The sequence below is a fragment of the Stenotrophomonas sp. YJH_SMC_79 genome (assembly GCF_059367995.1).
In genome coordinates, this window is sequence record NZ_JCAFRK010000002.1 from 115,344 (window position 1) to 171,472 (window position 56,129).

51 protein-coding genes and 1 tRNA gene (2 of these 52 cut by a window edge) are annotated in these 56,129 nt (G+C 67.4%); 33 read left to right on the plus strand and 19 right to left on the minus strand.

Annotation, left to right across the window (positions count from 1 at the left end; genetic code table 11):
* The 3 genes from AC5P57_RS07375 to AC5P57_RS07385 all read right to left on the minus strand — a co-directional run.
* On the minus strand, window positions 1-209 hold the 5' end (the start) of the coding sequence (locus AC5P57_RS07375; protein ID WP_262234647.1) for a MipA/OmpV family protein. It extends 592 nt beyond the left edge of the window; 209 of the gene's 801 nt are visible here — the first part of the coding sequence; it begins with the start codon at window positions 207-209; its stop codon lies beyond the left edge, outside the window.
* A gap of 140 nt (window positions 210-349) precedes the next feature.
* A complete protein-coding gene (locus AC5P57_RS07380; protein ID WP_099551288.1) occupies window positions 350-1,639 on the minus strand; it encodes an ATP-binding protein in 1,290 nt (429 codons plus the stop codon).
* A complete protein-coding gene (locus AC5P57_RS07385) occupies window positions 1,636-2,373 on the minus strand; it encodes a winged helix-turn-helix domain-containing protein (protein ID WP_099551289.1) in 738 nt (245 codons plus the stop codon). Before AC5P57_RS07385 ends, AC5P57_RS07380 begins: the two co-directional genes overlap by 4 nt.
* A 182-nt stretch (window positions 2,374-2,555) precedes the next feature.
* Here AC5P57_RS07385 and AC5P57_RS07390 point away from each other — a divergent pair, with 182 nt between their 5' ends.
* Window positions 2,556-3,842 carry an O-acetylhomoserine aminocarboxypropyltransferase/cysteine synthase family protein gene (locus tag AC5P57_RS07390; protein ID WP_099551290.1) on the plus strand — a complete coding sequence of 429 codons (1,287 nt, stop codon included), beginning with the start codon at window positions 2,556-2,558 and terminating at the stop codon, window positions 3,840-3,842.
* Window positions 3,843-4,184: 342 nt separating this feature from the next.
* Here AC5P57_RS07390 and ybaL read toward each other — a convergent pair whose 3' ends face one another.
* Both ybaL and AC5P57_RS07400 read right to left on the minus strand, forming a co-directional pair.
* Complete coding sequence (gene ybaL / locus AC5P57_RS07395; protein ID WP_262234650.1) at window positions 4,185-5,882, minus strand: YbaL family putative K(+) efflux transporter; 1,698 nt, start codon at window positions 5,880-5,882, stop codon at window positions 4,185-4,187.
* Between the two features lie 238 nt (window positions 5,883-6,120).
* Window positions 6,121-8,508, minus strand: coding sequence for a TonB-dependent receptor plug domain-containing protein (locus AC5P57_RS07400; protein WP_099551292.1), 2,388 nt, complete (start codon window positions 8,506-8,508; stop codon window positions 6,121-6,123).
* 336 nt (window positions 8,509-8,844) lie between these two features.
* On the opposite strand from AC5P57_RS07400, the gene AC5P57_RS07405 reads away from it, so the two are divergent.
* Window positions 8,845-10,710 (plus strand): ABC-F family ATP-binding cassette domain-containing protein, encoded by a 1,866-nt coding sequence (locus AC5P57_RS07405; RefSeq protein WP_262234652.1) that lies wholly within the window; start codon window positions 8,845-8,847, stop codon window positions 10,708-10,710.
* Window positions 10,711-10,788: 78 nt separating this feature from the next.
* Here AC5P57_RS07405 and ampR read toward each other — a convergent pair whose 3' ends face one another.
* Entirely contained in the window at window positions 10,789-11,655 is an 867-nt protein-coding gene (ampR, locus tag AC5P57_RS07410; protein WP_262234653.1) for a LysR family transcriptional regulator AmpR, read from the minus strand.
* 175 nt (window positions 11,656-11,830) lie between these two features.
* On the opposite strand from ampR, the gene blaL2 reads away from it, so the two are divergent.
* The 3 genes from blaL2 to AC5P57_RS07425 all read left to right on the plus strand — a co-directional run bounded on the left by blaL2 (window position 11,831) and on the right by AC5P57_RS07425 (window position 14,740).
* Complete coding sequence (blaL2, locus tag AC5P57_RS07415; RefSeq protein WP_262234654.1) at window positions 11,831-12,742, plus strand: L2 family extended-spectrum class A beta-lactamase; 912 nt, start codon at window positions 11,831-11,833, stop codon at window positions 12,740-12,742.
* An 86-nt stretch (window positions 12,743-12,828) separates the two neighbouring features.
* Complete coding sequence (locus AC5P57_RS07420) at window positions 12,829-14,043, plus strand: cation:proton antiporter (protein ID WP_099552814.1); 1,215 nt, start codon at window positions 12,829-12,831, stop codon at window positions 14,041-14,043.
* Between the two features lie 55 nt (window positions 14,044-14,098).
* Window positions 14,099-14,740, plus strand: coding sequence for a hypothetical protein (locus AC5P57_RS07425; RefSeq protein ID WP_099552813.1), 642 nt, complete (start codon window positions 14,099-14,101; stop codon window positions 14,738-14,740).
* A 132-nt stretch (window positions 14,741-14,872) separates the two neighbouring features.
* Here AC5P57_RS07425 and AC5P57_RS07430 read toward each other — a convergent pair whose 3' ends face one another.
* Window positions 14,873-15,616, minus strand: coding sequence for a DUF3011 domain-containing protein (locus tag AC5P57_RS07430; protein ID WP_262234655.1), 744 nt, complete (start codon window positions 15,614-15,616; stop codon window positions 14,873-14,875).
* 158 nt (window positions 15,617-15,774) lie between these two features.
* On the opposite strand from AC5P57_RS07430, the gene aspS reads away from it, so the two are divergent.
* The 18 genes from aspS to queC all read left to right on the plus strand — a co-directional run bounded on the left by aspS (window position 15,775) and on the right by queC (window position 32,229).
* Entirely contained in the window at window positions 15,775-17,526 is a 1,752-nt protein-coding gene (aspS, locus tag AC5P57_RS07435) for an aspartate--tRNA ligase (protein ID WP_262234656.1), read from the plus strand.
* Between the two features lie 16 nt (window positions 17,527-17,542).
* Entirely contained in the window at window positions 17,543-17,860 is a 318-nt protein-coding gene (locus AC5P57_RS07440; RefSeq protein WP_099552810.1) for a DNA primase, read from the plus strand.
* Window positions 17,861-17,891: 31 nt separating this feature from the next.
* Entirely contained in the window at window positions 17,892-18,413 is a 522-nt protein-coding gene (locus tag AC5P57_RS07445) for a GNAT family N-acetyltransferase (RefSeq protein ID WP_262234657.1), read from the plus strand.
* 75 nt (window positions 18,414-18,488) lie between these two features.
* The gene (locus AC5P57_RS07450) at window positions 18,489-19,121 is read left to right on the plus strand and encodes an esterase/lipase family protein (RefSeq protein ID WP_262234658.1); all 633 of its coding nucleotides are present in this window, start codon (window positions 18,489-18,491) and stop codon (window positions 19,119-19,121) included.
* A 239-nt stretch (window positions 19,122-19,360) separates the two neighbouring features.
* Entirely contained in the window at window positions 19,361-20,092 is a 732-nt protein-coding gene (locus AC5P57_RS07455) for a YebC/PmpR family DNA-binding transcriptional regulator (protein ID WP_099552808.1), read from the plus strand.
* A 105-nt stretch (window positions 20,093-20,197) separates the two neighbouring features.
* The gene (gene ruvC, locus AC5P57_RS07460; protein ID WP_262234659.1) at window positions 20,198-20,719 is read left to right on the plus strand and encodes a crossover junction endodeoxyribonuclease RuvC; all 522 of its coding nucleotides are present in this window, start codon (window positions 20,198-20,200) and stop codon (window positions 20,717-20,719) included.
* A gap of 13 nt (window positions 20,720-20,732) precedes the next feature.
* Window positions 20,733-21,326, plus strand: a complete 594-nt coding sequence (ruvA, locus tag AC5P57_RS07465) for a Holliday junction branch migration protein RuvA (protein WP_005410756.1) — start codon at window positions 20,733-20,735, stop codon at window positions 21,324-21,326.
* 118 nt (window positions 21,327-21,444) lie between these two features.
* The gene (locus tag AC5P57_RS07470; protein ID WP_180848865.1) at window positions 21,445-23,295 is read left to right on the plus strand and encodes a potassium transporter Kup; all 1,851 of its coding nucleotides are present in this window, start codon (window positions 21,445-21,447) and stop codon (window positions 23,293-23,295) included.
* 552 nt (window positions 23,296-23,847) lie between these two features.
* Window positions 23,848-24,888, plus strand: a complete 1,041-nt coding sequence (ruvB, locus tag AC5P57_RS07475; protein ID WP_005410754.1) for a Holliday junction branch migration DNA helicase RuvB — start codon at window positions 23,848-23,850, stop codon at window positions 24,886-24,888.
* Window positions 24,878-25,309, plus strand: coding sequence for a tol-pal system-associated acyl-CoA thioesterase (ybgC, locus tag AC5P57_RS07480; RefSeq protein ID WP_099551975.1), 432 nt, complete (start codon window positions 24,878-24,880; stop codon window positions 25,307-25,309). The genes ruvB and ybgC overlap by 11 nt, the downstream gene beginning before the upstream one ends.
* 10 nt (window positions 25,310-25,319) lie before the next feature.
* Window positions 25,320-26,099, plus strand: a complete 780-nt coding sequence (gene tolQ / locus AC5P57_RS07485; RefSeq protein ID WP_006438802.1) for a protein TolQ — start codon at window positions 25,320-25,322, stop codon at window positions 26,097-26,099.
* 24 nt (window positions 26,100-26,123) lie between these two features.
* Window positions 26,124-26,552: a protein TolR gene (tolR, locus tag AC5P57_RS07490; protein ID WP_049400778.1), complete on the plus strand. Its 429-nt coding sequence runs from the start codon at window positions 26,124-26,126 to the stop codon at window positions 26,550-26,552.
* A complete protein-coding gene (gene tolA, locus AC5P57_RS07495) occupies window positions 26,542-27,597 on the plus strand; it encodes a cell envelope integrity protein TolA (RefSeq protein ID WP_262234660.1) in 1,056 nt (351 codons plus the stop codon). Before tolR ends, tolA begins: the two co-directional genes overlap by 11 nt.
* A gap of 285 nt (window positions 27,598-27,882) precedes the next feature.
* A complete protein-coding gene (gene tolB, locus AC5P57_RS07500; protein WP_032128528.1) occupies window positions 27,883-29,202 on the plus strand; it encodes a Tol-Pal system beta propeller repeat protein TolB in 1,320 nt (439 codons plus the stop codon).
* Between the two features lie 64 nt (window positions 29,203-29,266).
* Window positions 29,267-29,785 (plus strand): peptidoglycan-associated lipoprotein Pal, encoded by a 519-nt coding sequence (pal, locus tag AC5P57_RS07505; RefSeq protein ID WP_005410748.1) that lies wholly within the window; start codon window positions 29,267-29,269, stop codon window positions 29,783-29,785.
* Between the two features lie 3 nt (window positions 29,786-29,788).
* Entirely contained in the window at window positions 29,789-30,607 is an 819-nt protein-coding gene (ybgF, locus tag AC5P57_RS07510) for a tol-pal system protein YbgF (RefSeq protein WP_033832980.1), read from the plus strand.
* Between the two features lie 176 nt (window positions 30,608-30,783).
* The gene (gene queE, locus AC5P57_RS07515; RefSeq protein ID WP_006438882.1) at window positions 30,784-31,485 is read left to right on the plus strand and encodes a 7-carboxy-7-deazaguanine synthase QueE; all 702 of its coding nucleotides are present in this window, start codon (window positions 30,784-30,786) and stop codon (window positions 31,483-31,485) included.
* 78 nt (window positions 31,486-31,563) lie between these two features.
* Complete coding sequence (gene queC / locus AC5P57_RS07520; RefSeq protein WP_014038216.1) at window positions 31,564-32,229, plus strand: 7-cyano-7-deazaguanine synthase QueC; 666 nt, start codon at window positions 31,564-31,566, stop codon at window positions 32,227-32,229.
* Between the two features lie 103 nt (window positions 32,230-32,332).
* Here the strand turns inward: queC and AC5P57_RS07525 are convergent, their stop codons facing one another.
* Window positions 32,333-33,289: a DUF2268 domain-containing protein gene (locus AC5P57_RS07525; RefSeq protein WP_262234663.1), complete on the minus strand. Its 957-nt coding sequence runs from the start codon at window positions 33,287-33,289 to the stop codon at window positions 32,333-32,335.
* Window positions 33,290-33,467: 178 nt separating this feature from the next.
* Here AC5P57_RS07525 and AC5P57_RS07530 point away from each other — a divergent pair.
* Window positions 33,468-33,543, plus strand: a tRNA-Lys gene (locus AC5P57_RS07530).
* Window positions 33,544-33,615: 72 nt separating this feature from the next.
* Here AC5P57_RS07530 and AC5P57_RS07535 read toward each other — a convergent pair.
* The gene (locus AC5P57_RS07535; RefSeq protein WP_099551970.1) at window positions 33,616-33,933 is read right to left on the minus strand and encodes a hypothetical protein; all 318 of its coding nucleotides are present in this window, start codon (window positions 33,931-33,933) and stop codon (window positions 33,616-33,618) included.
* Between the two features lie 78 nt (window positions 33,934-34,011).
* Window positions 34,012-34,368 carry a hypothetical protein gene (locus AC5P57_RS07540; protein WP_142806597.1) on the minus strand — a complete coding sequence of 119 codons (357 nt, stop codon included), beginning with the start codon at window positions 34,366-34,368 and terminating at the stop codon, window positions 34,012-34,014.
* A gap of 326 nt (window positions 34,369-34,694) precedes the next feature.
* On the opposite strand from AC5P57_RS07540, the gene AC5P57_RS07545 reads away from it, so the two are divergent.
* The 3 genes from AC5P57_RS07545 (at window position 34,695) to AC5P57_RS07555 (ending at window position 36,997) form a co-directional block, all read left to right on the plus strand.
* On the plus strand, window positions 34,695-34,931 hold the full coding sequence (locus tag AC5P57_RS07545) for a hypothetical protein (RefSeq protein WP_262234666.1): 237 nt from the start codon (window positions 34,695-34,697) through the stop codon (window positions 34,929-34,931).
* Between the two features lie 193 nt (window positions 34,932-35,124).
* Window positions 35,125-35,976, plus strand: a complete 852-nt coding sequence (locus AC5P57_RS07550) for an alpha/beta hydrolase (protein WP_262234669.1) — start codon at window positions 35,125-35,127, stop codon at window positions 35,974-35,976.
* A gap of 82 nt (window positions 35,977-36,058) precedes the next feature.
* A complete protein-coding gene (locus AC5P57_RS07555) occupies window positions 36,059-36,997 on the plus strand; it encodes an alpha/beta hydrolase (RefSeq protein ID WP_262234671.1) in 939 nt (312 codons plus the stop codon).
* Window positions 36,998-37,176: 179 nt separating this feature from the next.
* Here the strand turns inward: AC5P57_RS07555 and AC5P57_RS07560 are convergent, their stop codons facing one another.
* Window positions 37,177-37,599 (minus strand): response regulator, encoded by a 423-nt coding sequence (locus AC5P57_RS07560; RefSeq protein ID WP_142806594.1) that lies wholly within the window; start codon window positions 37,597-37,599, stop codon window positions 37,177-37,179.
* 92 nt (window positions 37,600-37,691) lie between these two features.
* Window positions 37,692-38,459, minus strand: coding sequence for a CPBP family glutamic-type intramembrane protease (locus tag AC5P57_RS07565; protein WP_262234674.1), 768 nt, complete (start codon window positions 38,457-38,459; stop codon window positions 37,692-37,694).
* A 149-nt stretch (window positions 38,460-38,608) separates the two neighbouring features.
* Between AC5P57_RS07565 and AC5P57_RS07570 the strand changes: the two genes are divergently transcribed.
* Window positions 38,609-38,929, plus strand: a complete 321-nt coding sequence (locus AC5P57_RS07570) for a TFIIB-type zinc ribbon-containing protein (protein ID WP_099551964.1) — start codon at window positions 38,609-38,611, stop codon at window positions 38,927-38,929.
* Window positions 38,930-39,004: 75 nt separating this feature from the next.
* Here the strand turns inward: AC5P57_RS07570 and AC5P57_RS07575 are convergent, their stop codons facing one another.
* The 6 genes from AC5P57_RS07575 to AC5P57_RS07600 all read right to left on the minus strand — a co-directional run bounded on the left by AC5P57_RS07575 (window position 39,005) and on the right by AC5P57_RS07600 (window position 45,842).
* A complete protein-coding gene (locus tag AC5P57_RS07575; RefSeq protein ID WP_099551963.1) occupies window positions 39,005-39,517 on the minus strand; it encodes a GNAT family N-acetyltransferase in 513 nt (170 codons plus the stop codon).
* An 81-nt stretch (window positions 39,518-39,598) separates the two neighbouring features.
* Complete coding sequence (locus tag AC5P57_RS07580; RefSeq protein ID WP_262234675.1) at window positions 39,599-40,633, minus strand: copper resistance protein B; 1,035 nt, start codon at window positions 40,631-40,633, stop codon at window positions 39,599-39,601.
* Complete coding sequence (locus AC5P57_RS07585; RefSeq protein WP_262234676.1) at window positions 40,630-42,456, minus strand: copper resistance system multicopper oxidase; 1,827 nt, start codon at window positions 42,454-42,456, stop codon at window positions 40,630-40,632. Before AC5P57_RS07585 ends, AC5P57_RS07580 begins: the two co-directional genes overlap by 4 nt.
* A 75-nt stretch (window positions 42,457-42,531) precedes the next feature.
* Window positions 42,532-42,915, minus strand: coding sequence for a CopL family metal-binding regulatory protein (locus AC5P57_RS07590; protein ID WP_099551960.1), 384 nt, complete (start codon window positions 42,913-42,915; stop codon window positions 42,532-42,534).
* Window positions 42,916-43,060: 145 nt separating this feature from the next.
* Entirely contained in the window at window positions 43,061-44,866 is a 1,806-nt protein-coding gene (gene recQ / locus AC5P57_RS07595; RefSeq protein ID WP_099551959.1) for a DNA helicase RecQ, read from the minus strand.
* A gap of 427 nt (window positions 44,867-45,293) precedes the next feature.
* Window positions 45,294-45,842 carry a Dps family protein gene (locus AC5P57_RS07600; protein ID WP_005410730.1) on the minus strand — a complete coding sequence of 183 codons (549 nt, stop codon included), beginning with the start codon at window positions 45,840-45,842 and terminating at the stop codon, window positions 45,294-45,296.
* An 86-nt stretch (window positions 45,843-45,928) separates the two neighbouring features.
* Between AC5P57_RS07600 and hrpA the strand changes: the two genes are divergently transcribed.
* A complete protein-coding gene (hrpA, locus tag AC5P57_RS07605) occupies window positions 45,929-50,014 on the plus strand; it encodes an ATP-dependent RNA helicase HrpA (protein ID WP_262234677.1) in 4,086 nt (1,361 codons plus the stop codon).
* A gap of 73 nt (window positions 50,015-50,087) precedes the next feature.
* Here the strand turns inward: hrpA and AC5P57_RS07610 are convergent, their stop codons facing one another.
* A complete protein-coding gene (locus AC5P57_RS07610; RefSeq protein ID WP_099551957.1) occupies window positions 50,088-50,624 on the minus strand; it encodes a hypothetical protein in 537 nt (178 codons plus the stop codon).
* A gap of 130 nt (window positions 50,625-50,754) precedes the next feature.
* Between AC5P57_RS07610 and AC5P57_RS07615 the strand changes: the two genes are divergently transcribed.
* The 4 genes from AC5P57_RS07615 to AC5P57_RS07630 form a co-directional block, all read left to right on the plus strand.
* Window positions 50,755-52,911: a bifunctional (p)ppGpp synthetase/guanosine-3',5'-bis(diphosphate) 3'-pyrophosphohydrolase gene (locus tag AC5P57_RS07615; protein ID WP_099551956.1), complete on the plus strand. Its 2,157-nt coding sequence runs from the start codon at window positions 50,755-50,757 to the stop codon at window positions 52,909-52,911.
* Window positions 52,912-52,941: 30 nt separating this feature from the next.
* Window positions 52,942-54,513 carry a hypothetical protein gene (locus AC5P57_RS07620; RefSeq protein ID WP_262234679.1) on the plus strand — a complete coding sequence of 524 codons (1,572 nt, stop codon included), beginning with the start codon at window positions 52,942-52,944 and terminating at the stop codon, window positions 54,511-54,513.
* A gap of 63 nt (window positions 54,514-54,576) precedes the next feature.
* A complete protein-coding gene (locus AC5P57_RS07625; protein ID WP_262234681.1) occupies window positions 54,577-55,467 on the plus strand; it encodes an SDR family oxidoreductase in 891 nt (296 codons plus the stop codon).
* A gap of 72 nt (window positions 55,468-55,539) precedes the next feature.
* Window positions 55,540-56,129: the 5' portion of a glycosyltransferase family 2 protein gene (locus AC5P57_RS07630; RefSeq protein ID WP_099551953.1), read on the plus strand. Its footprint extends 463 nt past the window's final position; 590 of the gene's 1,053 nt are visible here — the first part of the coding sequence; it begins with the start codon at window positions 55,540-55,542; its stop codon lies beyond the right edge, outside the window.

Here is a 56,129-nt window from a genome sequence, read left to right on the forward strand (position 1 = left end):
CCCAGGAACCAGCCACCGGGTGACATGGCATCGAAGGACAGCATGGGCGACGCCTGGTACTCCTTGCTGCCGCTGTAGCGTGGGGTCGCACCGGCACCGGCGGCGACTTCGAAAGTCCAGTGGTCATCCTTGGCGTGGGCGATCGGCGCGGCAAACAGCGGCAGCAGGGCCAGGCAGAGCAGGGACGGGGTACGGCGAAGCTGGGACATGGAATCTCTCGACAATGGGAGGAAAGCAGCACGCGCATCCGGCGAGTGCTGCAGGGTTGCCAGCGTGGCGATATGCCGGCGACCGATCCCTCCGCAGTTGTGCGGGAGTTGTAATCAACTGTAATGGCGCCCTTGGGCGTTCAGCTGGCAGCCAGCGGCCAGTGCATTTCCAGGCGCGCGCCGCCCAGCGTGGCGCAGCTGATGCGAAGTTCGCCATTGTGGCGGGCGGCGATGCGGCTGACGATGGCCAGGCCCAGTCCGAAGCCGCCGGTGTCGCGGCTGCGGCTGTCGTCCAGGCGGGTGAACGGGCGCATCACCTTCTCGCGATCGGCTTCGGCGATGCCGGGGCCGTCGTCATCCACGCGCAGGCAGGCGCGGCCGCCGACACCGACCAGCGAGACTTCCACCTGCGAACGCGCGTGGCGCAGCGCATTGCCCACCAGATTGCTCAGTGCCAGTTGCAGCAGGCGCGGCTCGGCATCCACACGTGGCAACGCACTGGGCTGGACGCGCAGGACTACGCCGGCACGTTCGGCATCACGGCGCACATCGGCCAGGCAGGCCTGCAGCCAATCGTTGGCTTCGATGCGCTGCATCGGCTCGCCTTCGCTGGGATGCTCCAGGCGTTCATAGGCCAGCAGTTCGCTGACCAGCCGGTTGAGTTCGGCCAGGTCGCCGTGCAGGCCCTGCGCCAGCCGTGCACGGCGTTCGCGATCGTCGCTGTCCTGCATCAGGTCCAGGCCGAAGGCCACGCGCGCGATCGGCGTGCGCAGTTCATGCGAGATCGCATGGGTCAGGTCACGTTGGCGCTGCACCAGTTCGGCCACGCGTGCGGCCATGCGGTTGGAATGGTCGACGATGACCCGGATCTGCGAGCGTGGCGAGACCTGTGCGCGCGCCTGCAGATCACCGGCACCGATGCGGTCGGCGTGCAGGCGCAATGCTTCGAGGTCGCGCCAGAGCAGGCGCACCCAGGCATACAGGCTGGCGCCCACCAGCAACAGGATGCTGAGATAGACGGCGATGGTCATGTACGTCGTCATCTGCACCGCGCCAGGCAGGCGCAGATGCAGCCAACGGCCGTCGAGGCCCTCGATCGGCAGCAGGACCTGCTGGTACTGGTCGCGCGTGATGAAGCCATCGGCCTGCACGGCCGCCTGTTCCTGCGGGTCGAGCGTGGGAGGACTGTCGAGCAGGGTCAGGGCGATGCCGTAGTGGGGCTGCCAGTGCTGCAGGCGCTCACGCTGCTGCCCGGTGTCCAGGCCGGCCAGGCCACTGCGCAGGGCGTATACCTGTCCGCGCACCTGCTGGACGAAGACGCGATCCTGCATGGGCGTGTAGATGCCGTCCAGGATGCGGTTGAAGAAGAACACCGAGATCAGGAAGCAGGCACCGGTAACGAACCACAACCACAGGAACAGCCGCTTCATGCCGTCCAGGCCGACGGGTTGAACTGGTAGCCACGGCCCCACACGGTCTTGATCCGCCGCGGTTCGCGCGCATCGTCGCCGAGCTTGCGGCGCAGCTTGCCGATGCTGACATCGACGCTGCGGTCCAGGCCGTCGAAGCCGATGCCGCGCACCGCCTGCAGGATCTGGTCGCGCGACAGGATCTGCCCCGGCTGGCTGGCCAGCAGCCACAGGATCTCGAATTCGGTGGTGCCCAGTTCCACCGGCTGCGCGTGCAGGTGCACCTCACGCTGCATGCGGTCGATCAGCAGTTCACCATGCATCAGCCGGCAGGGCGTGCCGGTGTTGCTGCTGCCGTGCCGGCGCCGCAGCAGGGCGCGCAGGCGGGCCAGCAGCAGTCGCGGTTCGATCGGCTTGTGCACGTAATCGTCGGCGCCCGATTCAAGGCCCAGCACCTGTTCGATGTCGTCCTCGCAGGCGGTCAGCATCAGGATCGGTACATCGGAGAAGCTGCGGATCTGCCGGCACACGTCGATGCCGCCGAGGCCGGGCAGCATCAGGTCCAGCACCACCAGTTCCGGCGCGTGCTGGCGGCAGGCCGCACCGGCGAGGTCGCCACGCGCGACGTGCTGCACGGCGAAGCCATGTTCGTGGAGGTAATCGCTGACCAGCTCGGCCAGGCGACGGTCGTCTTCCACCAGCAGGACCTGGGTCGGTGTGCCGCTGGCGGTGGGTGTCCAAGGGGATGGCTGCATACGCGTTGGGCTTCCGTGCCCGGGCAGGAGCGCCCGGCGGCGAAGCCTAGCAACGGCCCATGACGGCTGCCTGAATCGCGGCCAACCTGATAACCGGCGGTACTGGCGTCATCGCCAGCGGCTTTCAGCGGCCGGCCCCGGCTGGCCTATGGTGGCGGTTTCCCCGGATGGAGCCTGGTGCAATGAGCGACCCGCAGTGGCAACTGGAAACCCTGGCCGTGCACGGCGGCTACCGTCCCGATCCGACCACCCGCGCGGTGGCGGTGCCGATCTACCAGACGGTGGCATACGCCTTCGATGACACCCAGCATGGCGCCGATCTGTTCGACCTGAAGGTGCCGGGCAACATCTACACGCGCATCATGAACCCCACCACCGACGTGCTGGAGCAGCGCCTGGCCGCCCTGGAAGGTGGCATCGGCGCGCTCGCGCTGGCCTCGGGGCAGGCCGCGATCACCTATGCCATCCAGACCATCGCCGAGGCTGGCGACAACATCGTTGCCTCCAGCGCGCTGTATGGCGGCAGCCTCAACCTGCTGGCGCACACGCTGCCGCAGTACGGCATCCAGGCGCGCTTCGCCGATCCCGCCGATCCGTCCGCCTTCGCCGACCTGATCGACGAGCGCACCAAGGCCGTGTTCGTCGAATCGATCGGCAACCCGCGCGGCAACGTCACCGACATCGCTGCGATTGCCGAGGTCGCACATGCCGCTGGCGTGCCGCTGATCGTGGACAACACCGTGGCCACACCCTTCCTGCTGCGCCCGTTCGAGCACGGCGCCGACATCGTGGTGCATTCGCTGACCAAGTACCTGGGCGGCCACGGCACCAGTCTTGGTGGCGCGATCATCGATTCCGGCCGCTTCGACTGGGCGGCGCAGCCCAAACGTTTCGCGCGCCTCAACCAGCCCGATCCCAGCTACCACGGCGTGGTCTATACCGACGCACTGGGACCGGCGGCCTACATCGGCCGCGCGCGGGTGGTGCCGCTGCGCAATACCGGCGCCGCGTTGTCGCCGTTCAACGCCTTCCTGATCCTGCAGGGCATCGAGACCCTGGCCCTGCGCATGGAGCGCATCAACGCCAATGCACTGGCCGTCGCGCAGTACCTGAAGGCGCACGACAAGGTGGCATGGGTGCGCTACGCCGGACTGGCCGACGACCCGGAGCATGCTGCCGCCCAGCGCTACCTCGGTGGCCACGGCTCGGGCGTGCTGACCTTCGGCCTGCCAGGCGGCCGCGAAGCCGGCGCACGCTTCCTCGATGCGTTGAAGCTGTTCACCCGGCTGGTGAACCTGGGTGACGCCAAATCGCTGGCCACCCATCCGGCGTCCACCACCCATCGCCAGCTGGACGCAGCTGAACTGGCCCGGGCCGGCGTCAGCGAAGACACCGTGCGGCTGTCGATCGGCATCGAGCACATCGGCGACCTGCGCGCGGACCTGGAACAGGCCCTGGCCGGCGCCTGATAGCCACACGCTTGGTCGTCATCGCCACAGGCGATCACCACCGGCGCCGCGATGCGCTACGGTGGAACTGCCTCTCCAAGGCGTGGCAACGTGGCGATCCAGATCCCCGGTCGATGCGGGTCGACCGGGGATTTTTTTGTAGTAGATCCACGCCATGCGTGGATGAACGTCATCGAACATCATCCACGCATGGAGTGGATCTACTGTGTCGACCAAGGTCGACACCTACCAGAGCAGGACGCCACCTCGCCATCCCACGGACAGCCAGCTTCGGACGTTGACGTTGACGTTGACGTTGATTCTGCAGGTGCAGGGCTGCAAGCCCTGCCGCCCGCACACCCCTCACACCACCGGAATGCTGTGCTGCCCCAACCCCCGGTACGGCGGCGTCGACATGATCATCTCCGCCAGCGAATACGCCAGCTCACGTTCGGCCATCACCGTGCCATCGGCGCCGTGTTCCAGCAGATGCTTCACTTCCGCATCGCTGTGCGCACGCGCCAGCAGGGTCAGGTCCGGATTGATCGCCCGCAGCTTGGCCAGCGCCTCACCGGCTTCCAGCGGCTGCGGAATCGCCAGCACCGCAATCTTGGCACGTTCCGGATGGGCCTCGGCCAGCACCCGGTCGGCGGCGGCACTGCCTCGGATCGCCGCAATGCCATTGGCATGCGCACGCTCCACGTGGTCCTTGTTGTCATCGATCACCAGCACCGGCACGCCGCGATCACGCAACACCTGCGCCAGTTCGCTGCCGACCCGGCCGTAGCCGATCACGATGGCGTGGTCACGCAGGTCGCGCGAGGGGCCGATGGCCTCTTCCGGCTCGGCCGGTTGCGGCTGCTGTTCCTGCTTGGCCTGCCAACGATCGAGCAGGCCGAACACCAGTGGGTTGAGCATGATCGACACCAGCGCACCGGCCAGCACCAGTGACTGGCCTTCCTTCGGCAGGATCTGCAGCGCCACGCCGAGGCCGGCGATGATGAAGGCGAACTCGCCGATCTGCGCCAGGCTGGCCGAGATGGTCAATGCGGTGCTGGTCGGGTGGCCGAACGCACGGACGATGAAGAACGCAGCGGCCGACTTGCCGAACATGATGATCAGCACGGTGGCCAGCACCTGCCAGGGATGCTGGACGAGGATGTTGGGGTCGAACAGCATGCCGACCGAGACGAAGAACAGCACTGCGAACGCATCACGCAGCGGCAGCGAATCATGCGCGGCCTTGTGGCTCAGCTCCGATTCGTTGAGCAGCATGCCGGCGAAGAACGCGCCCAGTGCGAACGAGACGCCGAACAACATGGCCGAGCCGAACGCCACGCCCAGCGCGATCGCCAGCACCGAGAGGGTGAACAGTTCGCGCGAACCGGTGCCGGCGATACGCTCCAGGATCCACGGGATGACCCGGCGGCCGACCACCAGCATCACCGCCACGAACAGGCCCAGCTGCACGAACGTCCAGCCGATGTCGGCCAGCACGCTGCCCAGCGAGTGCGATTCCTTGGCCGCGTCGGGGCCGAACACGCCGGCCATCACCGGCATCATCACCAGCGCCAGCACACAGGCCAGGTCTTCGACGATCAGCCAGCCGACCGCGATCTTGCCGCGCATCGTCTCCAGCAGGCGGCGTTCCTCCATCGCCCGCAGCAGCACCACGGTACTGGCCGTAGCCAGCGAGAAACCGAAGATGACCCCGTGCAAGGCGGGCCAGCCCATCAGCGAGGCCACGCCCCAGCCGAGCAGGGTGGCCACCGCGATCTGGCCGATGGCACCGGGGATTGCGATGGCCTTGACCGCCATCAGGTCCTTCAGTGAGAAGTGCAGGCCGACGCCGAACATCAGCAGCATCACGCCCAGCTCGGCCAGCTGGTTGGCCAGCGCCTGGTCGGCGACGAAGCCGGGGGTGAACGGACCGACGCAGATGCCAGCAACCAGGTAACCGACCAGGGGAGACAAGCGGAGCTTGTTGGCCAGCGCGCCGAAGATGAAGGCGAGCCCCAGGCCAACGGCCACGATGTTGATCAGGTCGGTGTCATGGTGCATCGGCACTCGCAGGCAATCGGGGGGATGCCCCGATTTTCACCGATGAGGCCAGATACGGCAAACCCGCCGGCCACGTGTCGTGGCCGGCGGGTTTGCCCACGCATTTCTCCTCTACCCCCGCCTTCGGCGCGCGCCTTCAACAAGAAGGGGCTCTCCTCCAGATGCGGCGAGGGGTTGCCGGCCAGCGGCCGGCACTACCAGAGCTGCGCCGGGCATGGCCCGGCGCTACCGATACCGCTTACCAGGTGTACTTGACCCGCCCGTACACATACGCGCCGTTGAAGCCGAACGGCGAGTAGTTGCTGTACGGCAGCATGCCGAACGTGGAGTTCTGCAGGTCTTCGGTGCGGTCCGGGTACTTGTCCAGCAGATTGTCGGCGCCCACGGTCAGGGTCCAGTTGCTGCTCGGCTTGTAGCTGGCCGAGGCATCCACCACCCAGGCATCGCCGTAGGTCTGGTCACGCAGCGCGGTGGCCGAGTTGCGCACGGTGAACTTGCCGTAACGGGTTGCCGCCAGCCCCAGTTCCCAATGATCCGAACGCCAGGTGCCGCTCAGGATCGCCTTGTCGCGCGGGTAGCTGTCCTCGATGCGCCCGATCTCGTCGCGGCCGATCAGCGACTGGGTCAGGCCCAGCGTGCCGAACACCGCCGGGGTGCCACCGACGCGGCGCACTTCGGTGTCGTTGTAGCTGTAGGCCGCGGTCAGTTCCAGGCTGCTGGCCGTGAACGGCACGGTGTAGCTGGACACGAAGTCAACGCCGCGGGTGCGCGTATCCAGGCCGTTGGTGAAGTACGAGAACGCGGTCACCTGCGGCAGGCCGAGGCTGGACAGCAGCGCGCCGCTGGCGGCGTTGGTGGTGATGCTGGACGACAGCGCGATGCGGTTGTCGATGTCGATCTGGTAGGCATCGACGGTGATGTACAGGCGATCCACCGGCTGCAGCACCAGGCCCAGGCTGTAGGAAGTGGACGTCTCGGCCTTCAGCGGCGAAGCGCCCAGCGCCTGTGCGGCTGCGCTGGTAGTCGGGAAGGTGCCGCGTTCAACGAACACGCCGTTGGTGAACTGGCTGGTGACGGCCTGGTAGCCCTGCTGCGCCAGCGACGGCGCACGGAAGCCGCTGGAGGCGGTTGCCCGCAGCGCGACCTTGTCGGTGAACGCATAGCGCGCCGACAGCTTGCCGGAGAAGCGGTCGCCGAAGTCCGAGTAGTCCTCGTAGCGGCCGGTGATGCCGGCCGAGAATTTCTCGGTCAGATCCGCTTCCAGGCCGGCGTAGACGGCGTAGTTGTGGCGGTCGGCATGCACCTCATTGGTCGGGGTGAAGCCGCCGAAGCCCTGTGCGCCGCTGCCGGTGTACGAGTTCAGCTCGCCCGGCTTCTGGTCCCACTTCTCCTTGCGGTACTCACCGCCGAAGGACAGCGTGACCGGGTAGGCCAGGCCCCAGTCCAGCGACTTGGTCAGGTCAGCGTTGAAGATGTCCTGCTGGTACTTCAGTGTGCCGTCGTAGAACGAGCGCGGGCTGGTCGCACCCAGGCTGTAGTTGATGCTGTTGCGGGTGTGGAAGTCCAGGGTGTTCTCGCCGTGGTTCAGGCTCAGGTCCCAGGTCCAGCCGTTGTCGGTGTTGCCCTTGACCCCGGCCACCAGCGAGCGGTCCTTGGAGTACTGGTTGATCTCCGGCACGAAGCCATCGGGGTAGGTCTGCGCCAGCAGCGCGGTCTGGTTCAGATGGTTGCGCGAGCGGTAGAACGCGAACGAGGTGATGTCGCGGTTGCTCAGCAGCGCGCTGGCGTAGCCGGTCACGTGGTCGCTGAAGTCGAAGCTGGCGTTGACCGAAGCGGCGGTAGCGTCCACACGCGGGTCGCCGACGATGAAGGTGGTCTGGCCGACGCTGGGGTAGTTGCCGGTGTTCGGCGTGGTGCCACGGTAAGGACCGGCGCGGTTGCTCTCATCCTGCTGGCTGATCTGGCCAGCCACGTGCACGCGGCCGCGGCCGTTGCCGAACTCGACGCCGGTATCGCCGGAAAGCTGGTACTTGTTGCCGTCACCGGCCGAGTACTGGCCGTAGTCCACCGCCAGGCTGCCACCACTGCCGCTGCCCTTGAGCACGATGTTGATGACGCCGGCGATGGCATCCGAGCCGTATTGCGCCGACGCGCCGTCGCGCAGCACTTCCACGCGCTCGATGGCGGCGATCGGGATGGCGTTGATGTCCACCGCCGACGAGCCACGGCCGATGCTGCCGTTGACGTTGATCATCGCCGAGGTATGGCGGCGCTTGCCGTTGACCAGCACCAGCACCTGGTCCGGCGACAGGCCGCGCAGCTGTGCCGGGCGCACGCCGCTGGTGCCGTCGGTCAGGGCCGGGCGCGGGAAGTTCAGCGAGGGCAGGGCGCGCGACAGCGCCGTGGCCAGTTCGCTGGTGCCGGTGGACTGCAGGGCTTCGGGGGTGATGATGTCGATCGGCGACTGCGATTCGGCGACCGTGCGGTCGGCCACGCGGGTGCCGGTGACGATCACCGTGTCCAGGGTGTTGGCGGCGGTACCGGCCTGCTGGGCAGCGGCAACGAACGGAGAGCCACCGAGTGCGACAGCGACGGCGGCGGCGATCAGGCTGGTCTTGCGGGTCATCGGGATGGGGCTCCGGTTGGCGGGGGGCGGCACCGGAATCGACATCACGGACGTGAGGCGGACGGCGGTTGTTGCGGTGCGCAAAGCAGGAATTAACGGGATATTCAGTGCCTGTCAAATGGTTGCAACAGGAAAAAACGTTGCAGTAGCAACCATTTAGCGGCAGGGGGCAGCGGCGGGAGGTGGGGCCCGGGGGCTGCGCGGGGCCGACGAGGGAGAGAGTTTGCCTGCCGCCGCGCATCCCGGGGCGCGTCAAGTATTCGTTAACGCTAGAATTGCGTCGCAGGAACAGTGCTCACCAGCACATTCCATTCGGTTATATGGACCCTTCCCCCGATGATCTCCCTTCGTAATTTCGCCTTGCGCCGCGGCGAGCGGCTGCTGTTGTCCAATGTCGACCTGACCCTGCACGCCGGTTACCGGGTGGGTGTGGTCGGCCGCAATGGTGCTGGCAAGTCCAGCCTGTTCGCGGCGGTGAAGGGCGAGCTGGAGGCGGACAAGGGCGATGTCGATCTGCCCGGCAAGGTGCGCATCGCCAGCGTTGCCCAGGAAACCCCGTCGCTGCCGGACCCGGCACTGAGCTTCGTGCTCGGCGGTGACATCGAAGTGGCCGCGGTGCTGGCCGCCGAGGCCGACGCGACCGCCCGCGAAGACTGGGAGGCGGTGGCCGAAGCGCACACGAAGATGGCCGAGCTCAATGCCTACGACGCCGAAGCGCGCGCCGGCAAGCTGCTGCACGGCCTCGGCTTCCCCGCCGATACCCACCACCGCGCGGTGTCCTCCTTCTCCGGTGGCTGGCGCGTGCGCCTGAACCTGGCGCGCGCGCTGATGATGCCCAGCGACCTGCTGCTGCTCGACGAACCGACCAACCACCTCGATCTGGACGCCGTGTACTGGCTGGAACAGTGGCTGCTGAAGTACCCGGGCACCCTGCTGTTGATCTCGCATGACCGCGAGTTCCTGGACAACGTGGCCACCCACACCCTGCACCTGCATGGTGGCGGCGCCAAGCTCTATCCGGGCGGTTACACCGATTTCGAGCGCCAGCGCGCCGAGCAGCTGCGCCAGCAGCAGATCGCGCACGAGAAGGAGCAGGCCGAGCGCGCCCACCTGCAGAGCTTCATCGACCGCTTCAAGGCGCTGGCCAGCAAGGCTGCGCAGGCGCAGAGCCGCATGAAGCGGCTGGCCAAGCTGACGGGAACTGAAGCGGTGCGCGCCGAGCGCGAGTTCCGCGTTGAGTTCGCGCCGCCGGCCAAGCTGCCGTTCTCGCTGATCCGCCTGAATCACGTCGAGGCTGGCTACGGCAAGGACGCGGTGATCCTGCACAACGTCGGCTTCGGCCTGGAAGCGGGCCAGCGTATCGGCCTGCTCGGCCCGAACGGTGCCGGTAAGACCACCTTGGTGAAGACCCTGGTGGGCGAGCTGGCGCCGATCGCCGGCGAGCGCATGGCGCACCCGGACCTGAAGATCGGCTACTTCGCCCAGCACACGGTGGAGTCGCTTCACGAAGGCCAGTCGCCGATGGAACACTTCCGCGAGATCGCCCCGGATGCGCCGAACCAGTCGTTCCGCGACTTCCTCGGCAAGTGGAATTTCCCGGGTGACCGCGCGTTCGAGCCGGTCGATGGCTTCTCCGGTGGCGAGCGCGCGCGCCTGGCGCTGGCACTGATCGCCTGGCAGCAGCCGAACGTGCTGCTGCTGGACGAACCGACCAACCACCTTGACCTGGAAATGCGCGAAGCGCTGGCCGAAGCACTGTCCACCTTCGAGGGCGCGATCGTGATGGTCTCGCATGACCGCCATCTGATCGGCCTGGTCTGTGATACCTACTGGCGTGTGGCCGATGGCGTGGTCGAGCCGTTCGACGGCGACCTGGATGCCTACGCCGCGTGGCTGCGCACCCGCCCGCAGGCGCAGGGCACCAAGGCGCGCATGGAACAGGTGGAAGAGCCGGTGGTGGTCAAGACCGCGCCGGTGGCGCAGGTGGTGCAGAAGAAGCCGGTGAACCCGCACAAGCTGGCCGCCGCCGAAGCCAAGGTGGCCGAGCTGGAAGGCGCACTGGCCGAACTGGACCGCCAGCTGGCCGACCCGGCCAACTACGCCGACGCCACCCGCATGGCGGTGATCGGCCGTGACCGCGAAACCGCCGCTGCGGAGCTGGAGAAGGCCGAAGCGGCGTGGATGGAACTGCTGGAGTCCTGATCACGCAAAAAAAGGGGACGGAGGGGATTAAGTCGTTTGTGCCATAAACGACTTAATCCCCTCCGTCCCCTTTTTTTGTTACGCGCCCTGCGCCTGCAGCCACTCGCGGAACCGCTTCGCCGGTTCACGCTCGGCGCGCGAGCGTAGCCGTGTCAGCCAGTAGCGCCCCAGCTCCAGCGTGGTGCTGAACGGCTGCAGCAAACGGCCTTCGGCCAGCTCCTGTTCGAACATGCGCAGCGGCAGCAACGCCACACCGGCACCGCCGACCGCGGCCATCGCCACCGTCAACGACGAGTCGAACACCGGTCCGCGCGCTTCCACGCCACTCACTCCTGCCGCCTGCAGCCAGCGCGGCCATTCGTCGCTGCGGTAGGAGCGCAGCAATGGTAGAGCGCCCAGGTCGCGTGGCTGCTTCAGCCGCCGCGCCAATGCCGGCGCACACAGCGGCGCAAACGGCGCATCGAGGATCGCCGTGCATGCCTGGCCCTGCCAGTCGCCATCACCAAAGCGGATCGCCAGGTCCAGGCCTTCGCCGGCCAGGTCGATGCGGTTGTTGTGGGTCTGCAGGCGCAGCTCGATGTCCGGATGCGCGCTCTCGAACGCAGCCAGGCGTGGCAGCAGCCAGCCAGTGGCGAAGGTGCCGACCACGCCCAGTGTCAGCACCTCGCGGGCCGGGCCACCGGTGTAGCGCGCGATGCTGGCAGAGATGCGCTCGAATGATTCGTTGAGCACGGGATACAGCGCCGCACCTTCATCGGTGAGCGCCACGCCACGCGGCAGCCGATGGAACAGGCGGATGCCCAGCCGGTCCTCCAGTCCACGGATCTGGTGGCTCAGTGCGGCCTGGCTGACACACAGCTCCAGCGCGGCACGGGTGAAGTTCTGGTGGCGGGCGGCGGCCTCGAAGGCGCGCAGCGCGTTCAGTGGCAGGGTAGGGTGCAACATCGCGCAGTCGTGAGCTGGAATGATGGCTGATCCTAACGCTTCAACGATACATTTCGGAAAATTAAGGGGTTGAATGCGTCAGGCATTAATTGAGCTAATGTCTATCGCAGATTTTTTGCGCTGGTCGCCCCCGATCAAGGCTTCAATAATCGAGCGGTCCCCCAGGAGAACCCGCATGCTCGCCCGTCGCCGATTCCTGCAATTCAGTGGTGCCGCCGTGGCTTCCTCGCTTGCCTTGCCGCTGCTGGCACGTGCAGCGGGCAAGGCCACCGCCAACGCACCCACCGATGCCGCCATCACCGCCGCCACTGACTTCGCCGCGCTGGAAAAGGCCTGCGCCGGACGCCTCGGCGTGACCCTGCTGGACACTGCCAGCGGTCGCCGCATCGGTCATCGTCAGGACGAGCGCTTCCCGATGTGCAGCACCTTCAAAAGTGTGCTGGCGGCCACCGTGCTCAGCCAGGCCGAACGCATGCCGGCATTGCTGGACAGGCGCGTGCCGGTGCGCGACGCCGATCTGCTCTCGCACGCACCGGTCACCCGCCGCCATGCGGGCAAGGACATGACCGTGCGCGATCTGTGCCGGGCGACCCTGATCACCAGCGACAACACTGCAGCCAACCTGCTGTTCGGCGTAGTCGGTGGCCCGCCCGCGGTGACCGCGTTCCTGCGCGCCAGCGGCGATACGGTGAGCCGCAGTGATCGGCTGGAGCCGGAGCTGAACAGTTTCGCCAAGGGCGATCCACGCGATACCACCACGCCGGCTGCGATGGCCACGACCCTGCAGCGCGTGGTGCTGGGCGAGGTGCTGCAACCGGCTTCGCGGCAGCAGCTGGCCGACTGGCTGATCGACAACGAAACCGGCGACGCCTGCCTGCGCGCGGGCCTCGGCAAGCGCTGGCGCGTTGGCGACAAGACCGGCAGCAATGGCGAGGACGCGCGCAACGATATTGCAGTGCTGTGGCCCGTGGCCGGGGGCACGCCCTGGGTGCTGACCGCCTATCTGCAGGCGGGTGCGATCAGCTACGAGCAACGCGCTACCGTGCTGGCACAGGTGGGCCGCATCGCCGATCGACTGATCGGATGAGGTAACCGGGAGTCATCCAGAAACGGCTTGCCGGATCGGTTCGGCGCGCGCATCCTGCGCGCGTTCGAACCCCACGGAAGACCCCGATGAGCCATGAATTGATCTACCTGCTGCTGATCTTCGCGCTGCTGGTGATCCCGCGCGCGCTGCAGCGCTTCAGCCTGCCCGCGCCACTGACCTGCCTGCTGTTCGGCATCATCGGCATGCTCTGGCTGGGCGATCAGGCCCATGATGCGGTGATCGGCCTGCTGGCCACGCTGGGTATTTCCTCGCTGTTCCTGTTCGCCGGCCTGGAAGTGGACCTGCAGGCGCTGCGCCGTGGCATGTGGCCGCTGCTGGCGCACCTGGTGATCCGCACTGCAACGCTGTTCGGCGTGGGCTGGCTGGCCTGGCGTTACGCAGGGCTGCCGTGGCAGGCCGCGGGCCTGTTGGCGCTGGCGCTGCTGACGCCCTCCACCGGTTTCATCATGGACTCGCTGTCGCGACTGGGCCTCAGCGAGGATGAGCGGTTCTGGGTGACCAGCAAGGCCATTGCCGGCGAACTGCTGGCGCTGGCGGCGTTGTTCATCGTGCTGCAGGCCGGTGACCCAGGCCACATGGCGCTGTCCAGCCTGGCCCTGCTGGCGATGATGATCGGCCTGCCGCTGCTGTTCATCGCGCTGGGACGCTGGGTGGCGCCGCACGCGCCGGGTTCCGAATTCTCGCTGCTGGTGATGGTGGGCATGGTGGCGGCCTACATCACCTACCTGCTGGGCGTGTATTACCTGGTCGGCGCGTTCATCGCCGGCCTGGTCGCGCGCCTGCTGCACCAGCGCATGCCGCTGCTGGCCTCGCACGAGAACCTGCATGCGCTGCGCCTGTTCGCCTCGTTCTTCGTGCCGTTCTACTTCTTCAACGCCGGCACCAAGGTGCCCGCCGAAGCGCTGAGCTTCGAGGCGCTGGGGCTGGGCATCGTGATCACCCTGGTGGTGCTGCCGCTGCGCATCGGCGTGGTCTGGCTGCAGCGCCGGGTGATGTTCGGCGAGAGCTTCCGCAGCAGCCTGCGGGTCTCGCTGGCGCTGGCGCCGACGCTGATCTTCACCCTGGTGCTGGCGGCGATCATGCGCGAGCGTTTCCAGATCCCGGCGGTGCTGTTCGGTGCGCTGCTGCTCTACGCTGCGCTGACCACGCTGCTGCCGTCGCTGGTGTTCCGTACCCCGTTCGATGTCGATCCGGTCGAGCAGGAACCTGCGGGTGAAGGCGAAGCCGCGCCGGTGGCGGTCACCGAAACGCTGCCGGCGGCGCCTGCCCTCGATCGCTGAGCGGATGCTGCGCGTGCGGTTTGCGCACTTCGGCCATGGCCGTTAGGGTTGGGGCATGAGACCGATTGCCGTTGCCGCTACCGCCGCCCTCCTGCTCAGCCTCGCTGCGTGCACGCAGCGCTCCGATACGGTCGCCCATGATCTGGCGACCGCACCGGCCGATGCCTTCATGGCCGCGATCGCCGCCCACTGTGGCCAGGCCTACGCCGGCAAGGTGGTGGAGGACACGCCGGCACCGACCGGTAAGGACCCGTTCGCCGGGCAGCGCCTGGTGATGCATGTGCGCGGCTGCGCCGATCCGGCGCATGAGCTGCGCATCCCGTTCCATGTCGGTGATGACCACTCGCGGACCTGGGTGCTGACCCGCACGCCGAACGGGCTGCGCCTGAAGCACGACCATCGCCATGAAGACGGCAGCCCCGACGCGATCACCCTGTATGGTGGCGACAGCACGCCGCCGGGAACTGGCGAGCGTCAGCAGTTCCCGGCCGATGCGGATTCGGTGGCGATGTTCCGCCGTGCCGACATGCTGGCTTCCACGCACAACACCTGGGCGATGGAGATCGATCCGGACCAGACGTTCGTCTACGAGCTGACGCGCCCGGAGGGCCGTCGGTTCCGTGTGCAGTTCGACCTGAGCAAGCCGGTCGACCTGCCGCCGGCGCCGTGGGGCGACGAGAAGGCACCCGCACCCTGATCCCTGGTTCGGATCCGTCCTGCGGAGGGCTCCGAACCCGGAAAAATCCCCAGTAGATCCACGCCATGCGTGGATGCGGGATGCCTGATGGGGTCAGAGCCCTGGCCGCTGGCCAGGGATCCGACCTCATGCTCACCGCGTGCCGAAACGCGCCCGGCAGCCGTTGCTCACCCACACCTGGCCACGCGAGTAACCCCAGCTGCGGCCTTCCTGGCAGGCGCTGCCCGACAACTGCTGCTGCAGCACCGGCCGGCCCTGGCGGTCATCCCAGTCGCAGGTCTGCGAACGGTTGTTGTTGCTGCTGCAGGTGACCGAATAGTTGCTGTTGCCACCGCCCCAGCCACCGCCACCGCCGCCCCAGCCGCGGGCCTCGGCGAATTCGGCGCGGCAGCCATTGCTGACCCACAGCGCGCCGTTGCGCATACCCCAGGTACGGCCCTCGTCGCAAGGACTGCCGGACAACTGGCGGACCAGGCGGGCATTGCGCCAGCCGACCGGGCAGCTGCGCTCGCGATTGTTCTGGCTTTCGCAGCGGATGGTCTCGCCGGGTCGACCGTTGTTGCCGCCCCAGCCACCGCCATTGCCGCCGCCCCAGCCACCACGGGCCTCGACGAACTCGGCGCGGCAGCCGTTGGTGACCCAGATGCTGCCATTGCGGCTGCCCCAGGAGCGCCCTTCCTCGCAGGGGCTGCCAGACAACTGGCGGACCAGCTGCGCGCCGCGCCAGCCGGTGTTGCAGACCCGTTCGCGGTTGCTCTGGCTTTCGCAGCGGATCACCCCGTTCTGCGCAGCGGCGGACGGGGCGGGCAGGGCAAGGGTGCCCAGGGCACCCAGGCTGAGGGTCACGGCCAGGCTGGCCAGGGACAGCGGTTTCATGGCGGCATCCCATACGGTGGCAGGTGCCCGACTATAGGGAGGGGGGCGATCAAGCCGGTGTGACTGGCCGGATTTGCCCCGGCCGGGGCCTCGGCCGCAGAATACGAGGCTTTCCGGCCCCCATCCGGTGCCGGCGTTCTCCAGCGGAGCTTCCCCCCATGCGTACCCACTTCTGCGGCCTGGTCGACGAGACCCTGATTGGCCAGACTGTCACCCTCGCCGGCTGGACCGACGTGGCCCGTAACCAGGGCGGCGTCTGCTTCATCGATCTCCGGGATCATGAGGGCATCGTGCAGGTGACGGTGGAGGTCGACAACGCCGAGGTGTTCGCCGTGGCCGCGTCGCTGGGCTACGAGGATGTGCTGCAGGTGGAAGGCGTGGTGCGCGCCCGCCACGCGGTGAACGACAAGATGCGCACCGGCAAGGTGGAAGTGATCGCCACCGCCATCACCGTGCTGAACAAGGCCGCGCCGCTGCCGTTCCACGCCCACGAGAACCCGGGCGAAGAAACCCGCCTGAAGTACCGCTACCTGGACCTGCGCCGCCCGGAAATGCAGCGCATGCAGCGCACCCGCATCAAGCTGGTGCAGGCCCTGCGCCGCCACCTGGACGAGAAGGGTTTCCAGGACATCGAGACCCCCATCCTGACCAAGGCCACCCCGGAAGGCGCGCGCGACTTCCTGGTGCCGGCGCGCATGCATCCGGGTGAGTTCTACGCCCTGCCGCAGAGCCCGCAGCTGTTCAAGCAGATCCTCATGGTGGCCGGCTTCGACCGCTACTACCAGATCGCGCGCTGCTTCCGTGACGAGGCCCTGCGTGCCGACCGCCAGCTGGAGTTCACCCAGCTGGACATGGAATTCGCCTTCGTCCGCGAGCAGGACGTGCAGGACTTCGTCGAGTCGATGATCCGCGCGATCTTCAAGGAAGTGGTCGATGTCGAGCTGGCCGCCACCTTCCCGCGCATGACCTGGGCCGAGGCGATGCGTCGCTACGGTTCGGACAAGCCGGACCTGCGCATCGCGCTGGAACTGGTGGACGTGGCTGAACTGGTCAAGGACAGCGAGTTCCCGGTGTTCACCGGCCCGGCCAACGATGCCGACGGCCGCGTCGCTGCGCTGCGCATCCCGGGCGGAGCGTCGCTGAGCCGCAAGCAGATCGACGAATACGCCGCGCATGCTGCCAAGTACGGCGCCAAGGGCCTGGCCTACATCAAGATCGCCGACAACGGCGAAATCAGCTCGCCGATCCAGAAGTTCTTCAGCGAAGCGTCCTTCGCCGCGCTGGTCGCCCATGTCGGCGCCGGCAACGGCGACATCGTGTTCTTCGGCGCCGGTGGCTACAACAAGGTCTCCGACTTCATGGGTGCGCTGCGCCTGAAGGCCGGCAAGGACTTCGGCCTGGTCGCCGATGGCTGGGCGCCGCTGTGGGTCACCGACTTCCCGATGTTCGAGTGGGACGAGGAAGAGCAGCGCTACGTCGCCCTGCATCACCCCTTCACCGCACCGGCCGTGGACGACATCGCCGACCTGCGCGCCAATGCCCGTACCGCCGTTTCGCGCGGCTACGACATGGTGCTCAACGGCAATGAGATCGGCGGCGGTTCGATCCGTATCCACCGTCCGGACATGCAGAGCGCGGTGTTCGAGCTGCTCGGCATCGGCGCCGAAGAGGCCCGCGCCAAGTTCGGCTTCCTGCTCGACGCGCTGAACTACGGCGCGCCGCCGCACGGTGGCATCGCCTTCGGCATCGACCGCATCGCCGCGCTGATGGCCGGCACCGAGTCGATCCGCGACGTCATCCCGTTCCCGAAGACCACCGGTGCACAGGATCTGATGACCGACGCGCCGTCGCCGATCGTCGACGCGCAGCTGGCCGAAGTGCACATCCAGGTTCGCCCCAAGACCAACTGATCAGGAGATCCAGGCAATGACCGAGTTCGCGTTTTCGCTGGAGTGGGAAAAGCTGGGCAATGAAGGCGCCGAGGCCAATCTGGTCACCGAGCGCGCACGCGTGTTCGGTGGTTGGCTGGTCCGCGTCGGTACCAACCCGGCGGCGATGGCCCTGACCTTCGTCGCCGATGGCGAAGGCCGCTGGGACGGTGAAGACTTCGGCGTCGAGGATTACGAGGACGACGAAGAGGAAGAGTACGACGAGGACGAGGAAGGCGAGGAAGAAGAGGACGAAGAGGAATACGAGGAAGAGGACGAGGAAGACGAAGAAGCGGAATCTTCGGAAAAGGCTTGACCGCCCCTTCGCGCTGACGTCAACTTCCTGCATGTATTCGATCCGCCGCGCCACTGTGGACGACGCGCCGACCCTGTCGGCGCTGGCCGCCCGCACGTTCACCGAAACCTTCGGCCATCTGTATCCGCCGCGGGACCTTCAGGCCTTCCTTGAGGAGGCCTATACGGTCGAGCGCCAGCGCGTGATCCTGGCCCACCCGGACTACGCGGTGTGGCTGCTGGAGCTGGACGGGGAGGCGGTCGGCCATGCCGCCGCCGGCCCCTGTGGCCTGCCGCATGCGGACGTGAAGCCCGGTGACGGCGAACTCAAGCGCCTGTACCTGGTCAAGACCCAGCAGAGCTGTGGCTGGGGCAGCCGCCTGCTGGAAACCGCGCTGGCCTGGCTGGAACACGAAGGCCCACGCACCCTGTGGCTGGGCGTGTGGTCGGAAAACTTCGGCGCACAGCGCTTCTACGCCCGCTACGGTTTCGAGAAGGCCGGCGAATACTTGTTCCCGGTGGGCGACACGAACGATCTCGAATTCATCCTGCGCCGCGCACCGCGCGCGGCCTGATGTTCACCGCCGCTTGCTGCGCGCGCGTGTTCAATCACCCTACGTTCCTGCCCCGCTGACTGCCAGGCTGTTTGCATGACTCCCCCCGTATTGCTGCTGCATGGCATCTGGAATGCCCGCGCCTGGGTCGGGCCGCTGGCCTGGCGCCTGCGCGCGCGCGGCTTCCAGGTGCACGCGTTCGGCTATTCCTCGGTGTTCGGTGGCCCGGACGTGGCGGTGCCACAGCTGCTGGAGCGGCTGGCCGACGCCGGCCCACTGTCGCTGGTCGGCCACAGCCTGGGTGGGCTGCTGGCGCTGGAAGCGCTGCGGCGCAATCCTCAGCTGCCGGTGCAGCGTGTGGTCTGTCTCGGCTCGCCGCTGCGCGGCAGTGGCACTGCGCGCTCGTTGTCCGATCATGGCTGGGGCCTGGCGCTGGGTCGCAGCAGCGAGCTGCTGCTGGACGGCCTGCCGGACTGGCAGGGCAAGGCCGAGGTTGGCCTGATTGCCGGTTCAGTACCGCATGGACTGGGCAGCCTGCTGGGCGCGATGGACGACGCCTCCGATGGCACCGTGGCCCTGTCCGAAACCCGCCTGCCGGGCCTGGCCGACCATTGCGTGGTGCGTACCAGCCACAGCGGCCTGGTGGTATCGCCCGATGCCGCGCGGCAGACCGCGCATTTCCTGCGCCACGGCCAGTTCGACCACAGCCGCGATGCCGCCGCCGCGTGAGGCGGTTCGCCGGGCATGGCCCGGCGCTACCGGCCTGTCTGGGTGGGTACGAACCGTCCTGCCCTGGTGGGTGCGAACCTTGGTTCGCACGCTGTTCGCCCGGCAATGCCCGGCGGCAGTAGATCCACGCCATGCGGGGATGGTGCCTTCCCGACACCACTTCAGCCCTAGACACGGTTGCCGCCCCCGATCAGGTAGAATCCGCGCCTTGATCCTGAAGCAGCCAGACGGTAGCACCCATGGGTAGAGGCCCCTCCATCGAAGCCCGCAAGAACGCGTCCGACGCGAAGCGCGGCAAGATTTTCACCAAGATCATCCGTGAGATCGGCGTTGCCGCGCGCGGCGGTGGAGGCGACCCCAACAACAACCCGCGCCTGCGCGTGGCGATGGACAAGGGCCTGGCCGTGAACATGTCCAAGGACGTGATCGAACGCGCCATCAAGAAGGCCACCGGTGAACTGGAAGGCGTCGATTACGAGGAAATCCGCTACGAGGGCTACGCCCCGGGTGGCGTGGCCGTGATCGTCGACTGCCTGACCGACAACCGCGTGCGCACCGTGGCCGATGTCCGCCATGCGTTCAGCAAGTGCGGCGGCAACATGGGCACCGAAGGCTCGGTGGCCTTCATGTTCAAGCGTCTGGGCGTGCTCAGCTTCGCCCCGGGCGCCGACGAGGAAGCCATCACCGAAGCGGCCATCGAGGCCGGCGCCGATGACATCGTGGTCTATCCGGACGATGGCTCGATCGATGTGGTCACCAGCCCTGACGCGTTCAACGCGGTCAAGGATGCAATGACCGCTGCGGGCCATGTCGCCGACCACGCCGAGATCACCTTCCGCGCCGACAACGACATCAAGGTCGAAGGCGACGTCGCCCTTCAGGTCAAGAAGCTGCTGGACATGCTGGAAGACCTGGACGACGTGCAGGACGTGTACTCCAACGCCGAACTCGGCGCCGACGCCTACGCCTGAGCCGTCTTCGACGGCCTGGGCGCGGGCCGTTGAACGGTCACCGCGGACAGTCATGAGCCCATACGCCTGCCAGCGCATTCCGTTCCGCCCCGCCAGGAGCGCAGCATGACCCGCATCCTCGGCATCGACCCCGGTTCGCAGCGGACCGGGGTGGGCATCATTGATGTCGATGCCACCGGCCGCGTCAGCCACGTGCATCACCAGCCGCTGGTGCTGCTGGGCGCCGACGACTTCCCGCAGCGCATGAAGCTGCTGGTGCTGGGCCTGGCTGACCTGTGCCGCGAGTACCAGCCGCACGAAGTGGCCATCGAAAAGGTGTTCATGGCGCGCAATCCCGATTCGGCGCTGAAGCTGGGCCAGGCCCGTGGCGCGGCGATCTCGGCCGTGGTGCTGCGCGACCTGCCGGTGCACGAGTACGCGGCCAGCGAGATCAAGCTGGCGGTGGTCGGGCGCGGTGGTGCCGAAAAGCAACAGGTTCAACACATGGTCGGGCTCATGCTCAACCTGAAAACCAAGCTGCAGGCCGACGCGGCCGACGCGTTGGCGGTGGCGATCACCCATGCCCACGTAAGGGCAACGGCCAACCGCCTGGGGCTCAGTGCCCGCCAGGCGTGGGGCCGCAAATGAGGAGCTGCACGCAATGATCGGTCGACTGCGCGGCATCGTCGCCTACAAGGCGCCGCCGTGGCTGGTGGTGGACGTGAACGGAGTGGGCTACGAGCTGGAGGCGCCGATGAGCACCTTCTATGACCTGCCCGAGCTCGGCCGCGAGGTCACCCTGTACACCCATTACTCGCAGAAGGAAGACAGCGTCTCGCTGTATGGCTTCCTGCGCGAAGGCGAGCGGCGCCTGTTCCGCGACGTGCAGAAGGTCAGTGGCATCGGCGCGAAGATCGCGCTGGCCGTGCTGTCCGGCGTCACCGTCGAGGAGTTTGCGCGCATGGTCCAGGCCGGTGACATCACCGCGCTGACCCGCATCCCGGGCATCGGCAAGAAGACCGCCGAGCGCATGGTGCTGGAACTGCGCGACCGCGCCGCCCAGTTCGGTGCCGGCGGCGCGCTGCCCACCGGCAGCGGCCCGGCCCCGGCCGACCCGCTGTCCGACGCCACCGTGGCGCTGCAGCAGCTGGGCTACAAGCCGGCTGAAGCCGCCCGCATGGCCCGGGACGCCTTCAATGAAGGCGACGAAGTGGCCACCGTGATCCGCAAGGCGCTGCAGTCGGCGCTGCGCTGATCCGCATTCCTTTTCTACAACGAACCGCCTGAGCTTCGCCAGGAGTCCCATGTCCAGCAGTCAAACCCCGCACGCAGCTGCCCCCGGCGGCCACGGTCACGCTCCTCCAGCCGGAGGCATGGCGCTGATCATCGGTGCGATCGGCGTGGTCTTCGGCGATATCGGTACCAGCCCGCTGTACACCCTGAAGGAGGCCTTCTCGCCGCACTACGGGCTCAACAGCGACCACGACACCGTGCTGGGCGTGCTTTCGCTGGCATTCTGGGCGCTGAACATCGTGGTCACGCTGAAGTACGTGACCATCATCATGCGCGCCGACAATGACGGCGAGGGCGGCATCATGGCGCTGATGGCGCTGACCCAGCGCACGCTGCGCAACGGGTCGCGCTCGGCCTACGTGGTGGGCATCCTCGGCATCTTCGGCGCCTCGCTGTTCTTCGGCGACGGCGTGATCACTCCGGCCATTTCAGTGCTGGGTGCGGTCGAGGGCCTGGAGGTGGCAGCCCCCGGCCTGCATGCCTTCATCGTGCCGATCACGGTGGTGGTGCTGCTGATGGTGTTTGCCGCGCAGCGCTTCGGTACCGAGAAGATCGGCAAGGCGTTCGGCCCGATCACCTCGGTCTGGTTCATCTCGCTTGCGGCAATCGGCATCTACAACATCGTCGACGCGCCGGAAGTGCTCAAGGCCTTCAACCCGTGGTGGGCGATCCGCTTCTTCATGGAGCACAGCTGGCACGGCATCTTCATCCTCGGTGCGGTGGTGCTGGCGGTGACCGGCGGCGAAGCGCTGTACGCCGACATGGGCCACTTCGGTGCCAAGCCGATCCGCCATGCCTGGTACTTCTTCGTGCTGCCGTGCCTGGTGCTGAACTACCTGGGGCAGGGCGCGCTGGTGCTCAACCATCCCGAGGCGCTGAAGAATCCATTCTTCGAGGCCGTGCCGTCGTGGGCGCTGTACCCGATGATCATCCTGGCCACGATGGCGGCGGTGATCGCCTCGCAGTCGGTGATCACCGGTGCGTTCTCGGTCTCGCGCCAGGCCATGCAGCTGGGCTACATCCCGCGCATGCGCATCAAGCACACCTCGCACGACACCATCGGCCAGATCTACATCCCGGGCATCAACTGGGGCATCGCGGTGATGGTGATCGGCCTGGTGCTGGCCTTCCGCAGCTCGTCCAACCTGGCCGTGGCCTACGGCATCTCGGTGTCGGCCACCATGCTGATCGATACCCTGCTGCTGGCCCTGGTGGCCCGCTCGCTGTGGCCGAAGGCACGCGCCTGGCTGCTGCCGCTGTGCGTGGTGTTCTTCATCATCGACCTCGGCTTTGTCATCGCCAACGGCGCCAAGCTGCTGCAGGGTGCCTGGTTCCCGGTGGTGCTGGGCATCTTCCTGTTCACCATGATGCGCACCTGGCGCCGTGGCCGCGAACTGCTGCGCGATGAGATCCGCAAGGACGGCATCCGCCTGGATACCTTCCTGCCGGGCCTGATGCTGGCACCGCCGGTGCGCGTGCCGGGCACCGCAGTGTTCCTCACCGCCGACCCGACCGTGGCCCCGCATGCGCTGATGCACAACCTCAAGCACAACAAGGTGCTGCACGAGCGCAACGTGTTCCTGCACGTGGTCACGCTGCCGGTGCCGTACGCGCCGGAGGGGCAGCGATTGAAGATCGAATCGGTGGGCGACGAGTTCTACCGGGTCTACGTGCGCTTCGGCTTCATGGAGACCCCGGACGTGCCGCTGGCGCTGATGCGCTCGTGCGACCACGGCGGCATCTACTTCGACCCGATGGACACCACCTTCTTCGCCAGCCGCGAGACCATCGTGGCCACCGCCAACCGCGGCATGCCGATCTGGCGCGACAAGCTGTTCGCGCTGATGCATCGCAACGCGGCCCCGGCCACGGGCTTCTTCCGCATCCCGGGCAACCGCCTCGTCGAACTCGGTGCGCAGGTGGAGATTTAATCTCCACCTGCGCTACGTCCCACGATTTGCTGCGCAAACCGTGGGCCCCGCGCGCATTCCACCTTATCCCCGCGCCTGTCGGCGCGCCCCCTTGAAACGCAGGCGCCTTTGGCGCCGGCGTTCCGCGCATTCCACCGTATCCCCCCGCCTATCGGCGCGCCCCCTTGAACAACAAGGGGGCTCCGCTTGCGGAGGCACCGCGCGCCAGAAGCTGAGCCAACTCTCCCCCTCTGTTCAATCCACGCATGGCGTGGATCTACCGTGTCGACCAAGGTCGACACCCACCAAGAGCAGGCACAGGCCACGCCATCCAGACAGATCGCAGAAACCTGTCGAAGGCGGGGTGGGTCCGGTTGCGGGGGCGTGAGCCGCATGGATGCGGCGACCGAGCTTACATGGACGTACTTGCAGCGTCCCCCGCAACCGGACCCACCCCGCCATCCCCCAGGAAGCCAGCTTTGGCTGTTGCTCCGGCAGTTGCTGTTGCCGTTGCCTCTGCGGGTGCCGGGCGCAGCCCGGCCGAAACCCGTACTTTTGCCGCATAATCAGCACATGACCGACGACCGCATCATCGGTGCCGGCGCCACCCGCGAGGATGACGCCGCCGACGCCAGCATCCGCCCCAAGCGCCTTGCCGATTACCTCGGCCAGGTGCCGGTGCGCGAGCAGATGGAAATCTACATCCAGGCGGCCAAGGGGCGTGGCGACGCGCTCGACCACGTGCTGATCTTCGGGCCGCCGGGCCTGGGCAAGACCACCCTCAGCCACGTCATCGCCAACGAACTGGGCGTGGCCCTGCGGGTGACCTCCGGCCCGGTGATCGAAAAGGCCGGCGACCTGGCCGCGCTGCTGACCAACCTGCAGCCGCACGACGTGCTGTTCATCGACGAGATCCATCGCCTGTCGCCGGTGGTCGAGGAAGTGCTGTACCCGGCCATGGAAGACTTCCAGATCGACATCATGATCGGCGAGGGCCCCGCGGCGCGCTCGATCAAGATCGACCTGCCGCCGTTCACCCTGATCGGTGCCACCACCCGTGCTGGCCTGCTGACCGCGCCGCTGCGCGACCGCTTCGGCATCGTCCAGCGCCTGGAGTTCTACAGCGTCGAGGAACTGACCCGGATCGTGCGCCGCTCCGCCAGCATCCTCGGCATCGACTGCACCGCCGATGGGGCAGGGGAGATCGCGCGCCGCGCGCGTGGTACGCCGCGTATCGCCAACCGCCTGCTGCGACGCGTGCGCGACTACGCGCAGGTCAAGGCCGGTGGCCACATCGACGAGCCCGTGGCCCAGGCTGCGATGAAGATGCTCAAGGTCGACCCGGAAGGCTTCGACGAGCTCGACCGGCGCCTGCTGAAAACAATGGTGGATTACTTCGATGGTGGCCCGGTCGGCATCGAATCGCTGGCCGCGGCGCTGTCCGAAGAGCGCGGCACGCTGGAAGACGTGGTCGAACCCTACCTGATCCAGCAGGGCTTCCTGGTGCGCACCGCGCGTGGCCGCATGGCCACCCACAAGGCCTACCGGCACATGGGCCTGAAACCCAAGAACCCGCCGCAGGACCTGTTCGCCGAGGTTCCCGATGTCGGTTGAGCCGCGATTCAGTTGGCCGACACGCATTTACTGGGAAGATACCGATGCCGGTGGCGTGGTCTACCACGCCCGGTACGTGGCCTTCATGGAACGGGCCCGGACCGAATGGATGCGCGCGCTGGGCTACGGCCAGGAGCGCATGCGCATCGAGCACGGCATGATCTTCGCGGTGCGCTCGATGCAGATGGATTTCATCAGGCCGGCACGGCTGGATGACATCCTGCAGGTGAGCGCCCGCCTGGTCCAGCTGAAGAAGGCCAGCATGGTCTTCGAGCAGCAGATCCTGCGCGACGGCGAACTGCTGCTGTCGGCCCAGGTCCGCATCGCCGCACTGGAAGCGGCCAGTTTCCGCCCGCGTGGCATGGACGAGGCCGTCCTTGCCATGCTGCAACCCCACCTCCACCCCGAATCCGAACTTTGAGGAACAACGGATGATCGCAACGCTCCTGGCCCTGCAGGCCACGGTCACCGAGGCACTGCCGGCCGACGTCAGCAACGCCGCGACCCAGACCCTTGCCCAGGCCACCACCGGCGGCGGCATCAACTACCTCGAGCTGATGGCCAAGGCCAGCCTGCCGGTGAAGATCATCGTGCTGCTGCTGCTGGTCGGCTCGTTCGTCAGCTGGGTGATCATTTTCCGCAAGGCCCGCGTGTTCAAGCAGGCCACCCGTGAAGCCGACGAGTTCGAGAACCGCTTCTGGTCCGGTGCCGACCTGGGCAAGCTGTACAGCTCGGCCACCGACCGCAGCCGCAATGTCGGCGGCCTGGAAGCCATCTTCGAAGCCGGTTTCCGCGAATACACCCGCCTGCGCGACAAGCGCCGGCTGGACGGCCGCGCGCAGCTGGAAGGCGCACAGCGTGCCATGCGCACCACCTACACCCGCGAAGTGGACCAGCTCGAGCGCAACCTGGAACTGTTGGCCAACATCGGCTCGACCGCCCCGTACGTGGGCCTGGTCGGCACCGTGTTCGGCATCATGGTGACCATGCACGACATGATCAGCAGCGGCGCACAGGCCGGCATCGCCGCCGTTGCCCCGGGCATCTCCGAAGCGCTGTTCGCCACCGCCATCGGCCTGTTCGTGGCCATCCCGGCAGTGTGGGCCTACAACCGCTTCACCACCCGCGTTGAGCGCATGTCGGTGCGGTTCGAGACCTTTGCCGAAGAGTTCAGCTCCATCCTGCAGCGCCAGAGCGCTGGCGACGAGTAAGCGCCTGACCCGGGAGTCCAAGCCATGTCCGCTGCCATCGGTCGCCGCAAGCGCCGCAAGCTGAAATCGGAAATCAACGTCGTTCCCTACATCGACGTCATGCTGGTGCTGCTGATCATCTTCATGGTCACTGCACCGCTGCTCACGCTGAGCTTCGACGTCGACCTGCCGCAGTCCAACGCCAAGGCGCTGGAGAGCAAGCAGGACCCGGTGATCGTCTCGGTACGCCAGGACGGCCAGCTCAGCCTGAAGCTGCCCGACGCCAAGGACCCGACCGCCGTGTCGGCCGAGGAACTGGAAGGCCGCCTGGCCGGCATCGCCGCCCAGGACAAGGGCGTGCGCGTGATCGTCGCCGCCGACCGTGCCGTGGCCTATGAAAAGGTCATCGCCGCGATGGATGTGATCAAGCGCGCCAAGGTAGACAAGGTAGGCCTGGCCACCGATGCACGCTGACGCCCTGCCACCTCCACAGCAGCGCGAACCTGGCTGGGGCCTGCCCCTGGCGCTGGCGTTGCTGGTGCATCTGCTGGTCGCGCTGGTGTTCATCGTGGCCTGGTTCTGGTCACCCGAGCGCAACACCGACGCCGCCGCGGGTGATCCGTCGGTCGAGGCCAGCCTGGCGCTGTCTGCGTCGGAGGCTTCTGCCGCGCGCCAGGCCCTGCGCCAGTCGGAAAAGCTGGAAGACCTGCCGCCGCCGGTGGCCGAGCCGGTCCCGGTGCCGGAAGACACCATCCCGCCGCCGCAGCCGATCCCCGAGCCGCGCCCGCAGGACGCCCCCACGCCGCAGCAGCAACAGGCGCAGGAGCGCGTCGCGCAGCCGGACACCAAGGACCAGGAAGCGGTGAGCGCGCTGGCCATCTCGCAGGAGAAGGCCAAGCAGGAACAGGAAGCCAAGCGCCGCCAGGAGCAGATCGACCTGACCGAACGCAAGCGCCAGGAAGAGGCGGAGCAGAAGCTGCGCCTGGCCAAGCAGCAGGAAGCGGACGAGAAGAAGAAGCAGGCCGAGCAGGAGCGCGTGGCCGCTGACAAGGCCGAGGCCGAGAAGCAGAAGAAGATCGCCGAGATCCGTGCCCGCCGCGAGCAGGCCGAGAAGGAAGCCAAGCTGGCCGAGCAGAAGCTGCGCCAGGTGGCCGCCGCGCGCAATGCCGCCGGCAGTGCCGCTGCCGGTTCCAGCGGTGCCTCCCAACCGGCTGCCGGGGGGGGGGGCAACAGCGACGATCTTTCGGCCAAGTACGCAGCCGCGATCCAGGCCAAGGTGCTGTCGCAGTGGGTGCGCCCGGATACGGTGCCGCTGGGCCAGCGCTGCCAGATCACCATCACCCAGATTCCGGGCGGCACGGTGATGCAGGCCAAGGTCAGCCCGAACTGCCCGTATGACGAGGCCGGCAAGCGTTCGATCGAAGCCGCCGTGCTCAATGCGCAGCCGCTGCCGTATCGCGGCTTTGAATCGGTGTTCGCGCGCACGCTCAACTTCACCTTCACCGCCCAGGATCGCTGAGGCGGCCTGGCAGGGCGGCCAGTGCGGCCGCTCGTGCCCACGATTGTCGTGCCTGCCTCTGGTGGGCCCGGTTCCGGCCGGGCAGTCTGTGGACTGCTGTCGAACACCGCCCCGCAGGGCGGCGTGACGGGGCAGGCGGGCGCGATGTTAGCCACGACGTTAACGGTGCGTGAGAGGACGGGCTGGAACTGACCCGGAATTCACGTACCCTTGGTTCATGATTGCGAAGCGGTTCACTTCCGCTTTGTTATCCCTCGTTCCGGTTTCCCCCCTATTGAGCGCTCCATGAAAAAGATGCCTCGCTGGCTTGCCGTGTTTGCGGCCCTGTTGCTGCCCTTTGCTGCCGTCGCGCAGCAGAAGGGGCTGGATATCGACATCATCGGCGGCAATGCCTCCGCGTTGCCGATCACCATCGTGCCGATGCCCTACCAGGGTTCGGCGGCTGCACCGCAGACCGACGTCGCTGGCGTGGTCCGTGCCGACCTGGAGCGTTCGGGCCAGTTCCGCACGCTGCCCGAAGCGCAGATTGTCGAGAAGCCGGTGCGCGGCGGTGACATCCAGTTCGCCACCTGGCGTGCGCTGAAGCAGAACTACATCGTGGTCGGCCGCGTGCTCGACGCCGGTGCTGGCGCCTACCGCGTCGAGTACGAACTGTTCGACGTGCCCAAGGGCGAGCGCCTGCTGGGCCTGGCGATGACCGCCCGTGGCAACGCCATGCGCGACGTTGCCCACCAGATGGCCGACGCCATCTACGAGAAGATCACCGGTGTGCGCGGCGCCTTCTGGACCCGCATCGCCTACGTGACCGCCAGCGGCAAGGGCGACGCCATGCGCTATGCGCTGATGGTGGCCGACTCCGACGGCTACAACCCGCAGACCATCGTGCGTTCGGCCGAGCCGCTGCTGTCGCCGTCGTGGAGCCCGGATGGCAGCAAGCTGGCCTACGTCAGCTTCGAGCGTGGCAATTCGGCCATCTACATCCAGAACATCGGCACCGGCGCGCGTGAGCTGGTCACCAGCTTCCGCGGCATCAACAGCGCCCCGGCGTTTTCGCCGGACGGCCGCAAGCTGGCCCTGACCCTGTCGCGTTCGGGCAACCCGGAAATCTACGTGATGGACCTGGGCAGCAAGCAGCTGACCCAGCTGACCAACCACTTCGCCATCGATACCGAGCCGACCTGGGCGCCGGACGGCAGCGCGGTGTACTTCACCTCCGACCGTGGCGGCCGTCCGCAGGTCTACAAGGTCGGCGCGGGCGGCGGCAGCGCCGAGCGCGTGACCTTCCAGGGCAACTACAATGCCAAGCCCTCGGTGTCCTACGACGGCAAGAAGATCGCCGTCGCCCAGGGTTCGGGCAACAGCTACAAGATCGCGATGATGGACAGCTCGCTGGGTTCGCCGCGCTGGAGCACGCTGTCCCCGGGTTCGCTGGATGAATCGCCGAGCTTTGCGCCCAACGCAAGCATGGTGTTGTACGCCGCCCGCGAAGGTGGCCGTGGTGTGTTGTATGCCGTCTCGGCCGATGCGCGGGTTCGCCAGCGCCTGGTCCTGGCCGATGGTGATGTGCGCGAACCGGCATGGTCCCCATACCGTACCCAGCGCTAAAAGAGTGTTAATATTTTCGTTGTCTTGAACCCCTCATCGGCCTAGGAGCCACAAAGGTATCGCCATGAACAAGTCCACCCGCGTTCTGCTTGTTTCCCTGCTGTCTGTGGCCGTCCTGGCCGGTTGCTCGAAGAAGGTGAAGGAAGAGCCGGCAGCCCCGGTCGACACCGGCACCTCGACCACCACCCCGACCGGTCCGTCGACCTCGGGCCTGTACGGCCCGGGCGACCTGGACACCGACGCCTGCCTGCGCCAGCGCGTTGTCTACTTCGACCTGGACAAGGAAGACGTGAAGCCGGAATTCCAGGCCATCATGGCTTGCCACGCCAAGTACCTGCGTGACCGTCCGTCCTCGCGCATCACCCTGCAGGGCCACACCGACGAGCGCGGTTCGCGCGCGTACAACCAGGCCCTGGGCGAGCGTCGTGGCAACGGCGTCAACTCGGCCCTGCAGGCCAACGGTGGCTCGGCTTCGCAGCTGACGGTCGTGTCCTACGGTGAAGAGCGTCCGGTCTGCACCGAGTCGAACGAGTCCTGCTGGTCGCAGAACCGTCGCGTCGAAATCGTCTACACCGCGCAGTAATCCATGCGCATTGGCATCAAACTGATGCTGGTCGTTGCGGCAGCCCTCGTGGCTGCCGCACCGGCGCATGCACAGCGACAGAGCCTGGCTGACCGTGTCGGCGCGCTCGAGCAGCAGATGTACAACAACAGTGCCAACCAGGACCTGTTGAACCAGATCAACCAGCTGCGGCAGCAGGTCACCAGCCTGCAGGCCTCGATCGAGCAGTTGCAGCACGACAACGCCCAGCTCAAGCAGTCCGCCCAGGACCAGTACCTGGATCTGGACAGCCGCCTGAACCGGTTGGAAGGGGGCAATGCCGCCCCAGCCCTGCCGCCCGTTCCGGCGAGCGCGCCGAAGGCCGCACCGGCCCCGGCAAAACCCGCAGCGGCGGCCACTTCCGAGCGGCCGCCTTCGGTCCATGGTGATGCCGGCAGCCTTGCCGCCACCGGCGACGAGCGCACCTCCTACAACGTTGCCTTCGATTCGCTGAAGGCCGGCAAGTACGATGATTCGGCGCAGCTGTTCCTGAGCTTCCTGCAGCTGTATCCGAACGGCGTCTACGCGCCGAACGCGCTGTACTGGCTGGGCGAGAGCTACTACGCCACCCGCAATTTCCCGATGGCCGAGACCCAGTTCCGTGAACTGCTCGCGCGCTATCCGACCCACGACAAGGCCGCTGGCGGCCTGCTCAAGGTTGGCCTCTCGCAGTATGGCGAGGGCAAGGTCGACCAGGCCCAGCAGACGCTGGAGACCGTCGTGGCGCAGTACCCGGGCTCGGACGCCGCGCGCACCGCCCAGGACCGGCTGCAGTCCATCCGCCTGGGCAAGCAGATCCGCTGATCCGCTGACCGGGCTTACAATAGCTGCCCTGTAGAGCCGAGCCCATGCTCGGCTGCTTTCGTTTCCGGACCGGCAAACCCGTCCGGTTGCTGTTGTAGGGCCGTGCCATGCTCGGCTGCTTTCGTTACCGGCCACGGTAGCCCACCCGCCACGTGTCCCCCCAAGAAGTGCCCGCCATGACCGCCGTTACCCCGTCCAACGCCGTCGCCACCCCCAGCGACATCGTGCAGTCGCCGCTGCCGCGCCTGAAGATCACCGAGATCTTTACCTCGCTGCAGGGCGAAGCCGATACCGCCGGCTGGCCGACTGTGTTCGTGCGCCTGACCGGCTGCCCGCTGCGCTGCCAGTACTGCGATACGGCCTACGCTTTCCATGGCGGCACCTGGTGGGACATCGACGACATCGTGGCCGAGGTGCTGGCGCAGGGCGTGCGTCATGTCTGCGTGACCGGCGGCGAGCCGCTGGCGCAGAAGCGCTGCCTGGTGCTGCTGCAGAAGCTGTGCGATGCCGGCATGGACGTCTCGCTGGAGACCTCCGGCGCGCTGGACGTCAGCGCGGTGGACCCGCGCGTATCGCGCGTGGTCGACATCAAGACCCCGGGCTCGGCCGAAGTGGCGCGCAACCGCTGGGACAACCTGCCGCTGCTGACCGCCCGGGACCAGATCAAGTTCGTCATCTGCAGCCGCGAGGATTACGACTGGGCCAAGGCCCTGCTGGCCGAACACGAGCTGGTGAAGCGTTGCACCGTGTTCTTCTCGCCCAGCAAGGGCGAGATCACCGCGCGGCAGCTGGCAGACTGGATCGTCGAAGACCGGCTGCCGGTGCGCTTCCAGATGCAGTTGCATAAAATCCTGTGGAACGACGAGCCGGGCCGATGAGCCCAGGCAACGTTCCCTGATGTAACTCCGGCGCGGGACAGCGTGCTGGCTTTCCCCTCCCAACCGGATGTTTTACCCATGAAGAAGGCAGTCGTGCTTCTCTCCGGCGGCATGGATTCAGCCGCCGTCATCGCCATGGCCCAGGAACAGGGCTTCGCCGTGCATGCCCTGAGCGTGCGCTACGGCCAGCGCCACACCTCCGAACTGGATGCTGCCGCCCGCGTGGCCAAGGCCCAGGGCGTGGTCGCGCACAAGACCGTGGACGTGGACCTGCGCAGCATCGGCGGCTCGGCACTGACCGACGACATCGACGTGCCCGAGGCCGGTGGTGCCGGCATCCCGGTCACCTACGTGCCGGCGCGCAACACCATCATGCTGTCGCTGGCCCTGGGCTGGGCCGAAGTGCTCGGCGCCAACGACATCTTCTGCGGCGTCAACGCGGTGGACTACTCCGGCTACCCGGACTGCCGCCCCGAGTTCGTGGCCGCGTTCCAGGCGCTGGCCAACCTGGCCACCAAATCGGGCGTGGAAGGCGCGGGCATCAAGGTGCATGCCCCGCTGCAGTTCCTCAGCAAGGGCCAGATCGTCAGCGAAGGCGTGCGCCTGGGCGTGGATTTCGGCCTGACCGTGTCCTGCTACAACGCCGACGCCAACGGCGCCGCCTGCGGCCATTGTGATGCCTGCCGCCTGCGCGCACAGGGCTTCGCCGAGGCCGGCGTGGCCGACCCCACGCTGTACGCCTGATTGCACGGTAGAGCCGGCCGCTGGCCGGCTTCCCTGGTGGATGTGAACTTCCCTCGGTGGGTGCCAACCTTGGTTGGCACTGTGCGCCGGGCACGGCCCGGCGCTACCGCCGCTGCAACCACCCCGACGCTTCAATAAACGCCCGCACTGCAGCCGGATCTGTGTAATCCAATTCGATCATCCGCGCGATCCCCACCTTCTCATCGACCTGCTGCCGCATATATTCCTGCGCGATGCGATAGCCGGCGTAGTACCCCACATCACTCACCCCGAACGCGTTGCGGGCGCTGTTGTACAGCCAGTTGTCCAGATCCTCGCCGTCCATTTCAGCGACGAAACGCGCGCGGATCTCCACCTCATGCGCGGGCCCGTAGGTGTACAGCGGCAATGCCGGCCGACGCCCGCTCAACCGTTCGGCCACATACTCGGCCACACCCTCGCGTACCGCATACTGGGCCACGCTGCCGGTGGTCTCGCGCTGCTGCGTATGCACGTACTCGTGCAGGTTGTTCTGCGCGTTGTTCGCGCCGGGACGGCTGTCGTAGAAGATCCGCAGGCGCTCGCGCATCTTCTCCGGCAGCTCGCTCACGTCCACGCGCTCATCGCCCAGCGCCATCTCCGCGCCGATCAGCACCTTGTCCCCCAGCGTGGTACCACCGGTACGCAGCACGCCCACCGCGTAGGTGATGGTGGCCGGGCGCAGGGCTGGGTAGAGCGCACGGAACGCAACCAGATCGCGCTCCAGCGAGGCACTGGCCAGCTGCGCGTTGGCGGTGAGCGGGCGTACCGAGGTCCAGAAGCGCGGCCACGCGTTCATGGCCTCGGCGTATTCGCGGGCGGTGTAGTTGCGCACCTGCATCAGCGCATGCAGACCGGGGCTGCCTGGATCGATGTAGCGCTCCTGCACCAGTGCGACCTGGCGTTCAACGTCGGGCTCGGCGCGCACCGCGTCATAGGTGGCCCAGAAGCGGGCAATGTCGTCGGTGACGACCTGGGATGGGGTGGCCAGGGCCGTACAGGGCAGCAGCAGGGCGGCAATGAGGCAGAAGGGCAGGCGCATCCGCGGCTCCGGGTAGGAATCACAGCTGGGATGCGTCGGAGGCCCAGAAGGTTTAAGAGGGCTCACCAGATCGGGTAGTGCCGGCCGCTGGCCGGCAACCTCGACGCACCAGGGTTTCACCCGGCCCGGCAAAGTAGGGTAGAATGCCCACCCCGCCGAAAGGCTGGGGCAGTGCAATGGGCCGTTAGCTCAGTCGGTAGAGCAGAAGACTTTTAATCTTTTGGTCGAAGGTTCGAATCCTTCACGGCCCACCATTGCATCCAATGACCCAGGTCATTCAGAAAGGCACCGTCAAGCGGTGCCTTTTTTGTTGCTTGCGCCAACCCCTACTTGGCCTTGGCACCCTGCGCTCGCGCCGCCTCGCGCTCCGCCGCTGCCTGTGCGGCAGAGGCTGCGGCGTTGGCGGCCCGCTCGGCCGCGGCACGATCCGCATCGAACCGCGCCTGCCGCTGGACGCTGTAGGTGCGCTCCAGTTCCAGCGAGGCAAGGAAACTGTCGGGGTGCTTCGCGGCACAGGCCTGCTGCACAAGCTGCACAGCGCGATCGGACAGGCCAGGCTGAATGTTGCTGAGCAGGCAATCGGCGTACGGTACGGATGCAGCGGGGCCAGCAGCCAGCGCGGCAACGATCACGACATTCAACATGCAAACCTCCTTGTAGGTTTCGATGGGACTCGGGGTCGGTCCGGCCCCAGTATGGGCCGGTTCGTGGCACGGGTGTATCTACTCCGGCCGCACATCCCGGCACACCAGCTCCGCCAGGCTGCGGCAGGCGAAGAACAGCCCCTCGACCACGCCCTCATCCAGATGGCGTTCCGGTGTTGCCATCGATCGACAACGGTTGGCTGCGTGCAGCATTTCCGCCACGGTCAGCATGCCGATGGCGGCCCGTTCCACCCGCGACAGGGCAACCCCGCGCCCTGCGGAAAGGCTGGTTTCAGGCCAGGGCAAGTCATCGGCGCCTTCGCCTGCGCGGATGCGTCTGAGGCAGCCCAGGAAGCTGCTCAGTTCGGGCGAAGGGTTGTCGTCGTCATCGTTGACGCTGGCGGAATCTGAAGCATAGGACGGACGCTGGTTCATGTCGGCTTCCTCGGCGCTGGGGTGGGAATGCCACCGCGTAGGACGGGTGGCAGGCGATGCGTGGCTGCAAGCCGGGATGACAGTAAGCAGTTAACCGGCGGGTCCGAAAACCCCCACGCACCGCCCGCCATGAAGGCCGACGGATCACCCGCCGGCACGGTCCAGGGACAGTGTCGGCGGGTGAGCGCAAACAACATGCTTACAGTCATCACGGGCTTGCAGGCCCGGTGCCACCCGTTGTCGGTGGCGCTGCATGGTGTTTACGCACGCGCTTGGATTTCAATGAGGATTCTCCGAAGAGAAATGCAGTACCCAGGCGCGCGACGATGGTGGCGCAGGCACATCTGATGCAGCAAGCGACAGCGCGCGACGTGTTCATGCTTGCGCCGGGCCTATCGCGGTGGAAAATGTCGAGAACAGCTGGTGGCGGCGACGATGCCGTGATGTATCACGTGGAAAGTTGGCGTGATTTTCGCCTGCAGTGGTGGCACGACCAGCGAGTCATGCCCTCAAATGTCGGTGCATTTGCGACGACCGAGGTGTTGGCGTCCGCGCCTGGATGAGGTGTTGTAGAGCCGAGCCATGCTCGGCTGCGGTTCGCGCCAATGCCGAGCCGAGCGTGGGCTCGGCTCTACAGTGGTCCATCCACGCATGGCGTGGATCTACGCATCTGGCAGGGGTGTTGAGCGTGCCGAAGCCGCCAATGCCTGCGGCAGGGCGGTATCCTCGGTCTCTTTCCCAGGATGGGTTTTCCCCATGCGCCTCATCATGCTGTCGCTGTTGTTGTCCGCCATCTCCGCCGGACCCTCGATGGCGGCCGAACCGGTGCCGTCCGCGCAGACAACGCCGGCCACGCCGCTGGTCATCGGCGAGACCTTCACCATCGAGTCGAAGGCGCTGGGCGAGACCCGCCGCATCAATGTCTACCGCCCGCAGCCGTGGGGCCTGGACCCGAAGGCGCCGCTGCCGGTGCTCTACATGCCCGACGGTGGCATCGGCGAGGATTTCCTGCATGTGGCGGGGCTGGTGCAGGTGCTGAGCGGCAATGGCAGCATGCGTCCGTTCCTGCTGGTCGGCATCGAGAACACCGAGCGCCGCCGCGACATGACCGGCCCCAGCAAGGATCCGCAGGACCAGAAGATCGCGCCGCGTATCGGTGGTTCGGCGGCCTACCGCACGTTTCTGCGCGATGAACTGATGCCGCAGGTACGCCAGCGCTACCCGATCACCGACGAGCGCGCGCTGATCGGCGAATCGTTGGCCGGCCTGTTCGTGGTCGAGACGCTGCTGCAGGAGCCGTCGCTGTTCAACAGCTACATCGCGCTGGACCCCAGCCTGTGGTGGAACCGGGGCACGATGCTGGCCGGTGCCGCCAAGCAGCTGCCGGCGTTGACGCATGCGCAGCCGCGCGTGTTCCTGGCCAGTAGCGGTCAGCCGGAACTGGCCAAATCCACGGCACAGCTGGCTACGCTGCTGGAACAGGCGTCGCCGTCGCCGCTGGTGAAGTACCTGCCGCTGCCGGAGGAAACCCACGCCACGATCTACCACCCGGCCGCGTTGCAGGCGCTGCGCACGCTGTTCCCGGCACCGCCGCCGGCCTCGCCCTGACCGCACTGGCAGCGGGTTGCGCAGCATGCAAGGATGCGGCAGCGGCGCCATCTGGTGCGCCGCCCGCAACGGGAGCGTGTAGATGCAGCGTGTGCGTGGATGGAGTGTGGCGGCCTGCCTGGCCGTGAGTGGCTGTGCGATGTCGGTGGCACCGCCGGCAGCGCAGAGTGAAGCGAAGGAAAGTGCGGCCGCCGCCACGCCGGGCGTGGTACTGCCGGATACCGAGGCATTGCGCGTGCACGATCCAATCGGCCGTGATTATCCGGTCTGGGTGGCGTTGCCGGCCGACTACGCCGCGCATCCGGAAAAGCACTACCCGGTGCTGTACGTGACCGATGCGCTTTACAGCTTCCCGCTGGTGCGCAGCGTGCGCAACATGGTGGGGCAGAAGGGCGTCAACCTGGAGGATTTCATCCTGGTCGGGCTGCCGCCGCAGGAGGGCCTGACCTCCAAGCAGAGCCGCTCGCGCGATTACACGCCCAGCGACCCGGCGCGTACCGATCCGCGTGACTACAGTGATGACGTCAGCTATGGCGGTGCGGCGCACTACCGCGATTTCCTCGCCGAGCAGGTGCTGCCGATGATCGACGCGCGCTATCGCACCGATCCGGCGCGGCGCGCCTATGCGGGTCATTCCTACGGAGGCCTGTTCGGCGCCTATGTGCTGACCACGCGCCCGGACATGTTCCGCACCTACATCCTGTCCAGCCCGTCGCTGTGGTTCGACAACCATCTTGTGCCGCGCCTGCAGGCCGAGGCAACGACGCCCGCGCAGCCGACCACGGTGGTGCTGTCAGTCGGCAGCTTCGAGACGGTCAAGCCCGAACCGCGCTATTTCACCCGCAACGACATGCTGCGCCACAACGCCGAATTCGCCGAGCAGCTGCGCGGCAGCGGGCGATCGTTGAAGGTGGAGAACATGGTGATCGATGACGAGGACCACTTCACCGTGTATCCGGACATGATCACCCGCGCGCTGTTGAAGGTGTTCCCGGGTACCGGACCGTACAGCAGCGGTTGATGGCGGGCGGCATCCACGCATGGCGTGATGGCGGCGGGTGATGGTTGGCTGCATCCACGCATGGCGTGGATCTACTGCTTCAATCCACGTATGGCGTGATGCAGGCGGGTCATCGTCGGCTGGATCCACGCCGACGAGAGGCGGAATCGGTAGATCCACGCCATGCGTGGATCAATGCCTCACGCCGCCTGTGCGTCCGGTCCGGTCAACACGCCCACATCGGCATGCCGGAAGCACAGCCGGATGGCATCGAGCAGCTCGCTCATGTTGTAGGGCTTGGGCAGGAAATGGATGCCATCGCGCAGCTGCGGCAGCACCTGGTGCTGGTCCATGCCCGACGTCACCAGGATCGGCAGCTGGGGATACAGGCCGCGGACCCGGTTGGCGGCTTCAATGCCGCTGATCGGGCCCAGATTGACGTCGGTGAACAGCAGATCGAAACGCTCGCCAGCGGCGAGCAGGCCCAGCGCTGCTTCGGCGGAGCTCACGCCCACTACGTGGCAGGCCTGGCTTTCCAGCGCAAGACGGCTCAGCTCGCGGGTTTCCTCGGCGTCCTCGATCAGAAGGACGCAGGGTTCGACGTGGCGCTTGGACAACAACATGACGCTACAGCTCCGGAAAGCAGCAATGAAAAGGCGCGCAAGTATGCGCAAGCCGGGGGTGATCCCGGCGTGCACGCCAGGCTAAGTGGGCGTTACAGCCGATGCTGGCGCCGGCGGCGCACCTGCCAGGCCAGCACCGCCACTGCCAGCAGCGCGGTGCCGATGCGCAGGCTGGTGGCCTGCCAGCCGAGCGCGACGGCGTCATCGAGGCTGAACACATTCCACGCCAGGTTCATCGAGATGTGCAGGGACAGACCGCACCACAGGGTGTCGCCATCCAGATGGTCCAGCCAGGCGAAGATGAAGCCGCCCAGGGCGATCACCGCGCCGACGAACAGGGCAGTGCCACCGCCGTCGAAGCCGCCGAAACCCAGCCAGTGCACCCAGCCGAACAGCAGCGCCTGCGGCAGTGCGAGCCATGGCCAGGGGCCGCGCACGATCTTCACCAGCAGGATGAAACCCAGGCCGCGGAACAGTACTTCCTCGGCCAGTGGGAACAGCACGGTGAGCATCGTCGCATCCAGGGCGGTCAGTGCAGTGTTGCGCGTGCCGAGCAGCGCCAGGCCCAGCCAGCACGGCAGGCTGGCCAGCAGCACCCACCCCGGGCCGCTCCAGCCGTTGCCGCGCAGCCCGAGACTGGCCATCAGGCCTGTGCCGCGGGGATGCAGCAGCGCGGCCAGCAGCAGCGCCATCAGCACGGCCAGCGCGTTGTCGAGCAGGCTGCCGCCATAGGGGATGGGCAGCGCAGGAATCGGCGCACCGACGGACGCGGCGATATCGCGCAGGTTCAGGCCAAGTCCAACGCCCAGCAGCACCAGCAACAGGCGCGCCGGGTTGGGCAGGCGGGACAGCATGGTCATGCGCGCACTCCCTGCGGGACAAGGCCGCAGTGTCGGGCCGGCCGCTTCCGCCGGCACGCGCCGGAAGTCCCTGTGCCATCGGTCATGCGTTGCCGCACAGTCATCACCGGGCAGGTACAGTCGACGCCAGACTGACAGGAGTAATGCCGATGCTGTGCCCCGTATGCAAGACCCAGACCCTGCAGATGGCCGAGCGCCACGGCATCGAGATCGATTACTGCCCGGGCTGCCGCGGCGTGTGGCTGGATCGTGGTGAGCTGGACAAGATCATCGAGCGCGCCGGTGCTGGTGCTGCGGTACCAGCGCCGGCCCCGGTGCAGTCGCAGCCGGCCGCCGCGCCCCCGCCGGTGATGCATCGCGATACCCGCCACCTTGGCCAGCGCTACGAGGACAACCGCGGCCAGCAGTACGGCCATGGGTACAAGAAAAAGAAGAAGGACAGCTTCCTGTCGGAACTGTTCGATTTCTGACTTGTAGCGTCCAGCCACGCTCGACTGGATGTTGCAGGCCATGGTCGAGCATGGCTCGACGCTACAGGGATGCGGTCACGGTCGGCGCAGGATGAACTCGCGGTCGTGGGTGTCGCCGACGATGAAGTCGTACTCGCCGACCTTGCTGCAGCCATAGCGCGCGTAGAAGCGCTGCGCGCCGAAGTTCTCTTCCCACACGCCCACCCACAGGGTGCGGTGGTGCGGGTGGTCCAGCCACTCCATGAACGCCTGGATCAGGCGCGCGCCATGACCGCCATTCTGGTAGTCGGCCAGGATGTAGAAGCGCTTCAGTTCGATGTCGCCTTCGCGGGCCTCGGCATGCGGCAGGGTGTTGGCACCGGCGGCCAGGTAGCCGACCACGTTGTCGCCGTCCATCAGCAGCCAGATCGCACTGCGCGGATCGGACAGCTCGGCGCGCTGCGGTTCGCTGCTGTAGTGCGCCTGCAGGAAATCCTGCAGCTCCTGCGCCGGGTACGAGTCGCCCCAGGTTTCGTTGTAGGTGGTGATGGCGATGGCCGACAGTGCGTCGACATCGGCGAGGGTGGCGCGGCGGATCTGCAACGACATGGCGGGGCCTGCAATGGAACGGGCCGCAGTGTAGCCGGCCCCGGCGGTTGCCGGGGCTGGCGGTTGCTCACAATCCGCTGATCAGAACCACATGCGGACGCCGGCGACCCAACGCGTGTCGCGCGCGTGGTCACCGGCATAGTCGGCGGTGTCGCCGAAACTGCGTTCGTGGCTGATGCCGATGTACGGCGCGAAGCGGCGGCTGAACTCATAGCGCAGTCGCAGCCCGGCTTCGACCTTGTTCAGGCCGCGGCCGATGCCGTACGCCGGTTCATCCTTGGCGGCCACCGTGGCTTCCAGCAGCGGCTGCAGGATCAAACGGTTGGTCAGCAGCACGTCGTACTCGACCTCGGCCTTGGCCAGTACCTGGCCGCCGGAACCCATATACAGCGTGGCCGAGCTCTCGAACTTGTACGGTGCCAGTCCCTGGATGCCGACGGCCGCCCACGTGCGCGAGTCCGCCGGCCGGAAGTCCTGGCGCACGCCGACCAGCACATCCCACCACGGCGACACGCTGCGGCCATACAGTGCTTCCAGCGACGATGACTCGGTGCGGCCGCGGCTGCGTTCGCCATCGGTGCGCAGCCACAGGCGGTTGATGTTGCCACCGATCCAGCCAGTGGCTTCCCAGGCCTGGCCGTTGCTGGTCTTGCCGTCCCAATGCTCAAGCCGGTCGATCAGCAGCAGGCTGTTGATCTCCGGCGCGTGTTCCATCGCACCGTGCGCGATGGGCGGGAACGCTGCGGCGCGATCCGCATCGGTGGGCACCGGGATCGGTTCGAGGGGTTCGGTCGGTGCGGGTGTACCGTGACCCATTGCCGCATGATCCATCCTGGAGTGATCCATCCTGGAATGGTCCATCGCCGCTGGCTGCGTTGTGCCATGGTCCATCTTCGAGTGGTCCATGCCGGCGTGGTCTGCCGCGTCCATGTCCATCTTCGAATGATCCATCTTCGAATGATCGACCGGTTCGGCCGGGGTTTTCGCGGACTTCGTGGCCTTCGCGGGCGGATCCATCGCGCCCATGTCATGCCCGGCGTGCGACTGCGCGAACACCGGCAATGCGGCGGCCAGGCCCAGCGCCAGCAGGCTGGGGGAAAGGAGTGAGCGGCTCATTCTTCGATCCTCACTTCGCGCATCATGCCCGCTTCCATGTGGTACAGCAGATGGCAGTGGTAGGCCCAGCGGCCGAGGGCATCGGCGCGCACGCGATAGCTGCGGCGCGTGCCGGGCGGCATGTCGATGGTGTGCTTGCGCAGCTGGAATTCGCTCTGCGCGTTTTCCAGATCGCTCCACACGCCGTGCAGGTGGATCGGGTGCTGCATCATGGTGTCGTTGACCAGCACGATGCGCATGCGCTCGCCGTAGTTCAGCCGCAGCGGTTCGGCGCTGGCAAACGGAATGCCATCGAACGACCAGGAGAACTTCTCCATGTGGCCGGTCAGGTGCAGTTCGATCTCACGGCCGGGCTCGCGGCCATCCGGGTCCTCGAACAGGCTGCGCATCGCACCGTAGGTCAGCACCTGGCGGCCGTTGTCACGCAGGCCGATGCCGGGGTCGTCCAGCTTCGGTTCGGTGGCCGAGCTCTGCATGTCCACCAGTGGGTTGTTGCGCTCGCTGGCCGGATGCTTCGGTGCCTTGCTGGCGGTATCGCCGCCGGCGGGCGCGCCGTGGCCCATGCTGGCGCCACAGCCGCCTTCCATGCCCTTCATCGCGGCCATGTCGTGACCGCCGTGGCCACCACCGCCCATGTCGTGGCCCGACATGCCGTGGCCCATGTCGGCCATGGTCAGCAGCACGCGTGGGTCGCGCTGGGGAATCGGCGCCTGCAAGCCATGACGTACGGCCAGTGTGCCCGCGGCGTAGCCGGTGCGGCCCATGTCCTGGCAGAAGATCGTGAAGGCGTCCTGGCCGGTGGGTTCCACCAGCACGTCGTAGGTTTCGGCGGGAGCGATGCGGAATTCGTCGATGCTGACCGGGTGGATGTACTGGCCGTCAGCGGCGACCACGGTCATCTTCAAACCGGGGATGCGCACGTCGAAGTAGGTCATCGACCCGCCATTGATGAAGCGCAGCAGCACTTTTTCGCCACTGCGGAACAGGCCGGTCCAGTTGCCGGCCGGGGCGGTGCCGTTCATCAGGTAGGTATAGGTGTTTGCGTTGACGTCGGACAGGTCGGTCGGCGTCATCCGCATCCGACCCCACATGCCGCGGTCGGACAGCGCCGCCGACCAGCCGTCGCGCTTCGCGTCGCGCAGGAAGTCCGGCAGCGTACGCATGTAGTAGTTGTCGTAGGCCGCCAGCTTCTTCATGCGCCGGAACAGCGCGCCGGGATCCATGTCGGTCCAGTCGGACAGCATGATCACGTGCTCGCGGTCGTGGTGGTACGGCGCCGGTTCGGCCGGGTCGATGATCAGCGCGCCGTACAGGCCGGCCTGCTCCTGGAACATCGAGTGGCTGTGGTACCAGTAGGTGCCCGACTGCTTCAGCTGGAAGTGGTAGTGGTAGGTCTCGCCGGGGCCGATGCCGTTGAAGCTCAGGCCGGGCACGCCGTCCATGTTGGCCGGCAGCAGGATGCCGTGCCAGTGGATCGAGGTCGGATGGCGTTCCAGCGTGTTGCGCACGAACAGGTCCACGGTCTGGCCTTCGCGCCAGCGCAGGATCGGGGCCGGCAGCGAGCCGTTGACGGTGATTGCCGGGCGGGTGCGGCCGGTGAAATTGGCCAGCGATTCGCCGATGGCCAGTTCGACGCGGGTTTCGGTGAGGACGGTGGGGGCGCCGGCCAGCCGTGGGGCGGCAGTGGCGGCGGCGAGCGCGCGCTGCGGCACGCCGACGGCAGCGATGCCGGCGACCACGCCACCGGCGGCAAGACCCTGTACGAACAGGCGTCGCGACGGCATGGGCACAGCGCCCGGACCGGGGGGATTGCGGGTATTCATGGTGGAGACTCCAGACACGGAAAGACGCCGGCAGGCCGCCGGCTTCGGTGCGCAGGGCGCACAGTGCGTGGGGAATCAGCCGATGGGAGGGCGTGAGATGGGCGGCAGCGGCGGCGACGGGCGGCCGGTGGCCGGCATCGGCTGTGGTGCCAGCGACAACGCCGGGCCCGCCAGGTACGGCAACGGCTGCACCACCAGCAGCGGGTGCTGGGCGCAACTGCGCACGCAGTCCTTGATCTGGCAGTGGGCGTCGTGGGCCGGGGCCTTGGCCTGCGGGGCCTCGTCGGCCTGCATGGCGGCGTGGTGGTGGCAGTCGGCATCGCCGCCTCCAACCGTGGCGGCCATGGCATGGGCCATCCGCCCCATTTCCTCGTGACCGCTGGCCATGGCCGCGTTCAGCCCGTTGAGCAACAGGCTGAGCATGAGCACGACACGGAGCAGGGTCGAGGCCAGGGACATGGCGCTAATCTAGCCGCAAGCGGGCGTGGATGCACTTCCGGCTGAATGGCCGGTTCAAGGTTGGAGCACGACCAGGGTAGCGCCGGACCACGCCCGGCGAGCGCGAAGCGCGGCCAATCAGCGGGTCGCCGGACACGGCCAGGCGCTACCCCTCTTCGCGCACGATCTCGACCAGGCGCGGGCCGTAGCGGCTCAGCTTGGTGCCACCGATGCCGCCGACCCGGGCCAGTTCGTCCAGGCTGGTCGGGCGCTGCTCGGCGATGTTGCGCAGGGTACTGTCGTGGAAGATCACGAAGGCAGGCACGTTCTGTTCGCGCGCCAGTTCGGCACGCAGGCCGCGCAGGGCATTGAACAGGGCCAGGTCCTGCGGCAGCACCGACAGGCCGGTGCGCTGCGCGCTGCGTTCGCGTCCGCTGGTGCTGCTGGCCGGGTCGCGGCGCATGCTGATCTGGCGGCGGCCGGTCAGCACGTCGCGGCTGGCATCGGTCAGGCGCAGGCCACCGTGGCCCTCGCTGTCCACTTCCAGCAGGCTGGCGGCGACCAGCTGGCGGAACACGCTGCGCCAGGTGCGCGCATCCAGATCGCGGCCGATGGCGTAGGTGCTGAGCTTGTCGTGGCCCTGCTGCTTCACCTTCTCGTTCTCGCTGCCGCGCAGGACGTCGATCAGGTGGCCGACGCCGAAGCGCTGGCCGCTGCGGTAAACGCAGCTCAGCGCCTTCTGCGCCGGAATGGTCGCGTCCCACGAGGCCGGCGGTGTCAGGCAGTTGTCGCAGTTGCCGCAGGGCTGGGGATAGGTCTCGCCGAAACCGGCCAGCAGCACCTGGCGGCGGCACTGCATGGATTCGCAGTAGCCCAGCAGGTGATCGAGCTTGCCCCGCTCCAGCTGCTTGCGTTCTTCGCCGGCCTCGGATTGTTCGATCATCTGCTTGAGCAGGACCACGTCGCCCAGGCCGTAGCACAGCCATGCCTCGGCGGCCTCGCCATCGCGACCGGCGCGGCCGGTTTCCTGGTAGTAGCCTTCCATCGACTTGGGCAGGTCGGTATGCGCCACGAAGCGCACGTCCGGCTTGTCGATGCCCATGCCGAAGGCGATGGTGGCGCACATCACGATGCCGTCCTCGCGCAGGAAGCGGCGCTGATTGTTCGCGCGCACGTCCGGCGGCAGGCCGGCGTGGTAGGGCAGGGCATTGAACCCCTGGCCGCACAGGAATTCGGCGGTCTCCTCGACCTTGCGCCGTGACATGCAGTAGACGATGCCGGCCTCGCCACGGTGGCCGCGCAGGAAATCGGTCAGCTGCTTGCGGGCGTTGTCCTTCTGCACCACGGTGTAGCGGATGTTGGGACGGTCGAAAGAGCTGACGAAGTGGCGCGCTTCCTGCAGATCGAGACGCTCGGCGATCTCGCGCTGGGTCGGTGGGTCGGCGGTCGCGGTCAGCGCGATCCGCGGGATCTGCGGCCAACGCTCATGCAGCACGGTCAGCTGGCGGTATTCGGGGCGGAAGTCATGGCCCCACTGCGACACGCAGTGTGCTTCGTCGATGGCGAACAGGGCGATCCGGCTGCGCGACAACAGCGACAGGAAGCGACCGGTCAGCAGCCGCTCGGGAGCGACATAGAGCATGTCCAGCTCACCGGCGAGCAGTTCGCGCTCGACGCGGCCGGCGGTCTCGGCATCCAGGGTTGAATTCAGGTACTCGGCACGCACGCCGAGCTGGCGCAGGGCTTCGACCTGGTCCTGCATCAGCGCGATCAGCGGCGAGATGACGATGCCACATCCGTCACGCAGCAGGGCCGGGACCTGGTAGCACAGCGACTTGCCGCCGCCGGTGGGCATCAGCACCAGGGCATCGTGACCGGCAGCCACATGCTCCACGATGTCCTGCTGCGGACCACGGAAATCGTCGTAACCAAAGACGCGTTGGAGCAGGTCGTGCGCGGGACGGGAAGCCATCCGGTTAGTTTACCCCGGCGGGGGAGTCGGCAGGGCTGCGCCCTGCACCCGCCGAATCAACGGCAACGTCAACGTCAAAAGCGGGCTATCCGTGGGTTGGCGGGGCGGTGTCGGAGTGCGGGGACGCCGTGAACCCGTCCTTGGGGGCTTGGCAGCCGCATCCATGCGGCTGACACCCCGCACTCCGACACCGCCCCGCCTTCGACAGTTGGCCGGCGGCTCGTAGATCCACGCCATGCGTGGATGAAATCTGTCAGATATCGACAAACAAAATGGGGTCGGATCCGTTTTCGGCAGGAAAACGGATCCGACCCCCAGCTCTGGCCCGCCAACCCACAGGAAACCAGCTCTTGCTCCTGCTCTGGCAGTTGCTGTTGCTTCGGCCTCTGCGGGTGCAGGGCGCAGCCCTGCCGAACACCCCCACCCCTTACTGCAGCAGGGAGCGCAGCATCCAGGCGTACTTCTCGTGCGTCTGCAGACGCTGGGTCATCAGATCCTCGGTCGGAGCGTCGTCACCCTTGGCCGCCACCTCCAGCACTTCACGTGCCGTACGGCAGACCGCTTCGTTGGCGACCACCAACTGGCGTACCATTTCACGCCAGTCCGCACTGTCGGTCAGGCCCGGTTCCTCGGCGATCGAGGTCAGCGCAGCGAACTCCCGGTAGGAGCCCGGGGCATTGAAGCCCAGCGCGCGGATGCGCTCGGCCACGTCGTCCAGTGCCGCCCACTGCTCGGTGTACTGCGTCTCGAACATGGTGTGCAGCGAGTTGAACATCGACCCGGTCACGTTCCAGTGGAAGTTGTGCGTCTTCAGGTAGAGCGTGAACGCATCGGCCTGGAAGCGCGACAGACCGTCGGCGATCTTCTTGCGGTCGCCCTGGGTGATCCCGATATCGATGTTCGGTGCCGACGGTGCCGCCGCTGCAAGCTTCTGCTTGCCGGTCTTGGCCTTGGTCGTGCTCTTGGTCTTCGCCATGGGGTTCCTCCTTGTGGAATCGTTGGCCTTCACAATAAACCGGTCGTGATGACTGGTCGCTTTCAAAGTTTTGAACGAACCGATTGATGAACTCTATCGATAAAAATCCATCGCCCCGCCTGCGCCAACAGCGCGCCGCCATCGACGGCGCCATGAGCCGCGACCGGGGCCGTTTGCTGGGGATGCTCTCGCGTTGCCAGGCCAAGCCACAGGATGCGGCGCTGGCCGCCACCTTCGAGCAGGCCTTGCAGGCGTCGGTGCAGCGCCGGCAGGTGCGGGCGCAACAGCAGCCGTCCATTACTCTGGACCCGCAGCTGCCGATTGCGCGTGAAGCCGACGCCATCATCGGGCTGATCCGCGACCATCAGGTGGTGGTGATTGCCGGTGAAACCGGCTCGGGCAAGACCACCCAGCTGCCGAAACTGTGCCTGGCCGCAGGCCGTGGCCAGGCCGGCATGATCGGCTGCACCCAACCGCGACGGATTGCCGCACGTGCGGTGGCCAGCCGCGTGGCGCAGGAACTGCAGAGCGAACTGGGCCAGCTGGTGGGCTACCAGGTGCGCTTCAACGACAAGGTCAGCGACGACAGCCGCATCAAGTTCATGACCGACGGCATCCTGCTGGCGGAAATCGCCAGTGACCGCTGGCTGTCGAACTACGACACGATCATCGTCGACGAGGCGCACGAACGCAGCCTCAACATCGATTTCCTGCTGGGCTACCTGAAGCAGCTGCTGCGCAAGCGCCCGGACCTGAAGCTGATCGTCACCTCGGCCACCATCGATACCGAACGCTTCGCCCAGCATTTCGACAATGCGCCGGTGATCAGCGTCGAAGGCCGTACCTACCCGGTGGAAGTGCGCTACCGCGCGCTGGAAGGCGAGGGCGAAGACCAGGGCGAACGCACCGTCAACGATGCCATCGTGTCGGCCATCGACGAGATCACCCGCCTGGATTCACGTGGCGACGTGCTGATCTTCCTGCCGGGCGAACGCGAGATCCGCGATGCGCACCAGTCGCTGGAACGGCGCAAGTACCGCAACACCGAGGTGCTGCCGCTGTACGCGCGCCTGTCCAACCAGGACCAGGACCGGGTATTCAATCCCGGACCGAACCGGCGCATCGTGCTGGCCACCAACGTGGCGGAAACCTCGCTGACGGTGCCGCGCATCCGTTACGTGGTCGATCCGGGCTTCGCCCGCGTCAAGCGCTACAGCCCGCGCAACAAGCTGGACCGCCTGCACATCGAGCCGATCTCGCAGGCCAGCGCCAACCAGCGCAAGGGCCGCTGCGGTCGTATCGCCGAGGGCATCTGCTACCGCCTGTACGCCGAAGCCGATTTCCAGGCGCGGCCGGAGTTCACCGATCCGGAGATCCGCCGCTCCAGCCTGGCCGGGGTGATCCTGCGCATGCTGCAGCTGGGCCTGGGCCGCATCGAGGAATTCCCGTTCCTGGAAGCCCCGGACGAGCGTGCGGTGGCCGATGGCTGGCAGCAACTGACCGAACTGGGCGCGATCGACGCCGAACGGCGCATGACGACCATCGGCAAGCAGATGGCCCGCCTGCCGGTGGACGTGAAGCTGGCGCGCATGCTGGTGGCCGCGCAGGCCGCCGGCTGCCTGCGGCCGATGCTGGTGATCGCCTCGTTCCTGGGCATCCAGGACCCACGCGAACGCCCGCCCGAAGCGCGTGGTGCGGCCGACAGCGCGCATGCGCAGTTTGCCGATGGGCGTTCGGAATTCGTCGGCGTGCTGCGCCTGTGGGATGGCTACCGGCAGGCCCATGAAGACCTGACCCAGTCCAAGCTGCGCGACTGGTGCGGCCGCCACTTCCTCGGTTTCCTGCGCATGCGCGAGTGGCGTGAGCTGCACCGGCAGCTGCGGTTGCTGTGCGAAGAACTGGGCTGGAAGGAAGAGGCTGTCGATGCGTCGATGGCACCCTTGCTGGCCGGCAGCAGTGCGCCGGCCCCGGCGCGTGATGACGCAGCCGCGGTAAAGGCTACCCGCGGCCAGCTGCACCGCGCTGCACGCCTGGCCCGCGAAGGCAAAGCGGAGGCTGCACCCGCACCGGTGGCGGTGCGCGCGCAGAAGGAACAGGCGCCCGCCGGTGGCGGCTTCAGCGAACGTGCACGCGCTGCCGCCTACCAGACCCTGCACCGGGCGCTGGTGGCGGGCCTGCCGACGCAGATCGGCCACCGCACCGAGAAGGGCGATTTCCAGGCACCACGCCAGCGCCGCTTCCTGCCGTTCCCGGGTTCGGCGCTGTCCAAGCGGCCGCCGCCGTGGTTGCTGGTGGCCAACCTGCTGGACACGCAGAAGGTGTGGGGCATGACCCTGGCCGCCATCGAGCCGGACTGGGTGATCGCCGAGCTGCCGCACCTGCTGCTGCGCAAGCACTTCGACCCGCACTGGTCGCGCGCGCAGGGACAGGTGCTGGCGTCCGAGCAGATCAGCCTGTTCGGCCTGGTGCTGGCACCGAAGAAGCCGGTGCACTACGGCCGCATCGAGCCCGTTGAAGCGCACGACATCTTCGTGCGCCAGGCGCTGGTGACCGGCGAGATCAACACCCGCGCCAGCTTCGTGGCCGACAACCAGAAGGTGCTGGACCTGGCCCGCGAGGAAGAGGCCAAGCTGCGCCGTGCCGGCATCGTTGCCGACGAAGACTGGCAGGCACGCTGGTACCTTGACCGGGTGCCGCCGCAGATCCATTCGGCCGCGGGCCTGGATACCTGGTGGAAGGGACTGGCGCCGGAACAGCGCAAGACCCTGCACTGGTCGCTGGCAGACCTGCTGCCCGGCGAGGGCAGCGAGCAGGAGCGCTACCCGAAGTACCTGGCGCTGGGCCAGGCGCGCTTGCCGCTGCACTACCGCTTCGAGCCGGGCGCCGACGATGACGGCGTGACTCTGGATGTGCCGCTGCACCTGCTCAATGCACTGGACCCGGTGCAGCTGGGCTGGCTGGCACCTGGCTTCGTCGCCGACAAGGCGTCGGCGCTGATCCGCAGCCTGCCCAAGGCAATGCGCCGCAACTACGTGCCGGCCCCGGATTTCGGACGCGCGTTCTTCGAGGCGTTCCCGCAGCCCAGCGCCGATGCCATCACTGGCGAGCTGGCGCGTTTCCTGTCACGCGCAACCGGCGCCACGGTGACCGCGCTCGATTTCGAGCCGGGTTCGATCGAACCGCACCTGCACATGAACCTGCGCCTGCGCGACGAACAGGGCAAGGTGCTGGCCACTTCGCGCGATCTGGAAGCGCTGCGCGCGAAATTTGGTGGCCGTGCCGGCGATGCCTTCGCAGCGCGTGCCGGGCGCGAAATGGCGGCTGACGGCCTGCGCACGTTCCCGGCCACGCCGATTCCGCTGCAGGTACCCGGTGAAGCCGGCGTTCCGGCCTATCCGGCGCTGCTGGACGAGGGCGACAGCGTGGCGCTGCGCATCTTCGCCGATCGGCAGCAGGCACAGGAGGCACACCCGCTGGGCGTGCGCCGGCTGCTGGAGATTGCCCTGGCCGAGAAGGTCAAGCAGGCGCGCAAGCAGTTGCCGGTGGGCGCCAAGACCGGCCTGCTGTATGCCGCGATCGAATCGCAGGAACGCCTGCGTGGAGACCTGGTGGATGCGGCGATGAACGCGGTGCTGGCCGAAGGCCTGGAAGACATCCGCGATGCGGCAGCCTTCGAGCAACGCCGCGAGCATGCGGCCAAGACCCTGTTCGGCGAGGCGATGTCGCGGCTGAAACTGGCCGAGTCCATCCTGGCGCTGGTGGCGGAACTGAAGCCGATGCTGGAGGCGCCGTTGATGGGCTGGGCGCGCGGCAACCTGGACGACATGGAAGCGCAGCTGGCCGGGCTGATCCACCCCGGCTTCCTGCGCGATACGCCGGCCGATGCCCTTGCCCAGTACCCGCGTTACCTGAAGGCGATGATCCTGCGCACCGAGCGCGCCAAGCGTGATCCGCCGCGTGATCAGGCGCGCATGCTGGAACTGCACCCATTCCTGGAAGCGCTGGAGGTGGGCGAGCAGCAGGGCCTGCGCGATCGCCCGCAATGGCAGGCGCTGCGCTGGGATCTGGAAGAGCTGCGGGTGTCGCTGTTCGCGCAGGAGCTGGGCGCGCGCACCGGCATCTCCGCGAAGAAGCTGGCGCAGCGGGTGAGCGCATTGCGCCAGGCCTCGTAACCCCCGGCCCGACCCCGCCGGACAATGACCGGCGGGGTGCGGTGGAATGTCATCCACGCGTGGCGTGGATCTATTACTTGGAGCGGCGCACCTTGGGCTGGCTGTTCACGCCGTCCACCTTCATGTACCACACGCCCATCACGCCAGGCTTGATGCTGACCTTGGGCGATTGCTTGCGCACACCGACCACGCTGGTGCTGTCGGTCTGCTCCCATTCCTGGCCGTTGTCCAGCACGTAGACACGGCCCTTGCCGAAGCCACGGAACTCGCCCTGCAGTACGCCGGTAATCGGCTCGCTGCTGCCGAAATCGAAGAACCCGCGGTTCTTCACGATCACTTCCTGGCGGCCCTGTTCGCGGGCTTCTTCGCGCACCGCCGCTACCGCCTGGGTCGTCGCTGCTTCGACCTTGCCCTGCAGCCAGCGGTTGAGCGTGGCCAGTTCCTGCGCGCTCAGCTTGTCCAGGCCGGCCGCCTTGAACTCGGTCGGCGACATCTGCTGCTGCAGGTCACCGTCCACCACGCGCTGGGCCAGCGCAGGTGCCGACAGGGACAGCAGCAGTGCGGCGCAGGCCAGCAGCCGTGGGCGGAAACGCGGGGCGATCGAGGGCATGGCGGAACTCTCCTGGGTTTGCCCGCGAGTGTAGCGGCATGTCTTCATGCCGGGTGATGGTGGCCGCGGTGATTGTCCCTGAACGGCGCCGGCGCTAGTGTAGGAACCTCTGTCTTGCCTGCTCGATGCTGTGAACCGCGCTTCTGTCCCCGGCCTGGATGCCTTGTTGAACCGTCCCTCCGCAGCGGTGCTGCCCGCTCCGCTGCGCCAGGCCCTGCGCGAGCACTGGGAAGCACCGGACTGCGACCACCAGATGCGCGCCAGCTGGTCGGTGCTGGGCGATACCCTCGATGCGTTGTCGATGCTCTCGGCCGACGAAGGCGCGGTGGTCGCCGCGCTGTTGTTCGACCTTCCCGGCCTGCGCGCCAGCCTGGACCAGCTGCCGCTGGGCAACCACAAGGCGGCGGTGATCGGCCTGCTCGACGGCCAGGACGCCGCCGATCCGGTCTGGGCGCTGCATGCTGGCCGGGAGGCCGGGCGCAACAGCGAGGGCCTGCGCCGCCTGCTGCTGGCGATCATCCGCGACCTGCGCGTGGTGCCGATCCTGCTGGCCCGGCAGCTTGCGAAAATGCGCGCTGCCGACAAGCTGGACGACGAACAGCGCCGGGCGCTGGCACAGCTGACCCGCGACATCCACGCGCCGCTGGCCAACCGGTTGGGCATCTGGCAGCTGAAGTGGGAGCTGGAGGATCTGGCGTTCCGCCACCTGGAGCCGGAAACCTATCGCCGCATCGCGCGTGAAGTGGACGAAACCCGCGTGGCGCGCGAGCGTTACGTGCAGAACGTGAAGAAGCAGCTGTCGCGCGAGCTGGCCGCACAGGGCATCCATGCCGAAGTAAGTGGCCGCCCCAAGCACATCTACAGCATCTGGCGGAAGATGCAGAAGAAGCGGCTGGCGTTCGACCAGCTGTACGACATCCGCGCGGTGCGGGTGATGGTCGACGACGTGGCCGCCTGCTACGCCGCGCTGGGTGTGGTACATGCGCTGTGGGCGCCGGTGCCGAGCGAGTTCGACGATTACATCGCACGCCCGAAGGCCAACGACTACCGTTCGCTGCACACCGCCGTGGTCGGCCCGGAAGGGCGCACGATCGAAGTGCAGATCCGCACCCACGAGATGCATTCGCAGGCCGAGCTGGGCGTGGCCGCGCACTGGAAGTACAAGGAAGGCGGCAAGGGCGCGGAAAAGTCGTTCGATCGCAAGATCACCTGGATGCGCCAGCTGCTGGAGCAGGCACAGGACGGGCAGGGCAATGAGCTGGCCGGCGCACTCGACGCCGAGCTGACCGAGGACCGGGTCTATGCGCTCAGCCCGAAGGACGAGGTGCTGGACCTGCCACAGGGGGCCACGCCGCTTGATTTCGCCTACCAGGTACACACGATGGTGGGCCACCGCTGCCGTGGCGCCAAGGTCAATGGCCGCATCGTGCCGCTGACCTATCGCCTGCGCAGCGGCGATCGCGTCGAGATCCTCACCGGCAAGGAAGCCGACCCCCGCCGCGACTGGCTGATGCCGGCGCTGGGCTTCCTGGCCAGCAACCGCTCGCGCGAAAAGGTGCGCAGCTGGTTCCACAAGCTGGACCGCGCGCGCAACGTGCAGGCCGGGCGCGAACTGCTCGAGCGCGAGCTGAAGCGCCTGGGCCTGCAGCATTCGGATCTGGTGGTGGCGGCGAAGAAGTTCCACGCCGACAGCGTTGATGACCTCTACATCCAGGTGGCGCTGGGCGATACCGGCCCGAACCAGGTCAGCCGAACCCTGCTGGAAGCAGAACGCGCGGCCAGCCAGCCGGCCCCTGCGCCGACGCTTCCGCGCCCGACCGCCCGCCGCGAGAACCTGGGCAAGTCCAAGTTCACGGTGCAGGGCGTGGGCAACCTGCTGGTGCAGCTGGCGCGCTGCTGCCAGCCGGTGGCCGGCGAACCGATCGTCGGCTACCTCACCCGTAGCCGCGGTGTCACCGTGCACCGGGCAGACTGTGCCGCGCTGGCCCGGCTGGCGGCCACCAGCCCGCAGCGCATCCTGCCGGTGGAATGGGGCCAGGCCGGGGGCGGCTACGAGGTGGACGTGGTGGTCGATGCGGTCGACCGACGCTGGCTGCTGAAGGACATCACCAACCTGATCGCCCAGGAAGACGCCTACGTGCTGGACATCCACAGTGACAACGTGCGCAACAGTGGCCGTGCCCATCTGCGCCTGCGGCTGAAGGTCAGCGACTACGACCAGCTGTCGAACCTGCTGGGCAAGCTGGACGCGCTGCCGGGCGTGAGCGAGGCGCGTCGCCTCGGCTGAGCTTCACGCTGCCCCGGCTACCCTGCACGCATGGAACGCGAGCCCCCGCATCGCCCGCATGGCGCTGAACATCCTGCGCTGGATCGCGTCCGTCGCGAAGGCCGCTGGTGGTGGCTGCAGGCACGTCATGCGCGGCGGGTCTGGCGCTGGGCGCTGGTCGCGGCGCTGGCGGTGTTCGTGCTGCTGGTGCTGCTGCGCAAGCCGCTGGCCGACTGGTTCTGGGATGAGCCGCAGATCGAACAGCTGCTGGTCGAAGGTGATCGTGCGCTCGCCGCCGGCCGGCTGAGTGCGGCCGACGGCAGTGGTGCGCGGGAGCGCTACCAGGCGGTGCTGGCACTGGATGGTGATCGGCCGCAGGCCCGCCAGGGCCTTGCACGAACCGCAGCGGCGGCCCTGCAGCAGGCCCGCGACAAGCTGCAGCGCGACGATCTTGACGGCAGCGCGCAGTCACTGGCGCTGGCCCGCGAGCTGCAGGTGCCGCAGGGCGACGCCGACGCCGTGGCCCGGCAACTGCAGGCGCGGCGTAGCGACGGCGCCGGTATAGGCGCGTTGCTGGCCCAGGCCCGCAACGCGTTCGCGGCCGGCCGGCTGGACGATGGCGACAGCAGTGCGTTGCCGCTGTTCCAGCGCATCCTGGCACTGCAGCCGGACAACCTGCCTGCTCTGGAGGGGCGCGAGGACGCACTGAGCGATCTGCTGCAGCACGCGCGCACGCTGGCCGGACGCGGGGAACTGGCTGAATCCGCTGCGACGTTGCAGCGCGCGCGCCTGTTCGACGCAGGCCACGCCGATCTGCCCGCCAGCCAGGAGGCACTGGCACGGGCGGTCGACGAGCGCTTGCGGCAGGCACAGCGCGCACTGAAACGACAGCAGCTGGAAGGTGCCGCAAAGGGGTTCCTGGCCGTGCTGGCGGTGGCGCCGGATGATCCCACTGCCCAGCGGGGCCGTGAGCAGGTGCTGCAGGCGGTGCTGGCGCGAAGCCAGGTCCAGGCCGACGATTTCCAGTTCGAGGCGGCGCAGCGTGATGCCGTGCTGGCGGAAGCGCTGGGCGCTTCGCAGGCGGCACAACAGCAACTGGCGCAGCGCCTGCAGCGTGCACGGCAGGCCCGTGGGGCACTGCAGCAGCCCGCGGTGGGCAACGCGCAGCGTGAACGCGAGCTGCGCGATCACCTGCGCCGGATCGAACGCGCCGAGCGCGCAGGGCAATGGATCAGCCCGCCGGGGCACAGCGCATTCGATGCCCTGCGCGAAGCACAGGCGCTGGCACCGCGCGATGCACGGGTGAAGGCCGCTGCCGCGCGCCTGCTGCCAGCCAGTCGCAGTTGCTTCGACGACAACCTGCGGCAGAACCGGGTGCAGGCTGCAGGTGCCTGCCTGCAGGCCTGGCAGACGCTGGCCCCCACCGCGGGTGGCCTGCCTGCTGCCCGCCAGCGCCTCGCGCAGCGTTGGCTTGCGATCGGCAGCGAGCGATTGGGCAACGGTGATGTCGCCTTTGCTGAACGTGCGCTCCAGCAGGCGGGCGAGCTTGGCGTTGGCACTTCCAGCAGTGAGTACCAGCAGTTGCGGCAGCGGCTGCGTGACATCGGGGTGTCGTCGCCCTGAGCCCGCCGCTGCCGGAGGGGCCGCTATAGTAGCCACCCCTCGCAACATCCCCACGGAGTGCCGATGACCGTCCTCGTTTCCGGAGCCACCAGCCAGATCGGCCGGTTCCTGCTGCCGCGCCTGGTGCAGGCGCATGGGCGTGTACAGGCGGTGAGCCGGCGACCGCAACCGGCTCAGGACGGCGTGCAGTGGCTGTGTGGGGACCTGGCGGCTGCGCTGGACAGCGTGCCGTCTCCGGAGTGGCAGGCCATTGCCAGCTTTGGCCCCCTTGAAGCATTGGCACAATGGTTGTCGCGGCAGACGGCGGCCCCGGCGCGGCAGGTCATCGCCACCAGTTCGATGAGCGTGCTGAGCAAGCAGCATTCCGAGCAGGCCGACGAGCAGGACGTTGTGGCGATGCTGCAGCGGGGCGAGGCGGGCCTGATTGCGCAGGCCGAACGTCTTGGCATGGGGTGGACGATCCTGCGGCCAACCCTGATCTATGGGGCCGGCATCGACCGCAGCATCACCCCGATCGTGCAGCGTGCGCTGCGTCTGCGCCTGTTTCCGATACCGCTGGTGGGAGGCCTGCGTCAACCGGTGCATGCCGACGATATCGCCCGCACCGTGGTGGCCTGCATCGCCACCGGCGCAGCGTCGGCGCGGGTGCTGGAAATCGGCGGCGGCGAGCGCCTGCCGTACCACGCGATGTTCCGCCGCGTGCACGCCAGCCTGGCACAGCCAACATTGGCGCTGCCGTTGCCGGGCGGTGCACTGCGAGGCCTGGCTGCGGTGCTGCCGCGAGCGCGTGGTCCGGTGTCACGCCTGCAGCAGGATCTGATTGCGGACAACGGCCCGCTGCAGGCGCTGCTGGGCGTACATCCGCGGCCGTTCCAGCCTGACGCGGACACGTGGCGACCGATGAGCGCGGCCCAGGCCCTGCAGCGGATCGCTGCGCATCCCGGCAACGGCTAGCCAGCCACCGTATCCATCCGCCTGGGGGGCTCTGCTACCATCCCCCGGCCCTTGTTTCCGCGAGTACGTTCGATGCCTGACGCGCCATCCCGATCGGCCCCTGCCGAGCGCATTGGCGTCGCGCTGTGCACCTACAACGGTGCGCGCTACCTGCAGGCCCAGCTGGACAGCATCCTCGACCAGGATCTTCCGGTGAACGAAATCATGATCGGCGATGACGGTTCCAGCGACCAGACGCCGCAGCTGCTGCAGGCCTTCGTGCCGCGCGCACAGGCGCTTGGCATCCGTGTCGAGATCGTCCAGCACGCGCGCAATCTCGGCTATGTGCGCAATTTCGCCGACGCACTGATGCGTTGCCAGGCCGACATCCTGTTCCTGTGCGACCAGGATGATGTCTGGCATCCGGGGCGTGTCCGCAGCTACGTGGAGCGCTTCCACGCCGATCAGGGCCTGTTGCTGCTGCACAGCGATGCGCGGTTGGTGGACGCGCAGGGCGCGCCGCTGGGCCAGCGGCTGCTGGAGGTACTGGTGGTCCATCCGGCTGAAGTCGAGCTGGAACGCTCGGGCCTTGCGATCGACGCGATCCTGCTGCGCAACTTCATCACCGGTGCCACCTGTGCGCTGCGCCGTGGCCTGCTGGCCGAATCGCTGCCGGTCCCGCC

What these genes read in the sequence shown, in the direction of transcription:
- AC5P57_RS07380 (WP_099551288.1), bottom strand. Translation starts at nt 1,639, where the DNA reads ATGAAGCGGCTGTTCCTGTGGTTGTGGTTCGTTACCGGTGCCTGCTTC.
- AC5P57_RS07385 (WP_099551289.1), bottom strand. Translation starts at nt 2,373, where the DNA reads ATGCAGCCATCCCCTTGGACACCCACCGCCAGCGGCACACCGACCCAG.
- AC5P57_RS07390 (WP_099551290.1), top strand. Translation starts at nt 2,556, where the DNA reads ATGAGCGACCCGCAGTGGCAACTGGAAACCCTGGCCGTGCACGGCGGC.
- ybaL (WP_262234650.1), bottom strand. Translation starts at nt 5,882, where the DNA reads ATGCACCATGACACCGACCTGATCAACATCGTGGCCGTTGGCCTGGGG.
- AC5P57_RS07400 (WP_099551292.1), bottom strand. Translation starts at nt 8,508, where the DNA reads ATGACCCGCAAGACCAGCCTGATCGCCGCCGCCGTCGCTGTCGCACTC.
- AC5P57_RS07405 (WP_262234652.1), top strand. Translation starts at nt 8,845, where the DNA reads ATGATCTCCCTTCGTAATTTCGCCTTGCGCCGCGGCGAGCGGCTGCTG.
- ampR (WP_262234653.1), bottom strand. Translation starts at nt 11,655, where the DNA reads ATGTTGCACCCTACCCTGCCACTGAACGCGCTGCGCGCCTTCGAGGCC.
- blaL2 (WP_262234654.1), top strand. Translation starts at nt 11,831, where the DNA reads ATGCTCGCCCGTCGCCGATTCCTGCAATTCAGTGGTGCCGCCGTGGCT.
- AC5P57_RS07420 (WP_099552814.1), top strand. Translation starts at nt 12,829, where the DNA reads ATGAGCCATGAATTGATCTACCTGCTGCTGATCTTCGCGCTGCTGGTG.
- AC5P57_RS07425 (WP_099552813.1), top strand. Translation starts at nt 14,099, where the DNA reads ATGAGACCGATTGCCGTTGCCGCTACCGCCGCCCTCCTGCTCAGCCTC.
- AC5P57_RS07430 (WP_262234655.1), bottom strand. Translation starts at nt 15,616, where the DNA reads ATGAAACCGCTGTCCCTGGCCAGCCTGGCCGTGACCCTCAGCCTGGGT.
- aspS (WP_262234656.1), top strand. Translation starts at nt 15,775, where the DNA reads ATGCGTACCCACTTCTGCGGCCTGGTCGACGAGACCCTGATTGGCCAG.
- AC5P57_RS07440 (WP_099552810.1), top strand. Translation starts at nt 17,543, where the DNA reads ATGACCGAGTTCGCGTTTTCGCTGGAGTGGGAAAAGCTGGGCAATGAA.
- AC5P57_RS07445 (WP_262234657.1), top strand. Translation starts at nt 17,892, where the DNA reads ATGTATTCGATCCGCCGCGCCACTGTGGACGACGCGCCGACCCTGTCG.
- AC5P57_RS07450 (WP_262234658.1), top strand. Translation starts at nt 18,489, where the DNA reads ATGACTCCCCCCGTATTGCTGCTGCATGGCATCTGGAATGCCCGCGCC.
- AC5P57_RS07455 (WP_099552808.1), top strand. Translation starts at nt 19,361, where the DNA reads ATGGGTAGAGGCCCCTCCATCGAAGCCCGCAAGAACGCGTCCGACGCG.
- ruvC (WP_262234659.1), top strand. Translation starts at nt 20,198, where the DNA reads ATGACCCGCATCCTCGGCATCGACCCCGGTTCGCAGCGGACCGGGGTG.
- ruvA (WP_005410756.1), top strand. Translation starts at nt 20,733, where the DNA reads ATGATCGGTCGACTGCGCGGCATCGTCGCCTACAAGGCGCCGCCGTGG.
- AC5P57_RS07470 (WP_180848865.1), top strand. Translation starts at nt 21,445, where the DNA reads ATGGCGCTGATCATCGGTGCGATCGGCGTGGTCTTCGGCGATATCGGT.
- ruvB (WP_005410754.1), top strand. Translation starts at nt 23,848, where the DNA reads ATGACCGACGACCGCATCATCGGTGCCGGCGCCACCCGCGAGGATGAC.
- ybgC (WP_099551975.1), top strand. Translation starts at nt 24,878, where the DNA reads ATGTCGGTTGAGCCGCGATTCAGTTGGCCGACACGCATTTACTGGGAA.
- tolQ (WP_006438802.1), top strand. Translation starts at nt 25,320, where the DNA reads ATGATCGCAACGCTCCTGGCCCTGCAGGCCACGGTCACCGAGGCACTG.
- tolR (WP_049400778.1), top strand. Translation starts at nt 26,124, where the DNA reads ATGTCCGCTGCCATCGGTCGCCGCAAGCGCCGCAAGCTGAAATCGGAA.
- tolA (WP_262234660.1), top strand. Translation starts at nt 26,542, where the DNA reads ATGCACGCTGACGCCCTGCCACCTCCACAGCAGCGCGAACCTGGCTGG.
- tolB (WP_032128528.1), top strand. Translation starts at nt 27,883, where the DNA reads ATGAAAAAGATGCCTCGCTGGCTTGCCGTGTTTGCGGCCCTGTTGCTG.
- pal (WP_005410748.1), top strand. Translation starts at nt 29,267, where the DNA reads ATGAACAAGTCCACCCGCGTTCTGCTTGTTTCCCTGCTGTCTGTGGCC.
- ybgF (WP_033832980.1), top strand. Translation starts at nt 29,789, where the DNA reads ATGCGCATTGGCATCAAACTGATGCTGGTCGTTGCGGCAGCCCTCGTG.
- queE (WP_006438882.1), top strand. Translation starts at nt 30,784, where the DNA reads ATGACCGCCGTTACCCCGTCCAACGCCGTCGCCACCCCCAGCGACATC.
- queC (WP_014038216.1), top strand. Translation starts at nt 31,564, where the DNA reads ATGAAGAAGGCAGTCGTGCTTCTCTCCGGCGGCATGGATTCAGCCGCC.
- AC5P57_RS07525 (WP_262234663.1), bottom strand. Translation starts at nt 33,289, where the DNA reads ATGCGCCTGCCCTTCTGCCTCATTGCCGCCCTGCTGCTGCCCTGTACG.
- AC5P57_RS07535 (WP_099551970.1), bottom strand. Translation starts at nt 33,933, where the DNA reads ATGTTGAATGTCGTGATCGTTGCCGCGCTGGCTGCTGGCCCCGCTGCA.
- AC5P57_RS07540 (WP_142806597.1), bottom strand. Translation starts at nt 34,368, where the DNA reads ATGAACCAGCGTCCGTCCTATGCTTCAGATTCCGCCAGCGTCAACGAT.
- AC5P57_RS07545 (WP_262234666.1), top strand. Translation starts at nt 34,695, where the DNA reads ATGGTGGCGCAGGCACATCTGATGCAGCAAGCGACAGCGCGCGACGTG.
- AC5P57_RS07550 (WP_262234669.1), top strand. Translation starts at nt 35,125, where the DNA reads ATGCGCCTCATCATGCTGTCGCTGTTGTTGTCCGCCATCTCCGCCGGA.
- AC5P57_RS07555 (WP_262234671.1), top strand. Translation starts at nt 36,059, where the DNA reads ATGCAGCGTGTGCGTGGATGGAGTGTGGCGGCCTGCCTGGCCGTGAGT.
- AC5P57_RS07560 (WP_142806594.1), bottom strand. Translation starts at nt 37,599, where the DNA reads ATGTTGTTGTCCAAGCGCCACGTCGAACCCTGCGTCCTTCTGATCGAG.
- AC5P57_RS07565 (WP_262234674.1), bottom strand. Translation starts at nt 38,459, where the DNA reads ATGACCATGCTGTCCCGCCTGCCCAACCCGGCGCGCCTGTTGCTGGTG.
- AC5P57_RS07570 (WP_099551964.1), top strand. Translation starts at nt 38,609, where the DNA reads ATGCTGTGCCCCGTATGCAAGACCCAGACCCTGCAGATGGCCGAGCGC.
- AC5P57_RS07575 (WP_099551963.1), bottom strand. Translation starts at nt 39,517, where the DNA reads ATGTCGTTGCAGATCCGCCGCGCCACCCTCGCCGATGTCGACGCACTG.
- AC5P57_RS07580 (WP_262234675.1), bottom strand. Translation starts at nt 40,633, where the DNA reads ATGAGCCGCTCACTCCTTTCCCCCAGCCTGCTGGCGCTGGGCCTGGCC.
- AC5P57_RS07585 (WP_262234676.1), bottom strand. Translation starts at nt 42,456, where the DNA reads ATGAATACCCGCAATCCCCCCGGTCCGGGCGCTGTGCCCATGCCGTCG.
- AC5P57_RS07590 (WP_099551960.1), bottom strand. Translation starts at nt 42,915, where the DNA reads ATGTCCCTGGCCTCGACCCTGCTCCGTGTCGTGCTCATGCTCAGCCTG.
- recQ (WP_099551959.1), bottom strand. Translation starts at nt 44,866, where the DNA reads ATGGCTTCCCGTCCCGCGCACGACCTGCTCCAACGCGTCTTTGGTTAC.
- AC5P57_RS07600 (WP_005410730.1), bottom strand. Translation starts at nt 45,842, where the DNA reads ATGGCGAAGACCAAGAGCACGACCAAGGCCAAGACCGGCAAGCAGAAG.
- hrpA (WP_262234677.1), top strand. Translation starts at nt 45,929, where the DNA reads ATGAACTCTATCGATAAAAATCCATCGCCCCGCCTGCGCCAACAGCGC.
- AC5P57_RS07610 (WP_099551957.1), bottom strand. Translation starts at nt 50,624, where the DNA reads ATGCCCTCGATCGCCCCGCGTTTCCGCCCACGGCTGCTGGCCTGCGCC.
- AC5P57_RS07620 (WP_262234679.1), top strand. Translation starts at nt 52,942, where the DNA reads ATGGAACGCGAGCCCCCGCATCGCCCGCATGGCGCTGAACATCCTGCG.
- AC5P57_RS07625 (WP_262234681.1), top strand. Translation starts at nt 54,577, where the DNA reads ATGACCGTCCTCGTTTCCGGAGCCACCAGCCAGATCGGCCGGTTCCTG.